The sequence below is a fragment of the uncultured Hymenobacter sp. genome (assembly GCF_964243305.1).
Taxonomy (GTDB): Bacteria; Bacteroidota; Bacteroidia; order Cytophagales; family Hymenobacteraceae; genus Hymenobacter.
On the sequence record NZ_CAXTEF010000016.1, the window covers coordinates 1 to 57,671 of the forward strand.

48 protein-coding genes and 1 tRNA gene (1 of these 49 running past the window's edge) are annotated in these 57,671 nt (G+C 63.4%); 30 read left to right on the forward strand and 19 right to left on the reverse strand.

Annotation, left to right across the window (positions count from 1 at the left end; translation table 11 throughout):
* Positions 1–942, forward strand: a 942-nt coding sequence (locus tag ACFE70_RS10940) for a transketolase family protein (protein ID WP_375417779.1), incomplete at its 5' end; no start/stop codon positions are given.
* An 8-nt stretch (positions 943–950) separates the two neighbouring features.
* Here the strand turns inward: ACFE70_RS10940 and ACFE70_RS10945 are convergent.
* The gene (locus tag ACFE70_RS10945; protein ID WP_375417780.1) at positions 951–1,592 is read right to left on the reverse strand and encodes a hypothetical protein; all 642 of its coding nucleotides are present in this window, start codon (positions 1,590–1,592) and stop codon (positions 951–953) included.
* Between the two features lie 265 nt (positions 1,593–1,857).
* Here ACFE70_RS10945 and ACFE70_RS10950 point away from each other — a divergent pair, with 265 nt between their 5' ends.
* The 4 genes from ACFE70_RS10950 (at position 1,858) to ACFE70_RS10965 (ending at position 4,964) form a co-directional block, all read left to right on the forward strand.
* On the forward strand, positions 1,858–2,403 hold the full coding sequence (locus tag ACFE70_RS10950; protein ID WP_375417781.1) for an RNA polymerase sigma factor: 546 nt from the start codon (positions 1,858–1,860) through the stop codon (positions 2,401–2,403).
* Positions 2,404–2,463: 60 nt separating this feature from the next.
* Entirely contained in the window at positions 2,464–2,937 is a 474-nt protein-coding gene (locus ACFE70_RS10955) for a hypothetical protein (protein WP_375417782.1), read from the forward strand.
* A gap of 42 nt (positions 2,938–2,979) precedes the next feature.
* Positions 2,980–3,489, forward strand: coding sequence for a hypothetical protein (locus tag ACFE70_RS10960; RefSeq protein ID WP_375417783.1), 510 nt, complete (start codon positions 2,980–2,982; stop codon positions 3,487–3,489).
* Positions 3,490–3,767: 278 nt separating this feature from the next.
* On the forward strand, positions 3,768–4,964 hold the full coding sequence (locus ACFE70_RS10965; protein ID WP_375417784.1) for an aspartate aminotransferase family protein: 1,197 nt from the start codon (positions 3,768–3,770) through the stop codon (positions 4,962–4,964).
* A gap of 63 nt (positions 4,965–5,027) precedes the next feature.
* Here ACFE70_RS10965 and ACFE70_RS10970 read toward each other — a convergent pair whose 3' ends face one another.
* Entirely contained in the window at positions 5,028–5,474 is a 447-nt protein-coding gene (locus ACFE70_RS10970; RefSeq protein ID WP_375417785.1) for a TerB family tellurite resistance protein, read from the reverse strand.
* A gap of 241 nt (positions 5,475–5,715) precedes the next feature.
* Between ACFE70_RS10970 and pfkA the strand changes: the two genes are divergently transcribed.
* On the forward strand, positions 5,716–6,687 hold the full coding sequence (pfkA, locus tag ACFE70_RS10975) for a 6-phosphofructokinase (RefSeq protein ID WP_375417849.1): 972 nt from the start codon (positions 5,716–5,718) through the stop codon (positions 6,685–6,687).
* A 133-nt stretch (positions 6,688–6,820) separates the two neighbouring features.
* Positions 6,821–7,504, forward strand: coding sequence for a hypothetical protein (locus ACFE70_RS10980; RefSeq protein WP_375417786.1), 684 nt, complete (start codon positions 6,821–6,823; stop codon positions 7,502–7,504).
* 126 nt (positions 7,505–7,630) lie between these two features.
* Here the strand turns inward: ACFE70_RS10980 and miaA are convergent, their stop codons facing one another.
* The 4 genes from miaA to ACFE70_RS11000 all read right to left on the reverse strand — a co-directional run bounded on the left by miaA (position 7,631) and on the right by ACFE70_RS11000 (position 12,647).
* Positions 7,631–8,545 (reverse strand): tRNA (adenosine(37)-N6)-dimethylallyltransferase MiaA, encoded by a 915-nt coding sequence (gene miaA / locus ACFE70_RS10985; protein ID WP_375417787.1) that lies wholly within the window; start codon positions 8,543–8,545, stop codon positions 7,631–7,633.
* 170 nt (positions 8,546–8,715) lie between these two features.
* On the reverse strand, positions 8,716–10,419 hold the full coding sequence (locus tag ACFE70_RS10990) for an amidase (RefSeq protein WP_375417788.1): 1,704 nt from the start codon (positions 10,417–10,419) through the stop codon (positions 8,716–8,718).
* A 163-nt stretch (positions 10,420–10,582) separates the two neighbouring features.
* On the reverse strand, positions 10,583–11,359 hold the full coding sequence (locus tag ACFE70_RS10995) for a serine aminopeptidase domain-containing protein (protein ID WP_375417789.1): 777 nt from the start codon (positions 11,357–11,359) through the stop codon (positions 10,583–10,585).
* Between the two features lie 97 nt (positions 11,360–11,456).
* Positions 11,457–12,647, reverse strand: a complete 1,191-nt coding sequence (locus tag ACFE70_RS11000) for a glycosyltransferase (RefSeq protein WP_375417790.1) — start codon at positions 12,645–12,647, stop codon at positions 11,457–11,459.
* Between the two features lie 155 nt (positions 12,648–12,802).
* Here ACFE70_RS11000 and ACFE70_RS11005 point away from each other — a divergent pair, with 155 nt between their 5' ends.
* The 3 genes from ACFE70_RS11005 (at position 12,803) to ACFE70_RS11015 (ending at position 17,833) form a co-directional block, all read left to right on the forward strand.
* A complete protein-coding gene (locus tag ACFE70_RS11005; protein ID WP_375417791.1) occupies positions 12,803–16,507 on the forward strand; it encodes a PAS domain S-box protein in 3,705 nt (1,234 codons plus the stop codon).
* A gap of 63 nt (positions 16,508–16,570) precedes the next feature.
* Positions 16,571–16,957, forward strand: coding sequence for a response regulator (locus ACFE70_RS11010; RefSeq protein ID WP_375417792.1), 387 nt, complete (start codon positions 16,571–16,573; stop codon positions 16,955–16,957).
* 108 nt (positions 16,958–17,065) lie between these two features.
* Positions 17,066–17,833: an MBL fold metallo-hydrolase gene (locus ACFE70_RS11015; RefSeq protein ID WP_375417793.1), complete on the forward strand. Its 768-nt coding sequence runs from the start codon at positions 17,066–17,068 to the stop codon at positions 17,831–17,833.
* An 11-nt stretch (positions 17,834–17,844) separates the two neighbouring features.
* Here the strand turns inward: ACFE70_RS11015 and ACFE70_RS11020 are convergent, their stop codons facing one another.
* Entirely contained in the window at positions 17,845–18,333 is a 489-nt protein-coding gene (locus ACFE70_RS11020; RefSeq protein ID WP_375417794.1) for a hypothetical protein, read from the reverse strand.
* Positions 18,334–18,431: 98 nt separating this feature from the next.
* Here ACFE70_RS11020 and ACFE70_RS11025 point away from each other — a divergent pair, with 98 nt between their 5' ends.
* On the forward strand, positions 18,432–20,036 hold the full coding sequence (locus ACFE70_RS11025) for an NFACT RNA binding domain-containing protein (RefSeq protein WP_375417795.1): 1,605 nt from the start codon (positions 18,432–18,434) through the stop codon (positions 20,034–20,036).
* 181 nt (positions 20,037–20,217) lie between these two features.
* Here ACFE70_RS11025 and ACFE70_RS11030 read toward each other — a convergent pair.
* A tRNA-Leu gene (locus ACFE70_RS11030) sits at positions 20,218–20,299 on the reverse strand.
* A gap of 319 nt (positions 20,300–20,618) precedes the next feature.
* Positions 20,619–21,296 (reverse strand): Dps family protein, encoded by a 678-nt coding sequence (locus ACFE70_RS11035; protein ID WP_375417796.1) that lies wholly within the window; start codon positions 21,294–21,296, stop codon positions 20,619–20,621.
* A 186-nt stretch (positions 21,297–21,482) separates the two neighbouring features.
* On the opposite strand from ACFE70_RS11035, the gene ACFE70_RS11040 reads away from it, so the two are divergent.
* The 8 genes from ACFE70_RS11040 to ACFE70_RS11075 all read left to right on the forward strand — a co-directional run bounded on the left by ACFE70_RS11040 (position 21,483) and on the right by ACFE70_RS11075 (position 26,862).
* Positions 21,483–22,085, forward strand: a complete 603-nt coding sequence (locus ACFE70_RS11040; protein ID WP_375417797.1) for a TetR/AcrR family transcriptional regulator — start codon at positions 21,483–21,485, stop codon at positions 22,083–22,085.
* 109 nt (positions 22,086–22,194) lie between these two features.
* On the forward strand, positions 22,195–23,193 hold the full coding sequence (gene paaA / locus ACFE70_RS11045; protein WP_375417798.1) for a 1,2-phenylacetyl-CoA epoxidase subunit PaaA: 999 nt from the start codon (positions 22,195–22,197) through the stop codon (positions 23,191–23,193).
* A gap of 112 nt (positions 23,194–23,305) precedes the next feature.
* Positions 23,306–23,983, forward strand: coding sequence for a phenylacetic acid degradation b (locus tag ACFE70_RS11050; protein ID WP_375417799.1), 678 nt, complete (start codon positions 23,306–23,308; stop codon positions 23,981–23,983).
* Between the two features lie 10 nt (positions 23,984–23,993).
* The gene (gene paaC / locus ACFE70_RS11055) at positions 23,994–24,743 is read left to right on the forward strand and encodes a 1,2-phenylacetyl-CoA epoxidase subunit PaaC (RefSeq protein ID WP_375417800.1); all 750 of its coding nucleotides are present in this window, start codon (positions 23,994–23,996) and stop codon (positions 24,741–24,743) included.
* A gap of 43 nt (positions 24,744–24,786) precedes the next feature.
* Complete coding sequence (paaD, locus tag ACFE70_RS11060; RefSeq protein ID WP_375417801.1) at positions 24,787–25,275, forward strand: 1,2-phenylacetyl-CoA epoxidase subunit PaaD; 489 nt, start codon at positions 24,787–24,789, stop codon at positions 25,273–25,275.
* A gap of 79 nt (positions 25,276–25,354) precedes the next feature.
* Positions 25,355–25,963, forward strand: a complete 609-nt coding sequence (locus ACFE70_RS11065) for a hypothetical protein (protein ID WP_375417802.1) — start codon at positions 25,355–25,357, stop codon at positions 25,961–25,963.
* Positions 25,964–26,335, forward strand: a complete 372-nt coding sequence (locus ACFE70_RS11070; protein WP_375417803.1) for a hypothetical protein — start codon at positions 25,964–25,966, stop codon at positions 26,333–26,335. It begins immediately after the preceding gene.
* Between the two features lie 137 nt (positions 26,336–26,472).
* Positions 26,473–26,862 (forward strand): hypothetical protein, encoded by a 390-nt coding sequence (locus ACFE70_RS11075; protein WP_375417804.1) that lies wholly within the window; start codon positions 26,473–26,475, stop codon positions 26,860–26,862.
* 156 nt (positions 26,863–27,018) lie between these two features.
* On the opposite strand, the gene ACFE70_RS11080 is transcribed toward ACFE70_RS11075, so the two are convergent.
* The 3 genes from ACFE70_RS11080 to ACFE70_RS11090 all read right to left on the reverse strand — a co-directional run bounded on the left by ACFE70_RS11080 (position 27,019) and on the right by ACFE70_RS11090 (position 31,658).
* A complete protein-coding gene (locus tag ACFE70_RS11080; RefSeq protein ID WP_375417805.1) occupies positions 27,019–28,131 on the reverse strand; it encodes an acyltransferase family protein in 1,113 nt (370 codons plus the stop codon).
* A 472-nt stretch (positions 28,132–28,603) separates the two neighbouring features.
* The gene (locus ACFE70_RS11085; RefSeq protein WP_375417806.1) at positions 28,604–30,346 is read right to left on the reverse strand and encodes a M3 family oligoendopeptidase; all 1,743 of its coding nucleotides are present in this window, start codon (positions 30,344–30,346) and stop codon (positions 28,604–28,606) included.
* A 199-nt stretch (positions 30,347–30,545) separates the two neighbouring features.
* Complete coding sequence (locus ACFE70_RS11090) at positions 30,546–31,658, reverse strand: 2Fe-2S iron-sulfur cluster-binding protein (protein ID WP_375417807.1); 1,113 nt, start codon at positions 31,656–31,658, stop codon at positions 30,546–30,548.
* 224 nt (positions 31,659–31,882) lie between these two features.
* On the opposite strand from ACFE70_RS11090, the gene ACFE70_RS11095 reads away from it, so the two are divergent.
* Positions 31,883–32,557, forward strand: a complete 675-nt coding sequence (locus tag ACFE70_RS11095; RefSeq protein ID WP_375417808.1) for a peptidoglycan DD-metalloendopeptidase family protein — start codon at positions 31,883–31,885, stop codon at positions 32,555–32,557.
* 196 nt (positions 32,558–32,753) lie between these two features.
* Here ACFE70_RS11095 and ACFE70_RS11100 read toward each other — a convergent pair whose 3' ends face one another.
* The gene (locus tag ACFE70_RS11100) at positions 32,754–33,971 is read right to left on the reverse strand and encodes an ABC transporter permease (protein ID WP_375417809.1); all 1,218 of its coding nucleotides are present in this window, start codon (positions 33,969–33,971) and stop codon (positions 32,754–32,756) included.
* A 210-nt stretch (positions 33,972–34,181) separates the two neighbouring features.
* Between ACFE70_RS11100 and ACFE70_RS11105 the strand changes: the two genes are divergently transcribed.
* The 3 genes from ACFE70_RS11105 (at position 34,182) to ACFE70_RS11115 (ending at position 37,248) form a co-directional block, all read left to right on the forward strand.
* Entirely contained in the window at positions 34,182–35,408 is a 1,227-nt protein-coding gene (locus tag ACFE70_RS11105; RefSeq protein ID WP_375417810.1) for an exo-beta-N-acetylmuramidase NamZ domain-containing protein, read from the forward strand.
* 217 nt (positions 35,409–35,625) lie between these two features.
* A complete protein-coding gene (gene fmt / locus ACFE70_RS11110) occupies positions 35,626–36,597 on the forward strand; it encodes a methionyl-tRNA formyltransferase (RefSeq protein WP_375417811.1) in 972 nt (323 codons plus the stop codon).
* A gap of 162 nt (positions 36,598–36,759) precedes the next feature.
* Positions 36,760–37,248 carry a dihydrofolate reductase gene (locus tag ACFE70_RS11115; protein WP_375417812.1) on the forward strand — a complete coding sequence of 163 codons (489 nt, stop codon included), beginning with the start codon at positions 36,760–36,762 and terminating at the stop codon, positions 37,246–37,248.
* A 146-nt stretch (positions 37,249–37,394) separates the two neighbouring features.
* Here the strand turns inward: ACFE70_RS11115 and ACFE70_RS11120 are convergent, their stop codons facing one another.
* On the reverse strand, positions 37,395–42,587 hold the full coding sequence (locus ACFE70_RS11120; RefSeq protein ID WP_375417813.1) for a C25 family cysteine peptidase: 5,193 nt from the start codon (positions 42,585–42,587) through the stop codon (positions 37,395–37,397).
* Positions 42,588–42,673: 86 nt separating this feature from the next.
* Positions 42,674–43,771 (reverse strand): PorV/PorQ family protein, encoded by a 1,098-nt coding sequence (locus ACFE70_RS11125; protein ID WP_375417814.1) that lies wholly within the window; start codon positions 43,769–43,771, stop codon positions 42,674–42,676.
* A 409-nt stretch (positions 43,772–44,180) separates the two neighbouring features.
* Here ACFE70_RS11125 and ACFE70_RS11130 point away from each other — a divergent pair, with 409 nt between their 5' ends.
* On the forward strand, positions 44,181–44,522 hold the full coding sequence (locus tag ACFE70_RS11130) for a PadR family transcriptional regulator (protein ID WP_375417815.1): 342 nt from the start codon (positions 44,181–44,183) through the stop codon (positions 44,520–44,522).
* A 70-nt stretch (positions 44,523–44,592) separates the two neighbouring features.
* Complete coding sequence (locus tag ACFE70_RS11135; RefSeq protein ID WP_375417816.1) at positions 44,593–47,328, forward strand: PspC domain-containing protein; 2,736 nt, start codon at positions 44,593–44,595, stop codon at positions 47,326–47,328.
* Positions 47,329–47,478: 150 nt separating this feature from the next.
* Here ACFE70_RS11135 and ACFE70_RS11140 read toward each other — a convergent pair whose 3' ends face one another.
* The 3 genes from ACFE70_RS11140 to mce all read right to left on the reverse strand — a co-directional run bounded on the left by ACFE70_RS11140 (position 47,479) and on the right by mce (position 50,007).
* Entirely contained in the window at positions 47,479–48,945 is a 1,467-nt protein-coding gene (locus ACFE70_RS11140) for a CCA tRNA nucleotidyltransferase (RefSeq protein ID WP_375417817.1), read from the reverse strand.
* Between the two features lie 68 nt (positions 48,946–49,013).
* The gene (locus ACFE70_RS11145) at positions 49,014–49,589 is read right to left on the reverse strand and encodes an L-threonylcarbamoyladenylate synthase (RefSeq protein WP_375417818.1); all 576 of its coding nucleotides are present in this window, start codon (positions 49,587–49,589) and stop codon (positions 49,014–49,016) included.
* Between the two features lie 13 nt (positions 49,590–49,602).
* A complete protein-coding gene (mce, locus tag ACFE70_RS11150) occupies positions 49,603–50,007 on the reverse strand; it encodes a methylmalonyl-CoA epimerase (protein ID WP_375417819.1) in 405 nt (134 codons plus the stop codon).
* A 154-nt stretch (positions 50,008–50,161) separates the two neighbouring features.
* On the opposite strand from mce, the gene ACFE70_RS11155 reads away from it, so the two are divergent.
* The 4 genes from ACFE70_RS11155 (at position 50,162) to ACFE70_RS11170 (ending at position 52,748) form a co-directional block, all read left to right on the forward strand.
* Positions 50,162–51,376, forward strand: a complete 1,215-nt coding sequence (locus ACFE70_RS11155) for an IscS subfamily cysteine desulfurase (protein WP_375417820.1) — start codon at positions 50,162–50,164, stop codon at positions 51,374–51,376.
* Between the two features lie 95 nt (positions 51,377–51,471).
* Positions 51,472–51,882 carry a Fe-S cluster assembly scaffold IscU gene (gene iscU / locus ACFE70_RS11160; protein ID WP_035561862.1) on the forward strand — a complete coding sequence of 137 codons (411 nt, stop codon included), beginning with the start codon at positions 51,472–51,474 and terminating at the stop codon, positions 51,880–51,882.
* A gap of 300 nt (positions 51,883–52,182) precedes the next feature.
* Positions 52,183–52,377, forward strand: coding sequence for a hypothetical protein (locus ACFE70_RS11165; RefSeq protein ID WP_375417821.1), 195 nt, complete (start codon positions 52,183–52,185; stop codon positions 52,375–52,377).
* Between the two features lie 44 nt (positions 52,378–52,421).
* Positions 52,422–52,748, forward strand: coding sequence for a HesB/IscA family protein (locus tag ACFE70_RS11170; RefSeq protein ID WP_375417822.1), 327 nt, complete (start codon positions 52,422–52,424; stop codon positions 52,746–52,748).
* A gap of 115 nt (positions 52,749–52,863) precedes the next feature.
* Here the strand turns inward: ACFE70_RS11170 and ACFE70_RS11175 are convergent, their stop codons facing one another.
* A complete protein-coding gene (locus ACFE70_RS11175) occupies positions 52,864–55,746 on the reverse strand; it encodes an IPT/TIG domain-containing protein (protein WP_375417823.1) in 2,883 nt (960 codons plus the stop codon).
* Positions 55,747–56,309: 563 nt separating this feature from the next.
* On the opposite strand from ACFE70_RS11175, the gene ACFE70_RS11180 reads away from it, so the two are divergent.
* Positions 56,310–57,671 carry the beginning of a PAS domain-containing protein gene (locus ACFE70_RS11180; RefSeq protein WP_375417824.1) on the forward strand. 1,704 nt of this gene lie beyond the right edge of the window, so the window shows 1,362 of its 3,066 coding nt (coding positions 1–1,362); it begins with the start codon at positions 56,310–56,312; its stop codon lies off the right edge, out of view.

The window sequence follows — 57,671 nt, forward strand, 5'->3', positions numbered from 1 at the left end:
CCCTACGCCGACTCCAAAGACACCCGCAGCGGCTTCGGCGCCGGCCTGCACGAGCTGGGCCAGACGCACCCAAACGTCGTGGCCCTCTGCGCTGACCTCACCGGCTCGCTCAAGATGGATGCGTTTAAGAAAGACTTCCCGGAGCGGTTTTTCCAGGTCGGCATTGCCGAGGCCAACATGATGGGCGTGGCCGCGGGCATGACCATCGGCGGCAAGATTCCCTTCACCGGCACGTTCGCCAACTTCAGCACGGGTCGGGTATATGACCAGATTCGGCAGAGCATCGCGTATTCGGGCAAAAACGTGAAAATCTGCGCCTCCCACGCCGGCCTCACGCTGGGCGAAGACGGCGCCACCCACCAGATTCTGGAAGACCTGGGCTTGATGAAAATGCTGCCCGGCATGACCGTCATCAACCCCTGCGACTACAGCCAGACCAAGGCCGCCACCCTGGCCATTGCCGACTACGAAGGCCCTGTGTACCTGCGCTTTGGCCGGCCCGTAGTGCCCAACTTCTCGGCCAATCTGCCCTTTGAAATCGGCAAGGCGCTGACGCTCAACGAAGGCACCGACGTGAGCATCTTCGCCACCGGCCACCTGGTCTGGAAAGCCATTCTGGCCGGCAAGCTGCTGGCCGATAAAGGCATCAGCGCCGAAATCATCAACATTCACACCATCAAGCCTTTGGATGCGGAAGCCATCCTGGCGTCGGTGCGCAAAACCCGCTGCGTGGTCTCGGCCGAAGAGCACCAGCTCAACGGCGGTCTCGGCGACAGCATCGCGCAGCTTTTGGCCCGCGAAGAGCCGCTACCGCTGGAAATGGTCGGCGTCGATGACTCGTTCGGCGAGAGCGCCACGCCCGACCAGCTCATGGCCAAATACGGCCTGCTCGAAACCGACATCGTGGCCGCCGTAGCGCGCGTGATGGCGCGACGCCGGTAGTGACTGGCTTATTCTACTACCAATTTCGGCTCTTCACTGCGCAATTGTTGGGCCGCCTTCATCCCGCGAAAAACCACCACGCAGAAGAAGAAGCGGGCAATTAGGCCCCCTAGTGCTGGGCCTTGACCGCTTGCCAGGGATGCTCCAATGCCGAATAGGGCGTCTAAGACAAGTAGGGTGAGTGCGGTGGCAAAAGCCGGCACTGAGCGCCGGGTATAGCCAAGCCAGCCGAGCACTAAAAAAGCGAGGCCCTCTGCCAACGACGCCCAGCCTAGACCAAGTTGCTGCAATAGCTCAACTTGCCCTAATTCGGCGGCCAGTCCAAGTCCTACGTTCAGGCAACCCAAAAATAGTAGCATGTACCAACCTTGCTTCAGCCGTTCGTGCGGGTGAGTAGCGCTGCCGGGTACCGGCCGGGCGTCGAGCAACAATTCCAACTCCTGCAAGCCTTGGTTGCGAGCGAGGCGCGCCGTCAGAGTGCGGCCATCAGACAGCTCGTAGTGGTGGCCCTGGCGTAGCTCGTCGGTGCTGGACACTTTGCCGAGTGACTGCCCGTTGTGGAAAGCTTCAAAGTTGCGAAAAAACAGGCCCCACTTGACGGTTAGCACATCCGTTTGGGCATTGTCGAGGTAGAAATTTTTAGTAGGCATAGATCAAAATTAATAGGAGTAAATAATGGGAATAACTGAGATGATATTTCTGGTTTCGTCGGCCATTATTGGCATTGAGGCCACCAATATACTATATGAGTCATCACATTCACTATCAGTATTTCAGACCGAAAAAATCGTACTCAGCTTCGTATAAGTAGAGTACAGTATAACCTCGTTTTGGTCCTGAAATCGATTTCACAGGCTATTAAACCTCCGGCCCCCTACCCCCCTCTAACCGCCCGAACTCCCGCCCGCCGCCCGTTTGGAAGACGCCGAAATCCTTCTCAAATTTCAGGACCCCGCCAGCCGCAACCTGGCTTTCAACCAGCTCGTGCGCAAGTACCAGCAGAAGGTGTACTGGCACGTGCGCAAGCTGGTCATCGACCACGCCGACGCCGACGACCTCACCCAGGACGTATTCGTCAAGGTTTGGGAAAACCTGGCGAATTTTCGGCAGGACGCCCAGCTTTTCACCTGGATTTACCGCATCGCCACCAACGAGTGCCTGAGCTTTTTGGGCAGCAAGCGCCGCAAGTTCCTCCTGCCGCTCACCGACGTGGGCGCCGAGCTGGCCGCCAAGCTCGAAGCTGACCCGGCCCTGGCCGGCGATGAAATCGAGCTGACGCTGCAAAAAGCCATTCTCACCCTGCCCGACAAGCAGCGCCTGGTGTTCCACCTGCGCTACTACGATGAGATGCCCTACGAGCAGATGGCCGAAATAACGGGCACCAGCGTGGGCGCCCTCAAGGCCAGCTACCACCACGCCGTGCGTAAAGTCGAAGACTACGTGACCCGCGCCACTTCGTAGCCCAGCGGTCCTGCGCACCGGCCCCATTAAACCCTACCCCCCGCTTTTCATCCAACCGCCATGAAACCTGCCTTTCGCCTCGACCAGCACCCGCGCCGCGCCCAGCCTTTGCTGAGCGGGCCGCCGGCCGGCTACTTCGAGCAGCTGCCTCAGCGCGTGATGGACCGCCTGCCCCAACCCGAAGCCGAGACCGCCGCTGGCTGGGGCTGGCTGCTTTCCCTACCCCCCCGCTGGCGCACTAGTCTGGCTGCCAGCGCCTTGCTGACCGGGTTCGCGGCCTCGTTCTGGCTGAGCGCACCGGGCGGCCCGGCTGGAGCCCCCGCCTCGATAGCCTCGATAGCCTCGCTCGACGCGGTGCCGCAAACGGAGTTGGTCGGCTATCTGCTCGGCCCCGAAGCCCGCGTGGAGCCCACCGACCTGACGGAGCTGGCCGCGGCGTATCCGGACGTGAACAGCAGCATCCTGCACGCCTCCGATGCCGAAATTCTTGACGCGCTGGACGCGCAGCCCGCCGAGGAGCCCGCGGTTTTGTAAGCCTGCCTCCCTTTCCATAATTCCCTTTTTCCACCTCTCACGATGATTTCCCTACCCCCCTTCTTCCCGCTAACCCGCCTGCTGCTGGCCGCCCTGCTGCTCACGGGAACCGTAGCGCAGGCCCAGACGCCCGCTGCCTCGGCGGCGCCCCCCACCAGCCGCCCCGAGCGCCGCGCCGAGCGGGCGGGCCAGCTCGAAAACGCCAAGATTGCGTTTCTTACCAGCCGGCTTACGCTCTCGCCGGAGCAGGCCCAGCGCTTCTGGCCGGTTTATAATGAGTTCACGATTAAGCGCCGCGAGCTGAACCGCAACGGCCGCCAGCTGCGCCAGCCCAGCACGGCCACGCTCACCGACCAGCAGGTGCGCGACAACATCAGTCAATCCTTTGCCCTGCGCCAGCAGGAGCTGAACCTGGAAAAGGACTACTTTGACCGCTTCCAAAAGGTGCTGTCCATCCAGCAGGTCGGCCAGCTTTTTCAGGCCGAGCACGACTTCACCCGCGAAATCATCAAGCGCGTGGCCGGCCCCGGCGGCCGGCCGGCCCGGCGGTAGTTGTCCGAACCACGGATTTATCGGATTAAACAGATTGGCCGGATTTCGGGGACGACGCTGCTTTTTCCTTTTAGCCGCTGCGCCCGACAACCTTCACCAGCAGCATGTTTAACTTTAACAAAAAAGCCGCCTCGTGCGGCTTTTTTGTTGCTTTAGCTTGTTAAACCCGTTCCGTATCACCGAGCAGTTTTTCCCAATTGCCCCGCCTACTTAAGGGCAATGGCACCAAGCCAGAATCGTCCTCGAAATCCAACCAATCCGTTTAATCCGATAAATCCGTGGTTCAGACAAGCCGCCAGCTTTTCCTCCAGCACCAGGCCCAAACCTCCGACTTCCCGCTCTTGCTCGAAATCGAGCGTGCCGAGGGCGTGTACATGTACGGCCCCGACGGCCGGCGCTACCTGGACTTGATTTCTGGCATCGGCGTGAGCAACGTCGGCCACCGCCACCCGCGGGTGCTGGAAGCCATTCGGAATCAGCTCGATAAGTACCTGCACCTGATGGTGTACGGCGAGCTGGTGCAGGTCATTCCGGCCGAGTTGGCCCACGCGCTGGTCGAAACCCTACCCCCCCCGCTGGAGTCGGTCTATTTCACCAATTCCGGCGCCGAGGCCATCGAGGGCGCCCTAAAGATTGCCAAGCGCCATACCGGCCGCACCGAGCTGATTTCCTGCCTCAACGCCTACCACGGCTCGACGCACGGCGCCCTGTCCATCACCGGCTCGGAGAGCTTCAAGAACTCTTACCGCCCACTGCTGCCCGACGTGCGCCACCTGCGCCACAACGACTTCAGTGATTTAGCGCTGATTACCGAGCGCACGGCGGCCGTCATCATCGAAACCGTGCAGGGCGAGGCGGGCGTCCGCATCCCGGGTCCCTACTACCTGCCCGCCCTGCGCCGCCGCTGCCGCGAGGTCGGCGCGCTGCTGATTCTGGACGAGATTCAGTGCGGCTACGGGCGCACGGGCTCGTTCTGGGCGTTCGAGCAGTTCGGCATTGAGCCCGACATTCTGGTCTGCGCCAAGGGCATGGGCGGCGGGATGCCGATTGGCGCCTTTATCTCCTCCACTGAAATCATGTCGGGCCTGAAAACCGACCCGATTCTGGGGCACTGCACTACGTTTGGCGGGCACCCGGTGAGCTGCGCGGCGGCGCTGGCCACGCTGCGCGTCATCCAGGACGAAAACCTGGTGGCCGGCGTGGCCGCGAAGGCGGCACGCTTCCGGGCGCAGTTGCAACACCCAGCCATCCGGGCGGTGCGCGGCTGCGGCCTGCTGATGGCCGTCGAGTTCGAGTCGTTCCAGGTGCTCAAGCTCATCATTGACCACGCCCTGGCCCACGAAGGCATCCTGACCGACTGGTTTCTGTTCTGCGACAACTCGTTACGGCTGGCGCCGCCGCTCATTATCACCGACGAGCAGATTGACGAAGCCTGCGCGGCGCTGCTGCGGGCGATTAGTGAGGTCATCAATTAAAGAGGCGGTCATGCTGAGCGGGGCTCAGCATGACCGCCTCTTTAACCTACTGTCTCACCGCCGCTACCGCGCCGGCAACTCGTTGTAGTTCAGAAAAGAAAGGCTCTCTTCCTTGATGCGCTCGCGCGGAAAACCATCCTTGACGCCCATCGAGATTTTGCGGACCAGTACGCCCACGATGGCCTTGCGGAAGCCCAGCTTCTCGGCCATCATAATGCAGAAGTCCATCTCGGTCTCGTCCACCACGCCGTCGGCCAGCATCATGTCCACGAGGTCGAAAATCTGGTCGAAGCGCTCGGAGTCGGTGTTCGGAATATCGCTGCTCATGCCCTGGGCGCCGGATACCAGCGCCTTGACCTTGCCAGCATTGAGGCCGTTTTTCTGGCCTACGGCGACGATGAAGCTCATTTCCCGCTCGTCGATGTGGCCATCGGCCTTGGCCAAAGCGGCCAGGTTGAGCAAGTGGCTCTTGATTTTTTTAGCCTGTGCATTCTCAAAAAAATCAAACATAGGACGAGGGAAATGAGGGGTGGAGAGAGAAAAGCAGCTTGCGGCAGGCAAGGTAAGTCGGGACAGGACGAAAAACAAGGGCCAAAGCGTTGGTTTTTAACGTCGGCGGCCGAGAAAAGATAATTTTTTCTTCTTTAAGTAGCATGAGCCGTCGGAGCTGATTCGCCGAAGTTTTGCCACCTTTGTCCTGTTTGAGCCCCTAGCAACGCAGCACGGCTCGGCCTGACCTGATTTATTGATGATGAAACGAATTGGAGTATTTACCAGCGGCGGCGACTCGCCGGGTATGAACGCCTGTGTGCGGGCTGTAGTACGTACGGCCGTGTATCATGGCATCGAAGTGTACGGCATCATGCGCGGCTACAAGGGCATGATTAAGGGCGAATTCGTCAAGCTCGACTCGGCCTCGGTGTCGAATACGGTGCAGAAGGGCGGCACCATTCTCAAATCGGCCCGCAGCCAGACCTTCATGACCAAGGAAGGCCGGCAGCAGGCTTTCGATCAGCTCACCAACAACGGCATCGAAGGGCTGGTGGCCATCGGCGGCAACGGCACCTTCACCGGGGCCATGCTTTTTGAGGAAGAGTTCGGCATCCCGACGGTGGGCGCGCCGGGCACCATCGACAACGACCTCTACGGCACCGACTTCACCATCGGCTACGACACGGCCGTGAACACGGCCTTGGATTGCATCGACAAAATCCGCGACACGGCCGACTCGCACGACCGCTGCTTTTTCGTGGAAGTAATGGGCCGCGACTCCGGCTACATCGCCATTCCGTGCGCCATCGGCGGCGGGGCCGAAATCGTGATGGTGCCCGAAACGCAGATGAGCGTGGAGGCCGCCGTCGAGACCTTGCAAATTGGCTGGAAGCGCCACAAAACCTCGTTTATCGTCATCATCGCCGAGGGCGACGAGGAAGGCAGCGCCCACGCCGTGGCCGCCCGCGTCAAGGAGGCCATCCCGGAGCTGGACACCCGCGTGACGGTAATCGGCCACATTCAGCGTGGCGGCTCGCCGACCGCCGCCGACCGCCTGCTGGGGTCCCAAATCGGCATTGCCGCCGTCGAGGGCCTGCTCAACGGGATGAAAAACGTGATGGCCGGCATCATGGACCGCAAGCTGGTTTACACCCCCTTCACGGACACGATTAACAAGAAGAAGCCCCTGAACCAGAGCTTTATGCGGATGGTGGAGATACTGAGCGTGTGAAGCCGAAGTGAAGATTTAAGGTAAAAGACAGAACAAGCGGAATAATCCTGATATTGCTTCTCCCAATGCTTAAATGCGCGGGCGGGCAGCTACTCATCAGGCCGGTTTTTTCTACCCCCTTTCTTCTTTCACCATGACCCACTCCTTACCTTTTCTACTAGCGGTTCCGGTGCTGCTGGCCGCTGGCCTGCGGCCGGAGACGGCACAGGCGCAATGCTCACGTTCGGCTCGAAGCCACTGCGGCCGGCCGGCCCAGGCGGAATCAGCTGCCGCGCTAGTGTCAGCTGCGTTCCGGTCAGTGCTGGTGGGGGCCGGAACCGGCTTGAGCATGAGCGGCTCCGGCGATTATTTAATTTCGAAAACCCACCTTGAATACGCCCCGCAGCTGGGCCGGCACTGGCGGCTGGCTTCCCGGCTGGCCTACATCGGGGGCTCCCAGCCGCGGAAGCTGGGCGACCAGATTGTAATACCCCAATCGTACCGGGCAGTGAATTTGGAGCAGGAGATTCACTGGCTGCCATTCGGCGGAGGCCGGCTGGTTGAGTTTGGCGTGGGTGGGGGCGTTTTTGCCGGCTACGGGCGGGAGATGAGCATTCCGCAATCGGGCTATGGCCGCGATGCTAGCGGCAATCGCCGGTATTTCTACACTTCCAAGCGGGAGCAGGGTCTGCACGTTGGCTACATCGCCTCACTCTACGCTGATGTAGCCCTTGATCCGCGCGCCGACTGGCGCCTGGGCGGCCGGCTGGCCCTGCAAAATGACACCCGCGCCAATATCCTGCCCGGCGGACAACTCCAACTCAGCCGGGCATTATAACGGCTTGAAATGCAGACGCTGTCAGGCAGCGGCGAGCTGAACAAAGTAGAAATTGACATTAAAAAGACCGGCAACTTGGCAAGTTGCCGGTCTTTTCAGTTTAACCAAAGCCGAATTCCCTACCCCCTATTCCAGCGCAACCCACTGATACGCCGGGTCGCGGCGCAGCCAGCTGAGCTGCCGTTTGGCGTAGTGACGGGTGTTGCGCTGAAGCAGGTGCACGGCCTCGGGCCAGGCGTAGTCGCCATCGAGAAAGCCAAAAATCTCCTGGTAGCCCACGGTTTGCAGGGCCTGGTGGCGGCGGTAGGGCAGCAGGCTTTCGGCTTCGGCCAGCAAGCCCGCGGCCAGCATGTGCTCGACGCGCCGGTTGATGCGGGCGTAGAGGTCTTCGCGCGGGCGGCTCAGTGCCACTTTCACGACCCGGAAAGGCCGCGAATCGGCGGCTTCGGCGCGGCGGTGGAAGCTGGAAAAAGGCTGGCCGCTGGCGCGGCTTACTTCCAGGGCGCGTAGCACGCGGGCCGGATTCTGCGGGTCGATGCGGGCGTGGGCGACGGGGTCGAGCTGGGCTAATTCGGCGACGAGGGGGGGTAGGCCGTGCTCGGCCAACTCCTGGCGCAGGGCGGCGCGCACGGCCGGCGGCACCGGCGGCAGCTCATCCAGCCCCTCGGTGACGGCCTGCACGTAGAGGCCGGAGCCGCCGGTGAGGATGACCACCGGCAGGCGCTCAAACAGCCGCGCCAGCAGGGCCAGGCAGTCGGCGGCGTAGCGCCCGGCGCTGTATTCCTCCCTGATGCTGTGCGAGTTGATAAAGTGATGCACCACGCCCTGCATTTCCTCCGGCGTCGGCTTGGCCGTGCCGATGCTCAGCTCCCGGAAGAACTGGCGCGAGTCGGACGACACGATTTCGGTGCCGAGCTGCTGGGCCAGCGCTACGCTCAGCGCCGTTTTGCCCACCGCCGTGGGCCCGGCCACGACCAGCAGCACCGGCCGTGGGTCGGCGGCCGTGGGCGCGAGCTGGGCAAGGATTTCGGGAGGCAGCAAGGTAGTTTGCTTGGTGATAAATGATAAATGATAAATCAATGGAACATCATGCTGAACGCAGTGAAGCATCTCGCTCGCTGCACTAATTCAGTCGTCTGCTGCCATTGATTACTTACGCGGTAGAGATGCTTCACTGCGTTCAGCATGACGTTCCATTGATTTATCATTTATCATTGCAACGCCGGGTGTTTCTCCTCAAAGTCAGTGGCGTCCTGATACGCTTTAGCTAACGCCAGCAAGGTGCCTTCCTCATAGAGCTGGCCCATGAAGGTGATGGTGGTGGGCAGGCCGGCGGCGGTGAAGCCGTTGGGCACGGCCACGGCGGGGTGGCCGGTGAGGTTGGTGAGCGTCAGGTTGGCGCTGAACGAGGGCGCGATATAGGCATCGAGGCCCTTGAGCTGCGCGTCCATCTGCTCAATCAGCAGGCTGCGCACGCGCTGCGCTTGGATATATTCGACGGCCGGAATAAAGCGCGAGGAGCGGAACGTGTTCGGCCAGGCGAAGCGGTTTTGCAAGACCAGCTGCGCGTCGCGGCCCGAGCGGGTCAGCTCATCAAAGGCGGCGGCGCCCTCGGCCGTGAGCACGAAGCGCAGCGCGCCCGGCACAATGGCCGGCAGCTCCAGCGGCACCAGCTCGACGCCGAGCTTGCGCAGCACGGCCAGCGTGGCCTCATCGTTGGCCTTGGTGGGGTAGGCCTGGTCGAAAGCCGCCTTGATGTAGCCCACGCGCAGCTTTTTCAAGTCAGTGCCGAAGGCGTAGTGGAAGCGGTTGGAAGCCAGCAGCGTGACCGCGTCGCGGGCGTCGGGGCCGGCGGTGGTGAGGGCGGCTAATACAATCGCGCAGTCCTCGGCCGTGCGCGCCAGCGGGCCGGCCTTGTCCATGCTCCAGCTCAGGACCATCGCGCCAGCCCGGCTCACCCGGCCGTAGGTCGGGCGCAGGCCGGTCACGCCGCAGGCCGTGCTCGGGCTCACGATGGAGCCCAAAGTTTCGGTGCCGATGGCGAACGGCAGCAGCCCCGCTGCCACCGCCGACGCCGAGCCCGCCGACGAGCCGCTGGAGCCCCTGCTCACGTCCCAGGGCGTGCGCGTTTTGCCCCCAAACCAAACGTCGCCCTGCGCCAGCTCGCCCAAGGTGAGCTTGGCCAGCAGCACCGCGCCGGCTGCCCGCAGCCGCTCGACTACGGCCGCGTCCTCGTCCAGGATTTGCTCCTTATAAGGCACCGAGCCCCAAGTCGTTTTGTAGCCTTTGGCGCTGAATAAGTCCTTGACGCCGAACGGGATGCCGTGCAGCGGCCCGCGGTACTTGCCGGCTTTGATTTCCGCATCCGCCTGCCGGGCCTGCTGCCGGGCCAAGTCCTCGGTGAGGGTGATGACGCAGTGCAGCTGCGGGTCGTATTTTTTCAGCCGGGCCAGGAAAAAGTCGGTCAGCTCCAGCGAGGTGATTTGCCTGGTGCGCAGCAGCTCGCCCAGCTGCCGCACGGTGTAGAAGGCCAGCTCATCACGGCTCGTGGGCAGCATCACCTTGGGCACGGCGGGCAGCTTGCCGGCTGGGTCGGCTTTGCCGGGGTTGGTGGTGGCGGAGGGGGGTAGGGATTGCGCTGACAGCCGCAGGCGCAGCGGGCGCGGGTCGAAGCCCAGGGCCGGGGCCACGGAGTTGGGCAGCGGGATTTTGCGCAGCGCCTCGTAGCTCTCGCGGTAATTCGTCAGGTTGCGGCGCGTCGAGTCGAGCTGCGCGTCGCTGAAACTCAGGCCCATGAGCTGCTGGGCGGCGCGCAGCAGGGGCACCGTGATTTCATCGGGCGCAGCGGGCCGGGCCACGAAGCCGGCCGCGAAGCAGGCGGTGCCGAGCAGCAAGGGGGGTAGGGATTTTTTCAAGGCGAGATGGAGAGTGGAGTGAGGTAGAGGCGGACAAGCCGGGTAAGGTAATCGACCTGACCCGAGCGAGCCAACGCTTGGCGCGTCTGGCAAGCTATCTACCGGGGGTAAGTTTTCCCAAGCGCAGCTAAAAAACTGCGCCTACGCTAGTTCACGCCCAAACCTATGGCGTTTCCAGAAACCGGGAAACCCACTCGTTCATCTCTTGCTTCTGCTGCCGGGTTGCTCCGTCCTGCATTTTGTTGTGGGGGGTAGCGGGCAGCTTGATAATGGTTATTCCCAGTTCCGCCTGTTCGGCAGGGGTAGGCAGCACGCCGGGGTCGGCCACCTGGTCGCGGGAGCGCAAAGAGAAAACCTGGGGCTGCCGGGTGCGGGGCAGGGGCACGCGGCAATTATCGAAAGAGATGACTTTTTCCACCAAGGCAGGGTGCTCCTGGGCGAAAAGCATGACAATATCGCCCCCGTAGGAATGGCCCAGCAGCAGCACGTGCCGGGTATCCAGCGCGGGATTGCGGCGCTGCATGGCCCGAATAGCAAAGGCGATGTTTTCCCCCCCGCGCTTCCAGTAGGGATAGCGCGTCTGGCGGATATCTCCTGTTGGGGGGATGGGCGCGTCGGCGGGCAGGTCTTGCTGCAGGCTGACCACGTAGTAGCCGTGCGCTACCAGGTTCTGCGCCACAAACGAGTAGGCGGTGTTCTTGACGCCGTAGCCATGACTGAGCAGCGCCAGCTTGAGCTTTGTTGATGCCGCAACAGCCGCCGAATAATACGCGGCAATCGGGATGACCCGCTGGCGGCTGGAATCCAGCAGCTCAAACCGGGTAGTTTGCATCGGCACCGCCGGCGTTCGGGTAGCGGCTTGGCGCGGGGCCGGCCCAGGGTTCAGGCAGCTGCTGAGGAGCAGGCCAAGGCTCGCCAGCGCCACTGGTAATTGATTCATTTTGTGGCAAGCAGGCCAGCGCCAGCGAAATAAGTTATGCTGCAATCTATTTCTTTTCAACCCACTTCCTACCCCAGCAAGCGGCAACAGGCCCTCTTTATGGCGCAATAGCATCCGCGCCGACAGTTGATGAAGCTTGCGTTTTCAGCGGCACCACCTGCTCCCACCGCCGCAGCAGTTCCCGCTCCTCGTGCTGCCAATTCAGCCGGAGCCGGGCGCGGCGGCAGTTGGCGGCCAGCTGCTGGTAGCGGGCGGGCTCCTCGTAGAGCAGGCGGTTGAGGACGGCGGCCAGCGTGGCGGGCTGCAGGTCCGGCACCAGCTCGGCCACGTCGTATTCGTCGTTGAGGGCGCGGTATTCGGGGAAGTCGATGAGCACCTGCGGGATGCCGGCGTGCAGGTAGTCGAAGAACTTGTTGGCCAGCGAGTAGTAATAGCTCAGGCCGCTGTTTTCCAGCAGCATGACGCCCACGGCGGCCCGCCGCGTGACCTCGCGCAGCGCCGCCGGCCGCACGAAGCCGCGAAACTCGACTTGGCCCGACGCCAGCAAGCCCAGCCCGGCCGCCCGCGCCCGCAATTCCTCAGATAAATCACCTTCGCCGCACAGCACCAGCCGGCCGCGCACCGCCGGCATGGCGTCGAGCAGCGCCTCCAGGCCACGACCCACGTTGAGCACGCCCTGGTAGAGAACGTAGCGGTCCGGCGGCTCGGGCGCCGGCGGGGGGGGTAGGGAATCGGCTTCCTCGTCGAGGCGGCTCACGTTGCGCACCACGGCGAAGGGCCGGCCGTGGCGGGCGGCGAAGAGCCGGGCCAGCGCCGGGCCCACGGTGTACGCCAGCCGGGCGCGCGGCACGATGAAGTTTTCCACCCAGCGCCAGACGCGCTGCACGGCGGGTCGGGTCACGACTTCGGGCACTTCGGTGAACAGCTCGTGGGCATCATACACGAAGGGCTGCCCGCCCAGGCGCGCGCGCAGCCATACAGGCAGGGCCGTGTCGAGGTCGCAGGCGCACCAGGCCGCCGCGCGCCGGCCCAGCAGGAAAATAAACAGCCGGATATTGTACTCTATATAAAATAGTTTACCTTTCTCAAACCAGCCCCGCAGCCGGTGCTGCTCGTAGCCAATCCCTACCCCCCCTGGCAGCGGCAAAGAGGCCGGACGCTGCCAGCCTACCAGCAGCACACGGTAGCCGGCGGCGGCCAGGCTGCTGCCGATGCGCTGCATTCGCTGGTCGAAAACCAGGTCGGAGGTGACGGCAAAAACCAGTTGGGGCGCCAAAGTAGAATTCAATAATACAGCCGGTCTAAAATGGTAGGTAATCTGCTTCTTAACTTCGCCGCGCCGACGAGCTAGGCCCCTGGTTGCGCCAACCGGCGTTAAGAGCCCCAAACTTACGCGCGGCCGGCCCGCTGGCCGGCCGCCTACCCCCTCCCTCCTGCCCTCTCATGGCTGACCCGACGCTGACGCTTTCCTCCGCTGCCCCCTCCCCGACCCTGCTGCCGGCGCCGCTCCCCGCCGAGGTGCTCGACCAGCTGGAGCTGGCCTACGTGCTGACCGACCGCGAGGGCATCGTGCTGAGCGTCAATAACTTCTTTTTGCGCCTGAGTGGCTACGAGCGGGCCGAGGTGCTGGGCCGGCCCTACCACCAAGTGTTTGCCCTGCCCGCCGACCGGGCCGCGCGCCTGCGCACCTATCAGCGCAGCATCGCCGACGAGCACCTGCCCGAGCCCTACGACCGGCCCCTGCTCACCCGCGACGGCCACCTGTGCGTGGTGCAGTGGACTCCCGGCTTCGTGCGCGACGCCACGGGCCGCGTCACGGGCGCCTACCGCGTGGGCCGCGAGCTGGCCGACCGCAGCCAGGCCACGCAGCTGCTCACGGCGGGCGACCACAGCTACCTACAGGATTTTCTCGACAATGCCCAGGATTTAGTGCTCCAGCTCAGCGCTGAGAGCAACAATTTTCTCTTCATCAACCGCGCGGCCAAGGACAAGCTCGGCTACTCTGACCAGGAGCTGGCTTCGCGCACCATCGCCGACGTGGTGCACCCCTACTACCGGGCCAAGCTGCTCTACCAGCTGCGCCAGCTCGGCGAGGGCGAGCCGGTCAACAAGGTCGAAACCGTGCTGCTCACCCGCCTGGGCCGGCCGGTGCACCTGCTCGGCTCGCTCACGCCCACCGTCGAGGGCGGGCAGCTGCGGGGCGTGCGCGCCGTGCTCCACGACATCACCGACCGCATCAAGGCCGAGCGCTTGCAGAAGGTCTACTACAGCATCGCCAACCTGGCCATCAGCGCTAAGGACTCGGCCGCCCTCTACAAGGCCATCCACCGCGAGCTGAGCCGGGTGCTCAACACTAACAGCTTCATTATCGCCCTCTGCGACGACGAGCGCACGCAGCTGGAGTTTGTGTACGCCGTCGATGACATGCAGCTCGTGCCGGCCGGCACCGTGCCTTACTCCACGGGCCTGGTCGAGTACGTCATCAACTCCGGCGAGCCGCAGATGCTGACCCGCGCCCAGCAGCAGGCCCTGGTGAGCCGGGGCGAGCTGACGGCCTTCGGGCCGCTGCCGGCCATGAGCCTGTGCGCGCCGCTGCGCGTGGGCGAGCGCATCATCGGGGTGATGGGCGTGCGCAGCTACGACCAGCCCGATGCCTACGAGCCCGCTGACCTGGAAGTGCTCTACTTTATCTCCAGCCAGGTGGCCCTGGCCATTGAGCGCAAGCAGCAGGAAACCCGCCTCCAGCAGCAGAGCGCCCGCCTTAATGCCATCTTCGAGAGCGGCACCCACCTGATGTGGACCGTGGACGTGAAGGGCAAGCTGCTGAACTTCAACCGCAACTACGCCGCCTTTTTTCTGCGGCGCAACGGCACCTACCCCTACCCCGGCATGAGCCTGTGGCAGGCCGATTTGGCCCGCATGGAAGCCGGCGCCCGCGAAACCTTCGTGCGCTTCTACCAGGCCGCCATCGCCGGCCAGACCCAGCGCTTTGAGGTGTGGCTGCGCGATGCGAGCGGCAAAAACACCTGGGCTGACATCCACCTCAATCCTATCCGCCACGAGGACGGCTCGCTGGTCGAGATTTCGGCCATCGCCCACGACATTACGGAGCAGAAGCGCACCCAGCTGGCCTTGCAGGCGCAAGAAGAGAAGTTCCGCTCCATCTTCGAGTCGTTTCAGGATATCTACTACCGCACCGACGACCAGGGCCTGCTCACCATTGTGAGCCCCTCGGTGCGCGAGGTGCTGGGCTACGAGCCCACCGAGGTGATGGGCCGCCCCGTAGTAGACTATTACTGCGACCCGGAGGACCGCCACGCCCTGATGGCGGAGGTGACGCGCACCGGCGGGCTGCGCAACTACGAAACCCGGATGCGCCACAAGGACGGCCACGCCGTGAGCGTGCTGGTCAATGCCCGGGTGGCCGCCTCCGGCGTGAAGGGCACCGAGGGCATTGCCCGCGACATCAGCGAAATGCGCCAGATGCAGGATGAGCTGCGCCAGGCCAAGGATGCCGCCGAAGCCGCCCTCGCCGCCAAGTCGCAGTTTCTGGCCAACATGAGCCACGAGCTGCGCACGCCCATGAACGGCATCATCGGCATGATTGACTTGCTCGACCAGACCGTGACCGGCGAGGAGCAGCTCGACTACGTGGACACACTGCGCAAAAGCTCCGACGCGCTGCTGACCATCCTCAACGACATCCTGGATTTGTCGAAAATTCAGGCCGGCAAGCTGCGCCTGCAGGAGGCGCCGGTAGCGCTGGAAAGCGTGCTCAACCGCATCCGGGCCCTGTTCAGCTACCGCGCCGAGCAAAAGCGCCTGCGCTTCACCTACCACATCACGCCCCACACGCCGGTGTTCGTCGTCACCGATGAAATGCGCCTGCTGCAAATCCTGAGCAACCTGGTGTCCAACGCCATTAAGTTCACGAATCGCGGCACGGTCAGCATCGTGGTGAGCAGCGTGAGCACCGACGGCGAGCACCACACGCTGCGCTTCGCGGTGCAGGACTCCGGCATCGGCATCGCGGCCAACGCGGCGGCGCAGCTCTTCAATGCTTTCACGCAGCTGGATAACTCGCTCAGCAAGTCCTACGGCGGCACGGGCCTGGGCCTGAGCATCAGCAAGCAGCTGGCCGAGCTGCTCGGCGGCGAAATCGGGGTGCTCTCGAATGCCGGCGACGGCAGCGTGTTCTGGTTCACAATTCGCTGCCGCTCGGCGGAAAGCTCCGGCCCGGTGACTGACGACGCCGACGCCACCGCCGATGAGGTGGCCGGCCGACTCGCCTTCCGCCAGCCGCCGCGCATTCTGCTCGTCGATGACAACGCCATCAACCGCAAAGTCGGGCAGCGCCTGCTCAGCAAGCTCGGCTGCGACGTGGATAGGGCCAGCAGCGGCCTGAGCGCCGTCACCCGCGCTACGGCGCCAGGGCCCGGCTACGACTTGATTTTCATGGACATCCAGATGCCCGAAATGGACGGCGTGGCCGCCACCAAGGCCCTGCGCGAGCGGCTGGGTGCCGCCTGCCCGCCCATCGTGGCCATGACGGCTTACTCGATGGAGGAAGACGCTCAACGCTTCGTCGACCAGGGCCTCGACGACTACATTGCCAAGCCCGTGCGCAGCGAGGGCCTGCAGGACATGCTCGTGCGCTGGCTGCCGCAGCTGCTGGCTGAATCCGCTCCGGCCGAGGTGGAAGCTGAGGTGGAACTCGCCGCCCCCGCGGCCGAGCCGGCGGCATCTGCCAAATTCCCTACCCCCCCAGCCGCGCCCGAACTCAGCCCACCCGACCCGGCCCAGCCGCTGCTCAACCCCGAAACCTTGCAGCAGCTGCGCGAGCTGGGCGGGCCGGAGTTCGCGGCGCAGCTCTATGAGGAGTTTGAGGCCGAAGCCGGGCAGCTTATGGAGCAGGCCACCGCCGCCCTGGACGCGGCCGACCACGCCGCGCTGCTGCCGCTGCTGCACCAGCTCAAGGGCACCTCGGCCACGCTCGGGCTGGCCGCCATCGCCGAGCAGGCCCGCTCCCTTGAGCAGCGCCTCAAGCACGGCCGGCTGGAGAATATTGAGCCGGGATTTCAACTTTTAACGCATTACTTTGCACAGTTCACCGCCGACTACCCGGCGCTGGTAGCCCCGGCCGGCTAGGCTGACCCACTTCGGGGCGGCTGCCGCCTGCTTTGCTTATTCTCCTTTCATCACGTCCCTTCTATGGCCGCCGACTCTACCCCAAAAACCATCCTCATTGCCGAAGACAGCTCGGTTATTCTCAACCTGACCCGTAAGATTCTGGAGCTGCAGAAATACAAAATCGTGCTGGCCAAAAACGGCGGCGAAGTCATCAAGCAGCTCGAAGCCAACCCCGTCGACTGCGTGCTGATGGATATCAACATTCCGGTGAAGGACGGCATGGCCTGCACCCGCGAAATCCGGGCCCACGCCGACCCCAAAATCAACTCCCTCCCCGTCATCGCCATCACCGGCAACGCCAACAACTACTCGATGGAGCAGTTTAAGGAAGTCGGCATGACCGACTACCTGCCCAAGCCGCTGGACTTTGATGCTTTGGTGCGGGTAGTGAAGCAGTACGTAGGCTAGCGCCAATTATGAGTTATAAATTATGAGTTATGAGTTGTCAATTTGCCGCGTGTTTCGGCGCTGATGGCTCTGTCAACTCATAACTCATAATTTATAACTCATAACTAAATGAAGGTTACTTTTCTCGGCACGGGCACATCTTCGGGCGTGCCGATGATAGGCTGCACCTGCGCGGTGTGCCGCTCGCTGGACTTCCGCGACCAGCGCCTGCGCGTGTCGGTGCACCTGGCTGTGGCCGGCCGCAGCCTCATTATCGACTCGGGGCCGGACTTTCGGCAGCAGGCGCTGCGCCACCGCATCGACCGGCTCGATGCGCTGCTTTTCACCCACGAGCACAAAGACCACACGGCCGGCCTCGATGACATCCGGGCTTATAATTTCCGGCAGCAGCAGGAAATGCCGGTGTTTGGTGAGCGGCGGGTGCTGCGGCAGTTAGAGCAGGAATTCGCTTACATCTTCGCCGAGCACAAATATCCCGGCGTGCCGCAGGTGAGCCTGCACGAAATTGAATCCGATACGGCGCCGTTTGAGGTGCTGGGCATCTCGGTGCAGCCGCTGCGGGCACTGCACCACCGGCTACCCGTGCTGGGCTTTCGCATCGGCGGCTTCTGCTACCTCACCGATGCCAACTTCATCGGCCCCGAGACGCTGGCGCAGATGCGCGGCGCCGAAGTCATCGTGCTCAATGCCCTGCGGCGCGAGCCCCACCTCTCGCATTTCACCCTGGCCGAGGCCGTCTCGATTTTAGAAGATTTACAGCCCCAGCGGGCGTATCTAACGCACATCAGCCATCAGCTCGGCCGCCACGCGGAGGTGGAGGCCGAGCTGCCGGCGTTCATCCGCCTGGCGTATGATGGGCTGGTGGTGGAGGGGTAGGGAGAGGGCTGCTAATCGCCGTTAGGTTTTACAACGCGCAGTTCCACGGCGAGGTGTTTTTTCTCAGCATGCTCGCGGCGTTTAAGGTTTGTATCAACACTATACTGTTGGTAATAAACCAAATAACGCTTGCCATTCGCTCGAACGCTGGCCGTATCAATCCAGAGTGGGTAATTGGAGTAGCTAAACCTGGCTGCTTGGAGTCCTAGTTTCAATTGCTGCACCTGACCCCGCTCATCAGTTACGTTTAAGGTAGGAGAGACAAAGTCAGCCATAAAACAGTTGGCATTTTCCGGGCAGAAGGTGTAGTTAAAGTCCCCCAATTCGAGAGTTAGCTCCGGCTGGGCTGACGCAGGTAGCATTGCTTGCTGCTGGTAGCGCAAGGTAAATTTTTGGTCGAAAGCGGAAGTGACTGAGGTAGGCACAACGTCTTTGTCATTGTCTTTCTGACAGGCCGCCAGGCTTACCCCTAGCACGGATAGGGGGAGATACTTTTTCATAGTGATGCAGAAAAAATGGAGTGGTAGTATGCAGGCGTTGACCAGTTGCCTCCACTTATAGTTGCATCCGCTGGTCATTATTCACTCCTTACTACTTTATGCACACGAATTACTACTTCCTGCGCCTCCTGGCCCCGGCCCTGACGGCGCGGCTGGCGGGCTTTCGGGTCATAAGCTGCTTTTCGCAGGAAAAGGATGAGTTGGTAGTTGGGCTGAATAATGGGCAGCAGGAATTCTGGCTGAAAGCGCAGCTCGGCGCGGCCTTCCCGGCGCTGGCGCTGCCCGAAACCTTTCAGCGCGCGCGCACCAACTCCGTGGATTTGCTGCCTAACCTATTGGGCCGCCAAGTGCAAAACGTAGAGGCCTGGCCGCAGGACCGGGTGCTGCAAGTCAATTTCACTGATGGCGCCACGCTGGCCTTCAAGCTCTACGGCCCACGCCCGAACGCCATCTTCCGCCCTACCCCCCTCGCGTCGGCCGAGCTGTTCCATCAGCGCTACACGGCCGACGCTGAGCTAGCCCCCGCCATTCCCTACCCCCCCTCTCCGGGCCAAGGGTCGGAAGCGAGGCCGGCGGCGGGCAAGCTGCCCGGCGCGTTGGCCGACCTACCCGCCCGCTACCTGCGCCTCCACGGCTACGACCCGGCGGACCTGCCCACGAAAGCGCGCCTGGTGCAAGAGCTGATTGCGCAGCTCGAAGACCCGTCTCACTTCTACGTCTTGCGCCTTGATGGCCGCACCCGCCTGAGCTTGCTGCCGCTGCCCGAAATCCTCGAAACGCTGCCCGGCGACGACCCCATAGCCGCGGTGCGCCGTTTCGTGCCGCTGGCGCTTTCGCGCCGCGCCCTCGAAGCCGAGCGCAAGCAGCTGCTCGCGGGGTTGGGCCGGCAGGCCGAAGAGGCCAGCCGCAGCGCCGAGCTGGCCCGCAAGCGCCGGCACGCGCTGGCCCACGAGGCCGGCTACCGCCACGCCGCCGACCTGATTATGGCCCACCTGCACCAGATTCCGGCTGGCGCGGCCAGTGTCGAGGTGCTGGATTTCTATACCAACGAGCCGCGCGTCATCAAGCTCAAGCCTACCGAAAAGCCCCAGCGCACCGCCGAAAACCTCTACCGCAAAGCCAAAAACCAGCAGGTAGAAGAGCGGCAGCTCACCGAGCGCATCGCCCGGCGCGAGGCCGAAGCCCTGGCCGCGCTCGAGCGCCTCGAAGAGCTGGAAACGCTGCCCGATTTGCAGGAGCTGCGCGGCTTGCGCGCCTGGCGCAAACAGCACGGCCTCGACCCTGCCGCGGCGGCCAAGGCGCAGGCCAACGAGCTGCCATTTAAGGTGTTTGAAGACCACGGTTTCACGATTATGGTCGGCCGCAATGCGGCGAATAACGATTTGCTGACTCAGAAATATGCCCACAAAGAGGACCTCTGGCTGCACGCCAAGGACGTGACGGGCTCGCACGTCGTTATCCGCCACCGCGCCGGGCAGCCCGTGCCGGAGCCCGTCATCGAGCGCGCCGCACAGCTCGCGGCCTGGTACTCGAAGCGGCAGAACGACACGCTCTGCCCCGTGACGGTGACGCCCAAGAAGTGGGTGCGCAAGCCCAAGGGCGCCCGGCCGGGGCAGGTGCTGGTCGAGCGCGAGCGGGTCGTGCTGGTGACGCCAGCCAACCCGTTTGAAAAGTCCACTTCCCTACCCCCCTCGTCTGCCTGAATCATTGATCATGCGGAGCCCCGCGAAGCATCTTATCAGGTCAGAATCAGTACAATCAATTAATCATCGTATCGTCCCTTGGTGATAAAATGCTTCGTGAGACTCAGCATGGCCGTTCTTATCGAGCATGACGAACAACCACAAAAAAAGCCCGCCGGATGGCGGGCTTTTCAGGTCGGTGTGCGCGCGGGGAGATTCGAACTCCCACACCCGAAGGCACCACCCCCTCAAGATGGCGTGTCTACCAGTTTCACCACGTGCGCAGAAAACTTGGGGGTAGGGCAGCTTTATTGCGGTAAAGCCGGCCCCGCTGAGGCGGCGAAGCGGGGGCAAAGATACAGCACACCGCCGCCCGCCGCAACTGCGGGGCCATAATTTTGGGCCAAGCTACGGTCCCCAACTCTTGATATCTGCTCAAACATCAAAGTCTTAGCCCGCAAACCTGCTTTGCAACTTACCAAAATTCCCCTTTCTGCTTCACAGTAAGCTGCCGAGTAGTTTCCCTACCCCCTTGCACAAGACAAACCCCCGCCGGCTACTACGCCCGCGGGGGTTTGTCTTGTGCAAGGGGGTAGGGAAAACTTACTCGGCCCGCGTGAGTGGCGATTCCACGACGTGCTCCGAGACGAACCAGACCTGCATCTCATTCGTGCGCACGAGCTGGCTCACGATGAGGTCGTTGGTGCCATCGTCTTTTGCGTCAGCGGCTTTCTCGGCGAAGTCGTGGCAGTCTTTGAGAATGCGCTGGTGGGCGTCGAGCAGACGCGACACCTGCACGGGCGCTTCCTCGCGGTCGCGGGGCACGCGCGGGATGCTGCTCAGCTCAGCTACGTCAGCGGCCATTGCCACGGCCACGCCCCCCAGAATCTGGATGCGCTCGGCGATGGCATCGACCAGCGTGGCCTGCTCCTCATAGTGCTTGTCGTAGAGCAGGTGCAGCTGGTAAAAGGTGGGGCCCACGACCTGCCAGTGGTGCTTTTTGTACATGTCGCGCAGCGTGATGGTGTCGGCCAGCAACTGGTTGAGGCCGTTCACGCTTTCCTGGCGCACGTTTTCCTCCAGGCCGATGGGCAGGCGCTGGCTCACGGTGCCGTAGCGCTGGGTGGGTGCGGGCGCGTTTTGCTGCTGGTTGAGCAGCGGCTGAATGTTGACGGCCGCGTTGGTTTGGCCGTTGCGGTCAGCTTTCGCGGCCGACTTGGCGAGTTTGGCTACTCCGTCCTTTAAGGATGCGTTGGGAGCGGCGGCAGTTTTGGCAGCCATAATAAGGGGCGTTTGGTTAGGGTTCAATCACTGATTTAATAGGCTTTTACCTTACGCAGCCGGTGCGGTGGGGTTGGCTTGCCGCTGGGTTTGTCCGGCATAATTATCACGCTGGCAAGGCCGGCAACCTTAGTTTGCTAACGAGCGTTAGCAAGCGTATCTTTACGGCTCTTCCCTGCTATTCTGATGACCTCCGCATCCGTCTTGCTCCCTACCCCCCCGCCCACGCGCAAAGCCCAGATTGCGCGCACGGCCACGGCGCTGTTTCGCAGCCAGGGCTTCGCGGCCACGAGTATGCGCGAGTTGGCCACGGCCCTGGGCCTGGAAGCGGGCAGCTTGTATTCGCACATCAAATCCAAGGAAGAGCTATTGCACGGCATCTGCTTCGGGCGGGCCGAAACGCTGTTTGCCGGCTTCGGGGAAGCGACGGCTGACGCCACGCAGCCCGTGGCCGTGCAGCTGCGCCGCGCTATCGAGGCGCACGTGCGGGTGCTGACCCGCGACGTGGCCGCCGCCAGCGTGTTTCTGCACGAGTGGCGCCACCTCAGCGAGCCGGCCCGCACTGAGTTTGTGGCCTTGCGCGAGCGCTATGAAACCGGTTTTCGGCAGCTTATCCAGCGCGGCCTTGATGCCGGCGAGCTGCGCGCCCCGGATGCCGCGTTTGCTACGCTCACTTTGCTGGCCAGCCTCAACTGGCTGCCAACCTGGTACCAGCCGGAAGGTAAGCTCAGCCCGGATGAGATTGCGCACCGCCTGGCGGAGCAATTGCTTAGTGGAATGAAGAGTTAAGAATGAGGAATAAAGAATTGCTCAGCTACCATATTCTTTATCTCGTTGTTGCTTTTCCTCACTCCTACCGAAAATTCTTCGTTTCTCATTTTTAACTCTTCCTTCCATCATGTACGGTTCCGCCGCCACCCACGACCTGCCGACTTCCACCGCCACTGGCCTGGAAAACGAAGACCCTACCCTACTGGCTGAGTTTGAGGCCCGCATTGGGCGGGGCGAAAAGATTGAGCCCACTGACTGGATGCCGGCGCTCTACCGCAAGCAGCTCATCCGCATGATTGAGCAGCACGCGCACTCCGAAATCATCGGCTCGCTGCCCGAAGGCACCTGGATTACGCGGGCGCCCGGCTTTCGCCGCAAGATGGCGCAGATGGCCAAGGTGCAGGACGAGGTGGGCCACGCGCAGCTGCTGTATTCGGCGGCTGAAACCTTGGGCAAAACCCGCGAGGACATGCTCAGCGACTTGATTAGCGGCAAGAGCAAGTACTCCAATGTGTTCAACTACCCCACGCCGACCTGGGCCGACTCGAACGTGATTTCCTGGCTTATCGACGCGGGCGCCATCGTCAATCAGCTGGCCAACGCCAAGGGCTCCTACGGTCCGTACTGCCGGGCGCTGGACCGGATTTGCGCCGAGGAAGCTTTTCATCTTAAGTACGGCCACGACGCCGTGGTGCACCTGGCCACCGGTACGCCCGTGCAGCGGCAGATGATGCAGGCCGCCCTCAACCGCTGGTGGCCGGCCATTATGACGTTCTTCGGCCCCTCGGACAAGCTGAGCGTGCACACCGAAATCCTGATGCGCTGGAAGGTGAAAATGGCCAGCAACGACGCCTGCCGCCAGCAGTTTCTGGACATGTACGTGCCCAAAATCTGGGAAATTGGCCTGACGCTGCCCGACGTCAACCTGCGCAAAAACGAGGCTACCGGCCAGTGGGAGTTCACTGAGCCCGCCTGGGATGACTTCAAGCGCGTCATCAACGGCGACGGCCCCTGCAACGCCGAGCGCATCGCCGTGCGTCGCGCCGCCGAGGAAAATGGCGCTTGGGTGCGCCGCGCGCTGAACGCCAGCAAAACCGAGCGGCAGTACGTGCGCCCGCTTGCTTAAAAACCGTTCGTCATCCTGAGCTTGCGAAGGATCTTTTCACTGCGGAACGACTTGCAGTAATCAATGATATGCTGCTTCGTTGTGACGTGAGAAGGTCCTTCGCAAGCTCAGGATGACATACATTTTACGGATGATTCACTCCCACGACCCGCGCATGAACCGCCTCGGGCTGCCCGATGCGCCGCCGGCCCCTACCCCCAAGGCGGCGCTCGACCAGTTTGAGACCTACGAAGTGTTTCACCAGAAGAAAGAGAGCGCGCCGTTCGTCTACGTCGGGCCGGTGCACGCGCCGGAGGCTGACGTGGCATTTTTGTTTGCCAAGGAGCAGTTCAGCCGGCGCTCGGCTTGCACGGGCTTGTGGGTGGTGCCCACGGCTGCCATCACCGTGACGGCCTACGTCGGCGACCAGGAATCAGCCTACGATTCCCTACCCCCCCTGCCGGTGCCAACCGCCCCGGAGCCCAGCGAAACGGCGGCTGAAGAAGTGGCTTTTCCGGCGGGTGAAGAAGACTACGACGTGTTTCACCTCAGGAAGCGCGGCAAGGCGCACCAGCACGTGGGCAAGGTGCGGGCTGCCTCGGCGGCAGCGGCGTTGCAGGTGGCCAGAGCCGTATTTGGCGCGCCGGCCGGGCCGGTCGTGAACGTGTGGGTGGCGCCGAGCGCCAACTTCCTGCGCTCGGAGGAGGCCGATAAAGACCTGTGGGACACCACGCCCGACAAGAAATACCGCGACGCGATGGCCTACCGTGTGCAGGACCGCATTGAGAAATTCAAGGCTGAAAACCAGTAAGCCTAAGCGCATGGACCCTAAACTCGATTTGCTCTACCGCCTCGCCGACGACCAGCTCATCCTCGGCCACCGCAACTCGGAATGGAACGGGCTGGGCCCGATTCTGGAGGAAGACATTGCCTTCAGCAGCATGGCGCAGGACAAGCTGGGCCACAGCTTACAACTCTACGGCTTGCTGAATCAGCTCGGCGAGGCCGAGCCCGATACCGTGGCCTTCACCCGCAACGCGCCGCAGTTTCACTGCTGCCAGCTGGTCGAGCTGCCCATCGGCGAGTACGATTTCAGCCTCATGCGCCACTTTCTCTTCGACCACGCTGAGTTGCTGCGCTTTCAGGCCCTGGCCGACAGCTCCTACGAGCCGCTGGCCCAGGTAGCACGCAAGCTGCGCGGCGAGCTGAAATACCACGCCCTGCACGCCAACACCTGGATAAAGCGCCTCGGCACGGCCACCGATGAATCGATAGCGCGGATGCAGCAGGCGTTAAACTTCACCCTGCCCTATGCGCTGGGCATTTTTGAAACGACGGCCGCCGAGCCGGAAATCATCAGCTCCGGCTTGTTCATCGGCGAAGCCGAGCTGCAAAGCCGCTGGCTGGAAAGCATCACGAAAGTGCTGGCCCAAACGGCGCTGGAGCTGCCCGACACGCGCCTGCTGCCACCCGTCTTCGGCGGCCGGCACGGCGCGCACACGCCGCACTTGCAACCGCTGCTGGATGAGATGGCGGAGGTGTTTCGCCTGGACCCGACGGCGGACTGGTGAACTGCTCCGCCTACCCCCCTGCCTTTTGCCTGAGTGCCCCGCCATGCTAAGCCAAACCCAAATTCTCACTTGGCTGCAAGCCGTCAAAGACCCCGAAATCCCGACCATCTCGCTCGTGGATTTGGGGGTGGTGCGCGCCGTAGCGGTTGACGAGGCCACGGGCGGCGTGACCGTGCAACTCACGCCGACGTTCGCGGGTTGCCCGGCGATGGACTATATGAGGCGCGACGTGGAGCGGACGCTGCTGGCCCACGGCGTACCGAGCGTCCGGGTCGAAATCAGTTTGCGCGAGGCCTGGTCGTCGGATATGCTCACCGAGGGGGGTAGGGAAGCGCTGCGGGCCCACCGGCTCTCGCCGCCGCCGGTGCTGGGCAACGTGGTTTTCGACCTCGATTTTCTTGAATACGCCGAGTGCCCCAACTGCCACGGCCACAATACGGAGCTGCGCACGCCGTTTGGCGCTACATTGTGCCGGGCGGTGCATTTTTGCTTTGACTGCAAGCAAATTTTCGAGCAGTTTAAACCGATTTAGTGCCTGGTGCTTGGTGCTTGGTGCTTAGTTTGTTCTCTAAGCTCAGGCACCAAGAACTAAGCACCAAGCACTACTAAGAATGAAACGTTTGATGATTCTGGCGCTGGCGGCGGCGCTGGGCGGCGCTGGGCTGGCTGCCTGCAAAACCGACCGCGCTAAAACTGCTGCCAACACCTCACCGGCCGCCGTGGCCGCCGTCAAGGCCCAGTTTGAGGTGTTGCGCGACTCGGTGGACGTGAAGTGGCAGCAGATGATGCTCAGCGACGACCAGAAAGTGGGCACCACCCGCCTGCTGCTGCAAGAGCTGGCCCAGCAGCGCGCCGCCGACCAAGCGCAAGTAGCCGCCCTGACCCAGGCCAACGCCCGCCTCAAGCCCCTGCGCTACGACCAGACCACGATGGCCGAATCCGCCCGCATCGACCGCTACGACGCAGCCCAGGACTCGGTGCTGCACGCGCTGTACCTGGCCGCCGCCCCCGACGGCAAGGCCCCGACTGACCAGATTCGGGACTTCACTGAGGGCATTCAGCAGGCTGACCAAGCCGTGGTGGGCTACCGCGTGGGCTACGACCGCGCCGCCAAAGCCTACAACGACTACCTTCAGCTGCACCGCGAGAAGCTGGCCACGCTCGGCGGCGAGTATGCCGCGCTCCGGCCGCTGCCCCTCTTTACGCTGGGCGCGCAGTAGGTGGAGGCGCTAACTGACTCGTTTCCGTTCCGGGTGGTGGCGCTGCCCGCGGCCCTGCGCACGGCAGAGCGGCAGGTAGGGATTCTGGCCGATGTGGCGGGGCTGGAAGACCACTACGCGCTGTTTGAAAAGTACGGCTTTGGCGGCACCGGCGCCAGCTGGGTCGAGCACATCGAGACCATCATCGAGGAGTTGGAGCCGGAGCTGCTCGACCACCTGGAATTTGCCGAGCAGGGCGGCGCCTTTTTCACCTTCGCCGATGGCGAGCTGGCCGTCAGCCGGTTCCTGCGGCTGGTGCTTCCCATTTTTGGCACCCTGCCCAGCTTGCAGAAATACCTGAGCCAGGCCGACCCGGAGGATTTTTTTGAGTAGGGCGGCGCGGCCCGTTTGCCGCTGCCGGGGGTTGAGAATTCCCTACCCCCCTGGAAATAACCAAGCGCCCACGCAACCTGAACGCCAGCAGTAGAATCAGCGAGAGGAAGCTCTCATTTCTTTTTACTCTACTCCCTATGCGTCGGTTTCTACTATCTCCCCAACTGGCTGGCTTGAGCCTGAGCGTTGGTCTTAGCCTGGCGGGCTGCACCGCCAAAGAAGATGTTGCCCCGGACAATACGGGCTGCAATGAGCTGGTCACGGTGCGCTTCTGCCGAAGCTACGGCGACGCTCCCAACTGCGCGGCCATTCATACGACGCTGCAACTGGCCAACAGCTATTATGTAGCGCCGGCCGGCGCGGTGTGGGAGGCCTATCAAGCACACCAGGTGGACGGGCAGCTATTGCGCGTCGGCTACCAGCTTGGCCCCCAACTGCCGCCCAATGTGGATGGGTTGCGAACGGCTACCATTACTTGCCTGGCAGTAGCCGACTGGTGCGGCACCCCGTCCCCAAGCGGCAACTAGCAGGGTGTTTTCTAGCTAAATTTCCCTCTGTAATAGCCGCGCGGCTACCCTCAAATCCCTACCCCCCTCTGTCCCAAAAACGGCCCACCTCTGCCCTAGAGGTGGGCCGTTTTGCTCTGATTGCTGTCTGTTGCGCTGCCGACGCCAAAACGGTTGCTACCGGGACAAAACCTTGCGCGGCGAGCGCTCCGCGAACTTAGCAAAGTAGTCCAGCAAGCCATTGACCTGCTGGCCGAGCAAGCGCCCAAGGGATTTTTCCAGGCGGGTGGAAATCAGGTAAGCGGCCAGCAGCATCAGCGCCAGCAGGCCCGCCAGCAGCACGTACTTGTTGAGCAAGTGGCCCAGGCGATGGAACACAACGTAGCCGATGTGGCCGTGCAGCAGGTAGAGCGGATAGGTGAGGGCGCCCAGCCGGGCCAGCCGGGCCTGCGAGCTGAAGTTGATTATCCCGAAGGCTACCAGGCCGATTAGCACAAAAAATCCGGTGGCAAGGGCCATAACCACCTCTTCCTGAACATTGTGCGCAACCGCCTCATACCGGCAGTTGCGCAGCACCAGCCCGTAGGCGACCAGCAACAGGCCATAGCGCACCCAGGTTCGCCCGCTTTGCCGCTGCATCAGAAAGAACAGCATCCCGGCAATGAAAAGAGGGGCGTGTTGGGGGAAAAACAGGTGGCTGAACGCTTCGCCCGTACCGCCCAGGTAGGGCGCCACCGCCGCGTATACCAGCCACAGCCCGACGGACAGGTTGAGGTGCGGCATGAGCTTGTAGGCCAGCAGCAGCGAAATAATAAAGTAGAAGCTCAGTTCCACCGTCAGCGACCAGTAGGCCTGGTCGAGGTGTTCGATGCCCAGAAACTCTTGCAGCATCGTCAGATTGACTACGTACTGGTGGGCCCTGGCATAGAGCAGCGGCGCCGAAAGCACGTCCTGGGGGCCGGTGCCCCAGAGGCGTTCAATCACGAAGGTCAGGGTGACGGCAATCCAGTAGGCGGGGTAGAGGCGCTGCACCCGCGAGACGAAGAACTCGCGCACGGTTTTGCCCTGGGCGCTGAGCAGCACCACGTAGCCACTGATGATAAAAAACAGCTGCACCCCCAGGTAGCCATACCGGGTTACGGAGCCCAGAGTGGGGTAGGGAATCGGGCTCAGGTTGTCGGCGCCGTAAGCCCGGAACGTATAGTGGTACAAGACCACGGCCGCGGCGGCCAGGAATCGGAGCAAATCAATCTCGTACTGCCGGTTGAGTAGTTTGGCGGCCTGTTCCATGCGGGGCGGATAGGGAGTAGGAGCGGCTTGCCAAGGGCAAGGCCAACCAAATATCTGCAGTGGAGAAAGCAGCAGACTGCGCGTCGCCGAAGCGGTTGAAGCCGGCTGTTTGGCTTCCGCGCATCTGCCTCAGGAAAGCGGCGGCCGGCAGTGCCGGGGCTGCGCCCCCGAACTGAGGACGACCGCAGTGCCGGGGCCAGCTGCCACCATTGGCGTAGCCGGACGAGAGCTATAACGAATGACGCCGGCCGTTCGCATACAAGCTGGCACTCTTCGGGAAAGTTTCAGCCCCGAACCCAACGGTCATGGGCGGGGCGAAGGCAATACCCTTACTGGGCATCCGCAAAGGTACGGCGGCAGCTTTCTGAGGCCGAGTGCTAAATTCGGGCATACAAGTAGGCCCGTCCCTGGCAGAGACGGGCCTGCTTATCTTACAAGCACTATCGCGCGGCCGGGAGGCGGCCCCGCTGGCTTATAGTGCCGCCATTTCTTCGCGCACGAAGTCGGCCAGCGTGCGCAAATAGCTGGTGCTAAAATCGAAGCGAATGCCGGCAGCTTCGTAAATCTCCCGGATGGGGCGGGTGTAGCCCAGGGCCAGCGCCCGCTGATAGCCGGCCAGCGCGCCGGCCGGGTTTTGCCGAAAATTGCGCCACATAGCAATGGCGCCGAGCTGCGCCATCGCATATTCAATGTAGTAGAACGGCACCTCATAAAGGTGCAGCTGCTTCTGCCAGAGGTAGGGCTTGAAGCTGCTCAGGCCTTGCCAGCTCACGGTGAGCTGGTTGAACTCGTCGAAAATCTGCACCCAGCGCTCGTGGCGCTGCTTTTCGGTGTGCGTGGGGTTTTCATACACCCAGTGCTGAAACTTGTCGATGGTCGCCACCCAGGGAAACGTTTCGAGCACGCCCTCCAAGTGCGTTCTCTTGGCCCGGCGCAACTCGTCCTCATTCTCAAAAAACACGTCCCAGTGGTCGAGGCTCATCAGCTCCATGCTCATCGAGGCCAGCTCAGCTACTTCCGAGGGCGGGTGTTTGTCGGCGCCCAGCGGCAGGTTGCGGGTCAGGAACGAGTGCACGGCGTGGCCGCCCTCGTGCAGCATGGTCACCACATCGCGCAGGCTGCTAGTGGCATTCATGAAGATGAACGGCACCCCGGTTTCGTCGAGCGGGTAGTTGTAGCCGCCGGGCGCCTTGCCCTTGCGGCTTTCCAAATCCAGGTGGCCCATGTGGCGCATGGTGCGCAGGCAATCGCCCAGGTAGGGGTCGAGGCGGTCGAAGACGGTGATGGTTTTGGCCAGCAGCTCTTCGCCAGTGGCGAAGGGGCGCAGCGGCGGCTGCCCGCTCACGTCCACGTCGAGGTCCCAGGGGCACAGCTCGGGCAGGCGCAGGGCGCGGCGGCGGGCCACGTCGAGGTCGCTGATGAGCGGCACCACCGTCTCGCGGATGGCCGCGTGAAACCTGAAGGTGTCCTGGGGCAGGTAGTCGAAGCGGCCCAGGGCGGCAAACATGTAATCGCGAAAATTCTTGAAGCCCGCGTTCACGGCCACCTGATGGCGCAAGCCCACCAGCTCCGAAAACAGCTCATCGAGCGGCGCGGCATCCTGCACCCGGCGCAGCTGAATGGCCCGCCAAGCGGTTTCGCGCTTCTGCCGGTCAGGGCTTTTGAGGTAGTCGGCGGCGCGGGGCAAGGTCATCTCCTCGCCGTCGAGCGTGACGCTCATGGCCCCGACGGTGGCGGCATACTGCTGCTGCTTGGTGCTGATTTCCGTTTTGAGCGGAATATTCTCCTCGCGGTAAATCTCCGACGCCCGGCGTACCGAGCGCAAAAACACGCGGTAGCGGTCAGGGTCGAGCCCGTCAAGGAAGGGCGAGGCCAGCATCTTCTCGTTCAGGGCGTGGTCGTAGGGCGCGGCCTGGGGCTCAATCTCGTTCACGAAATACTGAAACGCCTCGGCCCGCTGCGGGTCCTGGGTGTCGCAGGTCATGCGGATGTAGCGCCAGGCCAGGTCCTCACTCAGGGCCGCCTCCAGCTCCGAGCGGTCGAGCAGCCAGCGCTCCAGCCCGGCGGCGTCGGCCAGAAGCCGCTCGCGCAGCTCGATGAAGAGCGGCTCCAGCGCCGGCCAGTCGGTGACGGTAAAATCCTCGGGCAGATAATGGCGGGGCGGCCGCTGCGTGTCGGTCGCTGAGGCCAGCGTAATGGATTCAGCTGAAAACATAAGATAATTTACTACGGAAGAGCTTGGATAAGAGCCAACGGAAAGTAAGAAGATACGAGCGCGTTTAGTTTGGGGATTTTGCGCTCGCGCAAAGGACGCAGTCCTAACTCAGTCGTTGTTAGCCATCAACTACTTCCCCGAACGAGATGCTTCGCGGGGCTCAGCAGGACGTGCTTTTTGCCCCCCAACCAACCAGCCCCTACCCAATCTCAATCACTACGTCATCCGTGACCGGGTGGCCCACGCAAGTTAAAATATAACCTTGTTTCAGCTCGGCATCGGAGAGGCCCTCGCGCTCATCCAGCGTCACTTCACCGCTCAGGCACTTGCCGCGGCAGGCCGTGCAGAGGCCGGCCTGGCAAGAGTAGGGCAGGTCGATGTCGAGGTCCAGGGCCGCTTCGAGGATGGTCTGGCTGGGCGAGACGTCGAGCACGTACTCGCTGCCTTCGTACTGAATCTTGACCGGACGGCTGCCTTTGGCCCCGCCGGGGGGGGTAGGGCTGGTGCTGGCGCCGGCTGGCGAAGCCGTGGCGGCGCTGGCCGCCGCGGCTTCCACCGTATCCGCCGCGGCTACGAAGCTCTCGCGGCGGATGCGGCTGGCCGGCACGTTCAGCAGTTCGAGGGCGGCGCGGGTTTCGGCCATCAGGCCTTCGGGGCCGCAGAGGAAGTACTCGGCCTGCTCGGCCGGAAACTGGTGGCGCTGCTCCAGAATGCGCAGCAGGGTGGTGCGGTTGAGGCGGCCGGTGTGCTGGTGCGGCCGGGTAGGGCCGGTGGGCTGGCTGTAGACGTGCTCGACTTGCAGGCGCCCGCCGCTCTGAGCTTCCAGCTCGCTGAGCTGCTGCTGAAAAATGACCGACTCCTCGTTGCGGTTGCCATAAATCAGCAGCACGTGGCTCTGAGACTCGGTTTTGAGCACGGCCTTGAGCATGGACATGAGCGGCGTGATGCCCGAGCCGGCACCGATGAGCACCAGCGAGCGGGCCGCCTTGGGGCTGGGCACGAGCGTGAAGTTGCCGAGCGGCGCCATCGCCTGTAGCTCCTGGCCAACCTGCACGGTATCAAGCAAATAGTTGCTCACCAGTCCGCCGGCCACGCGCTTCACGGTCACGGCCAGGCGCGGGGCGTCGTGGGGCGTCGAGCTGAGCGAGTAAGCGCGGCGCTCGGTTTTGCCATCGGGGCCGCAGGGCAGCAGCAGGGTCAGAAACTGGCCGGGCTGGCTTGGAATGGGCTGGCGGTCAGCCCGCTCCAGGTGGATGGTCGCGGCGTCGGGCGTTTCGTGGGTGATGTCGACGACGGTCAGGGTCAGGTACATGCAGAGGGGGTAGGAAACAGGGGAAAGCGAGAAGCGGAAACGGGAAAAGTCGAACCGGAGCGGTTTGGCTTGTACTAACAAAAAAAGGGCAAGGTTGGCTTGCGGCCGGCGCCGGCAACCCAAGCGGCAAAGGTAACTTGCCGGCGCGGGCCAGGTTTGCCGCTGAGGCGCCGCCTGAGTGGCCCGGCTTGCTTGTTAGCCGCCTTTTCCTACTCCCCTGCGCTTTGCCAACCTCCCCCCTGCTCACGGCCCTGGCCCGCTGCCAGCCCGGCCCGGTGCTGCCCGTCGACCTCCGCGGCCCCGACGTGGCTCAGCTCGATTTTAGCGCCCAAAACCCGCTGCTGACTTCGGCCAACCTGCATGACACCGCCGTCTTTGCGGAGGTGGTGGCCGCCATGCTGCGCGCCCAAAACGCGCGCATCGGCATCGGCGGCTACCTCGAAGACCGCGTTATCTACCGGCGCAGTCCGGGCCTGTTTGGGGCCGGCGAGGCGCGCACCCTGCACCTGGGCGTGGACGTGTGGCTGCCCGCCGGCACGCCCGTCATGGCTCCGCTGCCCGCCCGCGTGCACAGCCGGGCCGACAACGCCGGCTTCGGCAACTACGGCCCCACGGTCATCCTGGAGCACGAGTTGCAAGGCATTGTCTTCTACAGCCTTTATGGCCATTTGGCCCGAAACGGGGGGGTATGGCTGCGGCCCGGCCAGCAAATCAGCCAGGGCGAAGCCTTCGCCGCCGTGGGCCCGCCACCCGAAAACGGCGACTGGCCGCCGCACCTGCACTTTCAACTCATAACCGATATGCAGGGCCGGCAGGGCGACTTTCCCGGCGTAGCGCCGCTGAGCGAGCGGGCGGCTTGGGCGGCCCTGTGCCCCGACCCGAACCTGCTGCTTATCTGAACCACGGATTTATCGGATTAAACGGATTAGTCAGATTTCGAGGACGATTCCGCTCCTGAACAAAGAATAAAAAAGGCTACTCGGTTGAGTAGCCTTTTGGTTTTTGAGGGGGGTAGGGATTTCCGATTGAGCGAAGAAAAATCGTCCTCGAAATCCGACTAATCCGTTTAATCCGATAAATCCGTGGTTCAGACAATCAATCGAACTTGATGGCGGTCACGGGCCGGATGCGGGCAATCAGATAAGTCGGAATCAGCACGGCCAGCAGCGAGGTGCTGAAGGTGGCCACGTTCAGCAAAACGAGCATGAGCGGGTTCCAATGGATGGGCACGCGGTCCATGTAATAGTTTTCGGGGTCGAGCGGGATGAGATGAAAATAGTACTGCAACGCGCAGAATCCCAGGCCGATAACGTTGCCGATGACCATGCCCTGCACCGTCAGGTTGAGGCCCCGGAAGAAGAACATGCTCCGAATCTGGTTGTCGGTGGCGCCGATGGCCTTGAGCACGCCAATCATATTGGTGCGCTCCAGAATCATGATGAAAATCGTGGCAATCATGTTGAACGTAGCCACGAAGATGATGAGCACCAGGAAGATAATGACGTTGCGGTTGAGCAGTTGAAGCCAGTCGAAGAGCTGGGCGTACTGGTCCGTTATCTTGTCAATCTTAAGGTCGTAGGGCAGCTTTTCGTAGAGCAGGTCGGCGGTGCGGTCGAGGGTGCTGAAGTTGCGCAGCTCCACTTCCAGCCCGCCGACCAGCGAGTCGGGCCAGGCGCGCAGGTCCCGAATTTGGCGGATGTCGCCGATGACGAACACCTCGTCAAACTCATCGAGGCCGGTAGCGTAGATGCCCTTGACCGTGAATTTGCGCACCCGGGGCGGGTTCTGGATGAAGTAGAACAGGGTGTTGTCACCCACTTGCAGGCGCAGCTTGTCGGCCATCTTGCGCGAAATCATAATCTCGTCGCTGGCCGCCGAGTCGGGGTAGGCGATGAACCGGCCGGCCACCAGGTTCTGGCGCATGGGCGAGGGGCCGTCCTCTTCGCTGATGCCTTTGAGCACCACGCCCAGGACCTCGTCGCGGGTTTTGATGACGGCCGTCATGCGCGCAAACGGCTGGGCCGCCTTCACTTGGCCGAAGGCGTGCAGCCGCTGCACGAGGTCGGGCCCGCCGATGGGGGCCACGTCCATCGAGTTGTTGGTGTCGTAGCGGCTGATTTGCAGGTGGGCGCCGAACGAGAAGATTTTGGCTTGAATCTCGTTGCGGAAGCCCTGCAAGATGGCGAAGGAGACAATCATCACGGCCAGCCCGAGGGCAATGCTGATGATGGCAATCTTGGTGACCGAGGCGGTGAAGGAGCCGGAGTCGGCGCCGCCGTCGATTTTATTGGAAATGTAGCGGGCAACGTTCACTGCGGTAAAGCTACGGCGCGGGCGGGGCTTTGCGATAGACGGTTTGAAGAAGAACGTCATGCAGAGCGCAGCGAAGCATCTCGGGCGGGGAAGTAACTCAAATGATTGAACAACGATTGAGTTACTTCCCCGCCCGAGATGCTTCGCTCAGGCTCAGCATGACGTTCTTTTTTGTTCCTTCGCACTCCCAAACCGCCTTTCCCTACCCCCATGCTGCTCCTGATTCGCCCGCTGCTGCCGCTGCTCGTCTCGGTGTTGGCTACCTGCGCGGCCGGCCCACCCGGCGCGGCGCCCACTGCGGCCCTAAGCCCGGTTCAGCCCGCGCCGGCCGCTGCCCCCTTGCGCATGGGCGCCGAGCAACTGGAGAAATACCTGCCGCAGCTGCAAAATCAGCGCGTGGGCTTGGTGGTAAACCAGACTTCGCGCGTGGGCCGGGCGCACCTCGTGGACACGCTGCTGGCGCGGGGCGTGAACGTGGCCGCCATTTTCGCGCCGGAGCATGGCTTCCGGGGCGAGGCGGCCGACGGCGCCACCATCAAGGATGGGCGCGACGAGCGCAGCGGCCGGCCGGTACGCTCCTTGTATGGCAAAAGCAAAAAGCCTACCCCCGCCATGCTGGCCGACGTGGACGTGCTCGTGTTTGATATTCAGGACGTGGGCGCCCGCTTCTACACGTTTATCAGCACCCTGCACTACGTCATGGAGGCCGCCGCCGAGTTAGGCAAGCCGGTCCTGGTGCTCGACCGCCCCAACCCCAACGGCGCTTTCGTCGATGGTCCGGTGCTGGAAAAAGCCCACCGCTCGTTCGTGGGCCTCGACCCGCTGCCCATCGTGCACGGCCTCACGGTGGGCGAGCTGGCCCGGATGCTCAACGGCGAGAAATGGCTGGCCGGCGGCGCGCAGTGCCGCCTGACGGTGGTGTCCGTGGCCGGCGCCTACACCCACGCCACGCCCTACGCCCTGCCCGTGCGCCCCTCGCCCAACCTGCCCACGGCCCGCAGCGTGGCCCTCTACCCCAGCATCTGCCTCTTTGAGGGCACCAACGTAAGCGTGGGCCGCGGCACGGATACGCCCTTTGAGGTGTTCGGTGCGCCCACGCAGCCGGCCACGCGGCCCTACTCGTTCACGCCCCGCCCCAACGCCGGCTCCCCTACCCCCCCCCTCAACGGTCAGCTCTGCCACGGCCTGAACCTGCGCCCGCCCGCCGCCGGGGAGCCTCAGGGCCTCACCCTGAAATACCTCATTGACTTCTACCAGCAAAGCACCGACAAAGCCCACTTCTTCAGTAAATACTTCGCTGAGCTGAGTGGCACCGACTCACTGCAAGCCCAGATAGTGGCCGGCCGCACGGAGGCCCAGATTCGGCCCACTTGGGAGCCAGGGCTGAATAATTTCAAAAAGCTACGCAAGAAGTACCTGCTTTACCCAGAGAAGTAGACGAGAAAATGAGAACGACCAACTCCCCTCCTTTTTTAAGGAGGGGATGTTTTCGCAAAGCGAAAACGGGGGTGGTGCGCGTCGTTGAACGATAAGCAGCAGAACAGCCAGAGGCCGAATGTTCGGCCATCGTTCAACGATGGACACCACCCCAGTCCAGCCTGTGGCTGAACGTCTCCTCCTTGAAAAAGGCGGGGCGCCTACCGTTCTTTGCCTTATGAGTCCAGCCCCTACCCCCCCCTTGCGTCTCATTTTCCTTGGCACGCCCGACTTCGCTGTGCCGACCCTCGAAACCCTGCTTGCGCTGCCCCAGGCGCAGGTGGTGGCCGTGGTCACGGCGCCCGACCGGCCGGCTGGGCGCGGCCGGCAGCTGCACGCCTCGGCGGTGAAGGAAGCGGCCCTGGCCCGCGGGCTGCCCGTGCTCCAGCCTACTAACCTGAAGTCGCCGGATTTCCAACAGGAGCTAAGAAGCTACGCCGCCGACTTGCAGGTGGTGGTGGCCTTCCGGATGCTGCCCGAAGCCGTGTGGGCCATGCCGCGGCTCGGCTCGGTCAATATTCACGCCTCCCTCCTGCCACAATACCGCGGCGCGGCGCCCATCAACTGGGCCCTGATGCACGGCGAAACCCAAACCGGCGTCACGTCTTTTTTCCTGCAACACGAAATCGACACTGGCCCGCTGATATTTCAGGACGTGACGCCCATCGCGCCGGACGATGACTTCGGGAGCCTGTATGAAAAGCTGAAAGTGGCCGGCGCGGCGCTGGCGGCCCGCACCGTGGCGGCCATTGCGGCGGGCACGGCGCCCAGCATCCCGCAGCAGCTGAGCGCCGAGCTGCGCCCCGCCCCCAAGCTGAGCAAGGACACCGGCCGGCTCGACTTCAGCCGCGGCGCCCAGGAGCTGGTTAATCAGGTGCGCGGCCTCGCGCCCGTGCCCACGGCCTGCACCCAGCTGCCCGACGGGCGCGGGCTCAAGGTGTTCCGCGCGGCCGTGGCCGTTGCGCCAGCCGAAGCAACTGAAATCCCTACCCCCCCCCCGGCGGCCGGCACCTGGCGCACCGACGGCCGCCACCACCTGCGCGTAGCCACGGCTGACGGCTGGCTGGATTTGCTGGAGGTGCAGCTCGAAGGCAAGAAGCGCATGAGCACGGCGGAGTTTCTGCGCGGCACGAAAATCAACGTGCCTTAAGTAGATAGCACGTCATGCTGAACGCAGCGAAGCATCTCGCTCGGGGAAGTAATCAATGGTAAACAACGATTGGGTTAGTGCCGCAAGCGAGATGCTTCGCTGTGCTCAGCATGACGGTCTCATGACGGTCTATTGTACTCCTTATTAATTATTCATTGAGCTATGCTCTATTTCGTGGTGGCCGTGGCCGAAAACGGCGTTATTGGCTTGAATGGCGAGCTGCCCTGGGGCAAGCTGCCGGCTGATTTGCAGCACTTCAAGCAGCTCACCCTGGGCCACCCCGTCGTGATGGGGCGCCGCACCTATGACAGCCTGGGCCGGGCCCTGCCCCGGCGCCCCAACATCGTGGTGACGCGCCAGCCCGGCTGGGCGGCGCCGGGCTGCGAAACCGCCGCCACCCTGCCCGCCGCCCTGGCCCGCGCCCGCGCGCTCGACGAGCAGGTGTGCGTCATCGGTGGCGGCGAAATCTACCGCCAGGCCTTATCTGAAACCGACCTGATTTACCTCACTGAAGTGCACCACAACTTCGAGGGCGACGCCTTTTTTCCCGCCCTCACCCCCGCCGAATGGCGCGAGGAAAGCCGCGAGCGCCACGAGGCCGACGAGAAACACGCCTACGCCTTCAGCTTCGTGACCTTGCGGCGGCGGTAGGTGCAGTGGGGCAGAGCGTTACAAGAAGAACGTCCTGCTGAACGCAGTGAAGCATCTCTACCGGGTAAGTAGTCAGATTACTGCTGCGGTAGAGATGCTTCACTGCGTTCAGCAGGACGTTCTTCTTATTTCCTACCCCCTGCTAATCACCGCAAGAGCACCAGCTTGCCCCAGTCGTTCTTGAAGGCCTTGTCGCCGCCCGTCTCGCGACGGCTGAAGGTGCCGGCCGCGTCGTCCAGGCTTACGCGGTAGAGGTAGGTGCCGTTGGCGAGGCGGTCGCCGTACTGGTCGGTGCCGTCCCAGGCGTAGTCGGTGAGGTTGTTGCCGATGTGTAGCGGGCCCAGCTCCGGCATGAAAATCTCGCGCACGACCTTGCCGGTGAGGGTCATAATCTGAATTTTCATATTGCGCGGCAGCTCCTGGCCCGTGAGCGTGAACACGAAGCGGGCCTTGCTGGTCACGGGGTTGGGGTAGGGATAGACGTTAGTAATGGCCGATTTGCTCACGACTTCAAACCTGACCTGGTAGTCCTGGGTGCCGGCGCTCAGGTTGCCGGGGTCGCGGCCCTGCACCCGCAAGGTGTAGATGCCATCTTCGAGCTTGGCCTGGCGGCCGGGCTGAAACTCCAGCGTGGCCGTGGTGCCGGGCCGCGACGTGGAGTCGGCCCGGAACAGGATGTCGGCGCTATTGAGGTCAATCGGCGTGGGCGCGGCCTGGCCGGGGCGCTGAAGCGAGACCGTGAAGTAGCGCGCATCCCGGATGTGGCGCAGCTGGTCCTCGTCGCGCAGTTGAATGCTGATGAGGGGGGTAGGCGAGACCAGCTCGCCGCTCAGGATGCGGCGCCCGTCGAAGGCCACGTCAAGCACTGGCGGCACATTGCGGTCGGTGAGGGTGATGGGCGGCAGGGTGAGCAGGTTGTTGAAGTGGTACAGCTCGGGCTGCAAATTCGGGTTTTGCAAGAGCGGGTTCACCTCGACCTGGGCCGTGAGCGTGCCGAACAGGCCGCGCACGTCTATCCGGGCCGAAAACGTGACGCTGGCGCCGGCGGCCAGCGCGCCGGTCGCCGCCGTGACCAGGGCCGTGCGCACCTCGTTGCCGCTGGCATCGCGCAGGCTCACCCGCGCATTGAGCGGCGCCCCGAAGGCCAGGCCCGACACGTTCTTGAACACCACCGGCAAGCTCAGCGAGCCATCCTGGGTGGCCTGCCGGGTGAGCGTGGCGGCTTCGTAGGCGCCGGCCGGGGCCAGGTCGCGGCGCACCACGCCTTCCGGCACACCAGTGTAAGTTAGCAGCCACTGCTGGAGCTGCGGTGGGGTGCGGTTTTCGGCGTCGAGCAGGTTCAGCTCCAGCTGCAAATATGGAAACCGACTGCTGGAAACCGTGTCCACATTCAGCGCGCGGCTTTTTATATCGGGGTAGAGCACGGCCGTATTGCCCTGTGCATCAACGCCCAGCAGGCGCAGCGTGTAAGTGCCGGTGGGCGTCTCGGTTTCGATGCGGTGGTAGAGTGTGCCCCACTGCCGGGCCGGGCCGATGCGGGTCGAGAGCAGCGTGCCGCGGGTGCCGCCAGTGCGCAGCGTGTCGCTCAAACTCAGCAGCTGGGTGGCGCGGGCGGGCGCGGCGGGAGCCAGGTCCGGGCCGGACTCCCGAATCAGGCGCCCGCCGCCGGCTCGCTTCTGCGCTAGCAAAGCGAATGGGTCGCCGTTGCGCAGCTGGTTTTCGGCGATGAGCCGCGAGCCCAGCAGCGTGCCGAGGCTGGTGCGCACGGCGGGGGGTAGGGCAGCGTAGCGCAGGCGGTTCATGCTCACCAGGGCCACGTAGGCGCCGTCGGGCACGTTGGTGAGCAGGTGCACCAGCTCGGCCTGGCGCTCGGCGCTGTTGTTGAGGTTGTTGAGCGTGTCGGTCGGGCTACTGGGGTTGGCCCCGAACACGTAGTAGGGCTGGCTGGCCTGCCCGCAGGCCAGGTAAGGGCCGCCGGCCACGGCCAGGGGTTGCAGCGTGCGCTGGTCGTATACGGCCACGAGCAGGCCGGGGGCCTGGGCGGCGCAGTTGCTCACGAAGGGCGGCGCGGTGGGGTCGGCGGTGATGCCCAGCCGGCCGGCCACGTTGAAAGTCGGCGCCGAATTGGCGGGCCCGCCGCCGGTCGTGGCCAGGGTCAGGCCGCGCTTTTCCTCGGCAAAGTGCCAGCGGCCGCTGGGCGTGGCCACGTCCACGCCCCGCCGCTCGTCGCGCTGAAACTGCCCGTAGTGGCTCTGCGACCAGCCGGCGGGGCTGCCGCTGATATGGCGGAACGAGCTGAGCACGAACCGGCTATCCTCGCTGGGGTCGGCGCCGGGGGTGGCGAAGCGCGCCCGCCAGTACCAGACTATGCTGTCGCGTCCGGCCACGGCCGGCAGCGTCGGCTGCCAGTCGGCGGTGAGGGCGCCGGTGGCGGTGTGGCGCTGCAAGAGCGGGCTGTTGAAGGTCGGCACCGTGTCCAGCTCGAAGGCGTAGGGGCGGCTGGAGCCGGCCGGGTCGTTGGTTTGGGCCACGAGCAGCGGCGCGGCCGTGGGCACAATGGCAAACTCCGGCGGGCTGAGCAAGCTCACGCCGCCGCTCAGAAACGAATAGGTGGTTTGGGCCGAGTTATTGGCTTCGCTCAGCTCGGCCACCTTGTTGCGGTAGTCGAGCTTAACCTGAAACACGTTCTGCCCGAACACGTTGCCCTCATTTTCCAGCACAAAAGCGTAGGTCGTGTCGCGCCGCGAAGCCTGCCGGAACGTCTGCCGGTGCACGGTACTGGGCCGGCCCGCGCCGTACTGCCGGGTCACCTCAATCTCCAGCGAGTCGGCGGTGATGCGGCCGGGGTTGCTCACCCCGATGCTAAGCACGAAGCGGCGGGTGCCGGCCTCGACCGGCCCCGCCTGCCCGGCCACTGGCCGCACTGAAAGCTGAGCATCGGCGGCGATAAAGTCGGGGCGCGGGGGCGCAAACAAGGTCAGGGCGGGGTCGCCGTGCCAGGTAGTGGTGAGGAGCTGCTCGGCGGCAATTTCTTCGCCGAACACCGCGAAGTCAGGGTCGAGCTGCAGGCGGCGCACCGTCTCGGCGTAGGCCACCGTGACGGGCCGGCCGTACCAGGCCGGGTCGTTGAGCAGGAGCTGATACATCAGGTCCTGGGCCTTATTGAGGGGGTAGGCGTAGCCGCGGCCGGTCTGTCCCATCAGGGCCACGGCGCCGCGCTCGGGCGTCAGCAGCCAGTTGGCGCCGAAGGTGGGCGCGCTCACCGTCAGGTGGGCCGCCTCACAGCCGCCAAAAAAGAACAGAAAAGGGTACTTGCCCCGGTTGTTGTACTTGGCGGCGTCGCCCAGGTTAAGGTTAAAGGTGGTGTTGGAGCCGTGCCCGAAGTAGGTTATCAGCCCCAGGCCCGGATTCACTTCGGTCTGCGCCTCCACCTCGACGGGCAGGTTGCCGGGGTAGTCGCGGCGGTTGAAGGTGCGCACCACGCGCCCGCTGAACGGCGGGCGCTCAATCCGGCGCTGGTAGCCGGCCAGGTAGGCGCCGAACTCGGCATACTCGTTTTCCTCGCGCCCGCCCACCAGATTCAGGGCGCGCTTGTGCCAGTCGGCCAGCTCGGCGTCGGGCGCCTCGTACTCGCGCAGCTTGTTGAGGTACGCCATAACTTCCGCCGCCGACTTGGCCACCACGCGCCCGGTGGGCAGCCGCGCCACGTAGTTGCCGCGGGGCCAGTCCGAGGACAGGAAGTTGTCCGACGGCGCGCGGGTCGTGGTCGGCACCAGGTCCTGGCTAAAGTCATTAAGGTGGCGCATGGTGTTGGTGCCGCCGCGGCTGCCCGGAAAGAGCGTCTCATTAGGCCCGATGCCCTGGCCCAGCAGTAGCAGGTAGCGGGTTGGGGCGGTGGCGGGCGAGCTATCGGCCAGCCAGAGGGCGAAGTAGCGCAAAGCCAGCACCGAGCGCTCGCCGTAGTGAAACTGGTCGTAGAGCTGCGGGGCCGTCACCAGCAAGGTATCGTGGCGCCCGCCGGCGGCCGAGGCCCGGTAGTCGGCGTAGGCACGGGCGGCGTTGGGGACGCCCGCGGCCGGCAGCATCAGCCGGGGGTGGGTAATGATAATATAATTGGAGCGGGCGGGGTCCAGGCGGCGGAACGTGACGGGCCGGGCCGGTTGGCCGGGTGCGAGGGGGTAGGCGGCATCGGCGAGCAGCAGTTGGCGGGTTTGCTGGCCGGTAGCGTCCGGAAACACGTAGCGGCGCCGCCGGCCTTCGCCGGCCGTGCCGGCCACGCGCTGCACGTTCCAGGGGTCGTGCACGTCGTAGCCCACCACCGTGGCCGGAATGCTGTCCAGCTCGAAGGTGGCGGGCCCGGCCAGGGTCGAGTCGTTGTGAAAGTGCAGGCGGTGGCGGTCAGGGTACCAGCGGTTGGCCTGCGCGGCCGTGATGCGGTAATAGGTGACCCGAAACAAGTCCCTGGGCACATCGGGAGTGGTCAGAATGCCGAAGCGGATAGCCACGTCGCCGCGGGCGGTAAATTCCGACTTTTGCAGCGTGGCCCGGAACCGGCCGGGGTTGAGGCCCGAAAATGGAAAGCGCCCCAACTCCCGCTCCGGCGCGCCCGGTGGCTCCACAATGGCTCTAATCAGGTGCGGCCCCAGGTTAGGGCTCACGATTACCGCCTCCAGGCGCGGGGCCGGACTAGCCAGAATGGCCCGCAGCAGTGAATCGAGCGGCTCGGCGGGCGAGTAGCCCGAGTAGTCTTCGCCCATAAAGCCTTCGGCCCCTTGCAGCCAGGGCAGGTGGGTGTTGCCGGCCACCTCGCGGTAGAAGTTGGTTTTCAGCTTGAGCGAGCTGACCAGCCGGTAAGGGTGTAGCGGGCCGGCCGCGGGCAGGGGCTCGGCCATGCGGCGGCCGGGCTGCGCGCCGTAGGTCAGGAAGTAGGCTGCCGTGTCGGTGTCGAGGCTGTAGAGCTGGTGGGGCTGCTCGGCGGGGTCTTTATAGTACTCGGCGTCGAGGCGTCCGTCGTTGCGCTGCCCGAAAAACTCCAAGAAAGTGCTGGCGTCGAAGCCCGTGGCGCTGCCGCCCACGAACACGGCCACCTCGCGCCCGCGCCGCCAGAGCTGCAGGCGCGCCGGATTGGCAATGGCCAGGCCAGTGCGGCTCAGGTACTGGTTGTCAAGCCGGTAGATACCATCGCGCCAGATTTTAATCTTCACGTACTGCTGGCCCGGCACTATCCACTCGTTGCCGTAGGGACCCGACTGCGCCCGGCCCGGCTGGGAGGCCGCCAGCAGCAGCACTGCTACTAATAAACTTAGCCCGAACCATTTAGGCGGGTAAAATGACTTCATACTCTTAACAGATAAGATAAATTGGTAATTGACTGAGGGCTTTCTCCGGCTGCTCCGGGCTAACCATAACCAGTAAGCGCGGCTCCCTACTTAAGCCCGTAGCCCAAGCTGACAATCAGCGAGTTGGTCTGGGAGTAGGAGCCGAATGTGGCGTCGAGACGCGAGAGGGCCAAATCGACGCGCAGGCCGTTCAGGGCCACGCCCGCGCCCAGGCTGTACTGGCCCACAGTCGATTTTTTGTTGTCAAAGGAGCTGACCTTCTGAAAGTTGCCGGCTCCGCCGCGCAGAAACACCAGCTGCTTGTAGCCCAGCTCCAGCCCCAGGCGCGGGTCTACGCTGAGCAGGCCCGTCGAGAGGGGCGTGTTGCGGCGGCCGTCGGTGGTCATCTCAATATCGGTGGCCACCAGCGCCGTGAACTGCCCCGGCAGGCTGAACTGCTGCCCTACCCCCAGCACGAAGCGCGGCAACGTGATTTCGGTGCTGTTACCGGGCACGTCCTCGCTTATACCGAAGGGCGTGGTGTTTTTGAATTTGTCGGCGTCGATGCTCCAGGAGTTGAACGTGGTCGTCACGTCGCGGGCCATCAGGGCCAGCCGCCAGCCGCGGCGCTGGTACTGCAGACCGGCATCGATGCCGAAGCCGTAGGCGTTGGCAAATGAGCCCACGTTGCGGTAGATGAGCTTGGCACTCGCGCCCACGCTCAGGCCCTCGGGGCCGAGCTTGCGGGCATACGAGAGCAGGGCGGCGTAGTCGGCAATGGAGAAGAGGCTGATGCGGTCGTAGTCAATCTGCCCGTACTCATTGATGAGGCTGCGCGTGTCGGCAATGTCATCGACGCCGAGCCGGATGACGCTGATGCCCACCGCGCTACGCTCGTCAATCGGCATCGAAAACGCGGCGTAGTCGGTCTTGACAATGCCGGCGAACAGCTCCGAGTGCATCAGCGTGCCGTCGTACTTAGCGGTTTGGCGGGTCAGGCCGGCCGGGTTCCAGTAGCCGGCCGTGGAGTTATCGGCCAGGCTGACCTGCACCTTGCCCATGCCCAGGGCGCGGGCCCCCACGCCCACGTTCAGGAATTCGTTGCTGTACTTGGGCGTCTTGGTCGATTGGGCCAGCGCCGGCAGCGTCGCGGCGGCCAGGGCCAGGCCCAGCGCCGACCGGAATAGCGGGGAGAGAAGCGGCATTGATAGAGGTAGAAATAATCGGTTTATAGGCTGCGGTAGCGGCACGCAAGTTACCGCTTTATAGGGCATTGCGGGCGGGTGAGGGGGTAGGGAATGGGAAAAGGGCGAAGGACGACCGTCATGCAGAACGCAGCGCAGCGAAGTGAAGCATCTCGCGTGGGGAAGTGATTCAGATGTCAGAACAACGATTGGGTTAGTGCCGCACGCGAGATGCTTCCCTTCGGTCTGCATGACCGGCTGTTAAACAGTTAACACCAGAAATCCCTACCCCCTGCCTGGGCGGCAAAGACCTTGCCCGCGCCAATTATTACTCCTTCCGCGCAACAAAAATATTTCCTGCAAGTATCTTGCATTACAAAGTACCTCTGTTACCTTTGTACTGTTCCTCACCCACTAGCCGCTATTGCCCATGAAATTAGAGAACACCCAGGTGCAGATGCGCAAAGGCATCCTCGAATTCTGCATCCTGGAAATCATTGCCCGCGGCGAAGCCTACGCCTCGGACATGCTGGAGGAGCTGACGCAGGCCCGCATGATTGTGGTCGAGGGCACGCTCTACCCGCTGCTCACGCGCCTCAAGAATGCGGCCCTGCTCGACTATACCTGGAAGGAATCCACGTCCGGGCCGCCGCGCAAATACTACACGCTCACGCCCGCCGGCCAGCAGTTTCTGGAGGAACTGCGCCAGACCTGGGACGACATGGCCCTCTCGGTGAGCATCATCCGCCGGCCCATGATGCGGGCGTCCTAGCCCGCCAGCCCCTACCCCCTTCTTCTCCGCTAACTTCCACAAAGCCACCTGACTTACCCGCTGCTTAGTCATGAAAAAGAACATCAGCATCAACTTGCAGGGCCTCATCTTTCACATCGAAGAAGATGGCTACGAGCAGCTCGGCCGCTACCTGGCCGAGGTGAAGGCCCACTTCGCCCGCTTCCGCGGCCACCAGGACATCGTGGCCGACATCGAAGGCCGCATGGCCGAGATTTTCGCCCAGCGCCTCTCCCCCACCAAGCAGGTCATCACCCTGGCCGACGTGCAGGAGATGGAAGCCAAGATGGGCCGCGTGCGCGACTTCGCCGCCGACGTGGACGCCGACGAGGACGATGAGGCCGCCGACTTCGCCACCAACGGCAGCAGCGCCGGCAGTGCCAGTGCCAGCGGCTACGCCAACGCCACGGCCACGGCGCCCCCGCCTACCCCCTCTGCTTCGGCCAACACCGCCGCGGCCGACGAGCCGCGCCGCCTTTACCGCGACACGCGCCACGGCAAGATTGCGGGCGTGGCGGCCGGGCTGGGGCACTACTTCCACGTCAATCCGGTGTGGGTGCGGCTGGCCTTCGTGGCGCTGGTGCTGGCGCGGCCCTTGTTCCGCGGCTTGCTGCATGGCTTTGATTTTGATGGCGACAACACCAATTTCGGGGGCTTTAACCTGGGCGGGCTGGGGGTGATTAGCTACCTCATCCTCTGGATTGTGCTGCCCAAGCGCGACGATGCGCCAGAGCCTATTGCCACGCTGGCCAGCAGCGGGCCCTGGGCCGGGCGGCGCCTGTTCCGCGACGTGGACGGCGGCAAAGTGGGCGGCGTGGCCCTGGGCCTGGCCCACTATTTCCAGGTGGATGTGGTGCTGGTGCGGGTGCTGTTGCTGGCGGGCTTTTTCGCGGGCGGCTTCACCTTTATTCTGTATCTGATTTTGTGGGTGGCCGTGCCGGTGGCCAGCACCGTGAGCGAGAAGCTGCAAATGCGCGGCAACGACGTGACGCTGGCCGGCATCGCCTCTTCCCTCGATGCCACCGAGGGCCAGCCGCTGGGCGCCACGGTCAATGCCCGGCCCGTGGGCCGCTTTCTGGAAGGCGCGGCCAAGGGGGCCCGGCCGGTTTTTAATGGGGTAGGCACTATTATCCGTTGGAGCACGGGCGCGCTGCTGGTGCTCATCAGTGGGCTGCTGCTGATTTCGCTGGCCGCGGCCTTGGGCGGAGTGCTGGGCATCGTGCCGGCCGATTCCGTTATTCATCTCGGCACCGAGCAGGAAACCAACGCGCTGCTGCGCAACGTGACGAGCTGGGGGGCGCTGGCCTTGTTCCTGGCCACGGCCATCCCGACACTGGCGTTTCTGCTGCTGGGGCTGCGCCTGCTGCTGCGCCGCCCGGTGCTGGGCCGCACGGCCAGCCTCTCGCTGCTGGGCCTCTGGATTCTGGGCCTGGTGGGCACCGGCGCGGCGGCGGCCACGCTCACCAATGAGTTTCGCACCCGCAGTAGCGTCACCCAAACCCGGCAGCTGGCCGTGCTGCCCGGCCGCAGCCTGGTGCTGGATATGAGCGAGCAGTCCGACTACCTCGACCGGGTTCGGGTGCGCTTCGCGGCCGCCGACAGCGGCCAGGCGCCCAGCGCCGAGCTGGAGTTTTCGGCCCGTGGCCGCAACCAGGCCACGGCCCGCCAGACGGCTTTGCAGTCGGTGGACTACGTGATTGGGCAGCGCGACTCGACCCTGACGCTGGCCCCCGGCCTGACCCTGCGCGACGGCGCGCCCTACCGCAGCCAGCGCCTCACGGCCACGCTGCGCCTGCCCCTGGACCGCACCTACCGCCTCACGCCGCGCTTTCTGGAACAGCTCGACGATAACAACTTCGTCGATAACTACCCGCCCCGCGACAACCAGGCCCACCGTGTTCGGCTCACCGTCGATGGGCGCCTGCGCTGCCTCGACTGCCCGCCCCGCCCTGCCGGTGAGGGCGACGGCAATGGCGCCGGGCGAAACTTCCGCGACGGCGACGACAATGACGGGGATGACGACGGCGTGGACCTCAACATCAACGGCGAGCGGATGCGCATCCGGGTGGATAAGGACCAGGACGGCGACCCCGACGTGCAGGTGGACCTGCCCGTCGCCCGCTTTGATACCTCGCCCGCCTCCTACGGCACGGGCCGGCAGGCCCTGGCCGCGGGCGCCGAGTTCAGTGAGGTTGATGCCGCCGGTGACTTCCGGGTGCTGGTGCGCCAGGGCAGCGGCTTCAAGGCCGAAGCCGCCGGCCGCCCCGAAGACATGAACGAAATGCGCCTGCGCATCGAAAATGGCAAGCTTGTAATTCGCCGTCGCAACGCCGACTCTTTCCTGCCCAGCATGAACTTCAACAACCATCCGGTGCTCATCACCATCGAAGTGCCCGAGCTGCGCGCCCTGGATTTGGCCGGCGCCTGCCAGGCCGACGTGAGCGGCTTCGACTCCGATAACCTGCGCCTCGAAGCCAGCGGCGCCTGCATCACCCGCCTCGACGCGCGCATCACCAACCTCAGCCTCGACCTCTCCGGCGCCTGCGCCGTGGAGCTGCGGGGCCAGGCCGACCAGCTCCGCATTGAGGGCTCCGGCGGCACCTTAATAGAGGCCCTGGCGCTGAGCACCCGCCGCACCAGCCTCGACCTCAGCGGCATCAGCCAGGCGCGCGTGCAAGTGAGCGAGGAGCTGAACGCCGACCTCTCCGGCACCTCCCGCGTCAGGTACCGCGGCCAGCCCCGCATCACCCAGGAGTTGAGCGGCACCTCCCGCCTGGAGCAGCTCTAAGGCCGGCTTCAGGGAGCAAGGAGGGGGTAGGGAATGGCTGCAAATTCCCTACCCCCTCCTGCCGCGCCAAAGCCCTGGCAAGGGGGGTAGGGAATGCGCGAATTCCCAAAATTAGGAATCAGGAATTGACGGTCACGGGCGCCAGGGGTTTCAGGCGCCTGAGCCGTGTTCCGCCGCATCCGCCGCCGCAGCGGGTACGGCGGGTATCGGAGCCAGTCCCTTGGCCTTGCCCTGCTCCAACAGGAAGGCTAAGGCTGGCTCCTTTTCGTTCGGAATAACCCCTTCCAGAATGGCCTCCATCACCGCATTCTTCAGCTCGCCCACTTCCTTGGAAGGCTTCAGGCCGAAGGTTTCCATGATGATTTCGCCGGTGATAACGGGGCGGAAATTGCGCAGATGGTCCTTTTCCTCGACTTCGCGCAGCTTCTGCTCCACCACCCCAAAGTTGCGCAGGTAGCGCTCCTTGCGCTGATGGTCTTTGCTGGTGATGTCGGCCCGGCAGAGCAGCATGAGCCGGTCAATGTCGTCGCCGGCCTCGAAGAGCAGCCGCCGCACGGCCGAGTCGGTCACAATCTCCTTCACCAGCGCGATGGGCCGCAGGTGCAGGCGCACCAGCTTTTGCACCATGCGCATCTCCTCGCCCAGCGGCAGCTTGAAATCGGCGAAGATGCCCGGCACCCAGCGGGCGCCCTTGTCCTCGTGGCCGTGGAAGGTCCAGCCGATTTTCGGGTCCAGGCGCTTGGTGGCGGGCTTGGCGATGTCGTGCAGCAGGGCGGCCCAGCGCAGCCACAGGTCGCCGCCGGCCGCCGCCACGTTATCCAGCACTTGCAGGGTGTGGTAGAAATTGTCTTTGTGGCTGTGCGGCCCCACTTTTTCCACGCCGTGCAGCAAGACCATCTTCGGAAAAATCAGCGGCAGCAAGCCCGACGTGAAAAGCAGCTTGAAGCCGTAGCTGGGGGTAGGCGATTCAATAATCTTGTTCAGCTCGACCGTGATGCGCTCCTGCGACACGATGCGCAGGCGCTCCTTGTTGCGGGCAATGGCGTCGAAGGTGTCGGGCTCAATATCAAAGTTGAGCTGGGCGGCAAAGCGCACGGCCCGCATCATGCGCAGCGGGTCGTCGGAGAAGGTAATGTCCGGGTCGAGCGGGGTGCGGATGGTGCGCTGGCGCAAATCCTCCAGGCCGTTATACTCGTCCACGAGCTGACCAAAATCGGCCTCGTTCAAGCTCAGGCCCAGCGCGTTGATGGTGAAGTCGCGGCGGGCCAGATCCTCGGCCAGCGTGCCGGCTTCCACTTCGGGCTTGCGGCTTTCGGCGCGGTAGCTTTCGCGACGGGCGCCCACAAACTCAATCTCGCCCGCTTCCTGGGTGGGCAGCATGGCCGTGCCGAAGTTCTTGAACACCGTTACCCGGCCGCGGCCTTTCAAACGGCGCCCCACGGCCTCGGCCAGGGCAATGCCGTCGCCCACGGTCACTACGTCGATGTCCTTGCTCGCGCGCCCCAGGGCCAAATCCCGCACGTAGCCGCCAATCACGTAGGCCGGCTGGCTCAGCTCAGCCGCAGCCGCGGCGATGGTGCGAAAAATGGGCAATTCGGGCAGTTGGGGCAGGTTCATACCAGCAAAAGTACGGCGACCCGAAAAGGCGGTCATGCTAACCGCCTTTTCGGGTCGCCTGATACTCCCTACGCCCGCACTACTTCCACCTGCCCATCCTCGCTCAGCCGCACCAGCCGCGAGGGCGCCGTGCGGGTTTCATCGTCCTGGCGCCAGCCCACCACGTGGTCTACTTTACGCAGCAGCACCGGGTCAACTTCCTTATAAGTAGCTGGTGCGGGCTGCCCGGCTAGGTTGGCCGACGTGGAAACCACGCCGTGGCCCAGGCGCCGCAGCAGCTTGTGGCAAAATTCATCCTGCGGAATGCGCAGTCCCACGGTGCCATCCGGGGCGAGCAGGCCGGCGGCCACGGTCCGGCTGGCGGGCAGAATGAAGGTTGTGGGCCGCTCCTGCGCCCGGCTCAGCTCGCCGGCCAGGGCCAGCGGCACGGCTTCGGCGTAGCGGCTGAGCATGGCCACATCGGCCACCAGCACGATGCTGGGCTGCCCGGCCGGCCGGCCCTTGAGCTGATAGAGGCGCTCGACGGCGCGCGGCACTTCGGCGTCGCAGCCCAGGCCCCACACCGTATCGGTGGGGTAGAGAATAATTTGCTGGAGCAGCAAGGCTTCGAGCGCGGCCTCCACTTCTTCGCGGAACTGTTTCATAGCGGCTCGGGGGCTATTTTATTTCCTGGCACAACTCAATCAATACGCCGGCCGCGCTTTTGGGGTGCACGAAGCACACCAGCTTGTTGTCGGCGCCCGGCTTGGGCTCTTCGTTTAATAAGGCGAAGCCGGCCCCTCGCAACCGCGCCATTTCGGCCCGGATGTCATCGACTTCAAACGCTACGTGGTGCAGGCCCTCCGGCTTTTTGGCCAAAAACCTGGTGATGGCGCTCTCGGGCGCGGTGCCAGCCAGCAACTCAATCTTGGCGCCGCCCACCTGAAAAAACACCGTATCCACGGCTTCGCTGGCTACGTGCTCGGTTTTGTGGGGCTTAATGCCGAGTAGCGCGGTATAAAGCTCGGTGGCAGCGGCCAGGTCGTGCACGGCCAGGCCGAGGTGTTCGAGGTTGCGGAACATGGGGGGGGGGTAGGGAAAGCCGAAACGGGCCGCGGCGGAAGCTGCACTGTTCTATTTAGATTGTGTCTATTTTTGCGAAGCCAAAGTAAACCGATTCTCACTCGCGGCTGTTCTATCGGTAACTATTTCTTCGCGGCTTTTCGCCCACTTCGCCATGCTCAAACTGCCGATTTACCTCGACAATAATGCCACCACGCCGCTCGACCCGCGGGTGCTGGACGCTATGCTGCCTTACTTCACCGAGCACTTTGGCAACGCCGCCTCGCGCAATCACGCCTTTGGCTGGCAGGCCGAAGAAGGCGTGGACTACGCCCGCGAGCAGATTGCCAAGCTCATCAACTGCGACCCCAAGGAAATTATCTTCACTTCGGGTGCCACTGAGTCCGACAACCTCGGCATCAAGGGCATCTTCGAGATGTATAGCCAGAAGGGCAACCACATCATCACCGCCACCACCGAGCACAAGGCCGTGCTCGACACTTGCAAGCACATCGAGAAAATCGGGGGCCGCGTCACCTACCTGCCCGTCGATGGCGAAGGCCTGATTAATCTGGCGGAGCTGGAAGCCGCCATGACGCCGGAGACCATCCTCGTGTGCCTCATGTATGGCAACAACGAGATTGGTGCCTTGCAGGACATTCGCGCCATCTCCAAGATTGCGCACTCCAACGGCGCGCTCTTCATGAGCGACGCCACGCAGGCGGTGGGCAAGATTCCGGTAGATGTGCAGGCCGATGGCATCGACCTGATGGCCTTCACGGCTCACAAGATGTACGGCCCGAAAGGCATCGGCGCGCTTTACGTGCGCCGCAAAAATCCGCGCGTGAAAGTCACGGCGCAGATGGACGGCGGCGGCCACGAGCGCGGAATGCGCTCCGGCACGCTCAACGTGCCCGGCATCGTCGGCTTGGGCAAGGCTTGTGAGCTGGCCCGCCTCGAAATGGCGCAGGATGCTGAGCGCCTGAGCAAGCTCCGCGACCGCCTCGAAGCTGAGCTGACCACGCTGGAAGAAAGCTACGTCAATGGCTCGCGCGAGCACCGCCTACCCCACGTCACGAATATCAGCTTTAAATACGTGGAAGGTGAAGGCCTGATGATGGGCGTGAAAGATTTGGCCGTCTCGTCGGGCTCGGCCTGCACGTCGGCCTCGCTGGAGCCTTCCTACGTACTCAAGGCGCTGGGCCTGAGCGACGACCTGGCCCACAGTTCCCTGCGCTTCGGCCTGAGCCGCTTCACCACCGACGAGCAAATTGACTACGCTATTGGCCACGTCAAGGAAGCCGTCACCAAGCTCCGCGAGATGTCGCCGCTCTGGGAAATGCATAAGGAGGGCATCGACTTGAGCAAAATCGAGTGGGCAGAACACTGATTTTTAGTTATGAGTTATGAGTTGGCGACTGGCTAACTTTTGCTCAGAACTACCAACTCATAATTCATAATTTTTAACTTATAACTTCAAAAGCAATGGCTTACTCCGATAAGGTAATCGACCACTACAGCAACCCGCGCAACGTGGGTACGCTGGACAAAAGCAAGAAGAACGTGGGCACTGGCCTCGTCGGCGCTCCTGAGTGCGGCGACGTGATGCGCCTGCAAATTGAGGTAGACGAAGCCACCAATACCATCACCGACGCCAAGTTCAAAACCTTCGGCTGCGGCTCGGCTATTGCCTCGTCGTCCTTGGCGACGGAATGGCTCAAGGGCAAGACCGTGGATGAGGCCCTGGCCATCGACAACATGGAGATTGTGGAAGAGCTGGCTTTGCCGCCGGTAAAAATCCACTGCTCAGTGCTGGCCGAGGACGCCATCAAGTCGGCCATCTCGGACTACCGCGTCAAGAACGGCCTGCCCGCTCTGGAGCTGGCGCACCACTAAATTAATTATGAGTTAAGAATTATGAGTTATGAGTTTGGGATAATTGGTCTAACCATAATTCAACTCACAACTCATAATTTTTAACTCATAATTAATTTATGGACCACGTCGAGGTAGGTAGACCGAATTCAGTAGCATATCGAGTGGCATTTAGGATTGGCCCAAAGCTAATTGTTGGTTGATTTTCGGCAAATCGACCAGCAAACGCGATTGGGTTTAATAACCGCCAATTCGCGTCACGTGCAAAGCTTTCTATTTCGCTACGAACTAGGTTACGACTGCCTCGACTGACTGCGAAAGATGCTGGTTTATGTCCAGCGTTTTCGCGACAGTGATAGTGCCTGCACCGTGCAGTGGCGCGCCCGTGGCGAGCGGGAGCTGCAAACCTCCTATTTCCGGGCTCACAACGTGTATGAGGCGCTGGATAAGCTCTTTTCTGGCCGTGACCAGAGCACCCTCACTGTCTTCAGCGTGGTGCTGAATCCTTCTTCCTGACCAATTGTTATCCCGCCGACACCGAATACCCACGCTAGAAAATCATGATAACTGTCTCTGATAAAGCCAAGCTCAAAGTTGAGCACCTGATGCGCGACGCCGAGCTGGACAGCACTTACCGCCTGCGGGCCTCGGTGGCGGGCGGCGGCTGCTCGGGATTAAGCTACAAGCTGGATTTCGACAACGAGGTGCGGCCGATGGACCAGGAGTTTGAGGACAAAGGGGTGCGGGTGGTCGTGGACATGAAATCATTCCTGTACCTGGCCGGCACCGAGCTGGATTTCTCGGACGGCCTCAATGGTAAAGGCTTTCAGTTTAATAATCCCAACGCTTCCCGCTCCTGCGGCTGCGGCGAAAGCTTTTCGGTGTAAGTCAGCTTCCGGGCCAGGCTGCAAGAACAAGCCTCGGCCAGCTTATTAAGCTCTATAAAAAAAGCCTCGTGCGGAATGCACGAGGCTTTTTTGCTTTACATCGCCTCCCTACCCCCTATTCCTTACCAAAGCGCCAGACCCGGCCATCGGCCGTGCGCAGCAGGTAAGCGCCGGCGGGCAGCCCCGGCAGCATCAGCTCGCCGGAGGGGGGTAGAGAAGTAGTTTGGAGGATGCGGCCAGTGAGGTCGAGCACGTGCACGATGGTGCCGGCGGGAGCGGGCACACTCAGGCGGTCGTGAGCGGGGTTGGGATACAGAGTCAACGTGAGGGCAAGCGAACTACCCGCGGCAGGAGCCAGCGCCACGACCGGGCCAAAGGCAGCCCTGCCATCCTTATCCAGTTGGACCAGACGGTAATAGAGTGCGGCGGCGGGCGCGGCGCGGTCGAGCACCGCATAGTGCTGCGCCTGGCTGGTGGTGCCGTGGCCGGCGACGGTGGTGATGGTGCTAAACAAGCGGCCATCCGAGCTGCGCTGCACCTCAAAGTGCTTACTGTTCAGCTCCGAAGCTGTGGTCCAGCTCAGCTGCACGTCGGCCCGCTGGCGGCGGGCCCCGAAGCTGGCGAGCGTGACGGGCAGCGGGTTGATGGCGGCTTCCGCGTTGGTGCGGGCCAGGGCAAAGTCGCTGAACGACGTGAATGTGCCCGACGTGATAGTACCGCTGGCGTAGCCGCCCACGGGCGCGGGCATGGTGATAGCTACTCTGGAGCGGCCGATGTTTTCCCAGCCGGCGCCGCTGTTCTTGCCCACCGTCAGGCCCGGATGCTCGGGCTCGTTCACCTGGTCATCGGGCCCGAAGCTGAGCGTGACGGTGCCGCTGAAGTTGTTGACCGTCGGCGTAGAGGTGATGGAAAAGGAGCGCGCGCCCGACACGTGCGTGAGGGCTGGCAAGGCGGTGGTGGCCAGCAGCTTAGTGCGGTCCGGGGCGGGGCCTTCGCGCTGCGCAACCAGGTATGTGCTGGCATCCTGGGCGGTGGCGTTGAGCACGACGGGGCGGTAGGACAGGCCGCTGCCGGTGGGAAATACCAGGTTGCTCACGGCGCCGGCGGCTGTTTGCCGGGCCAGCGGGCCATTGATGAAGCTGGTGCTGCTGCTCTGCGGAAGGCTGGCCGTGCTGCCGAGCGTGAGCAGGTTGGCGGCGCTGGTGGTGAGCGCGCCGCTAGTCAGCGTCAGGGGGCCGTCGAGCCGCAGGGGAGTAGCGAGGAGCACGCCCGCGGAGTTATTGAGGGCCAGTCCGACCGTTGGATCGAGCGTGATAGTGCCACTGATAGTCTGCGGCTCGGTACCCGCCAATACCAACTGACTAACAAGCGAGTTATTGGAAGGCCTCATTTGCAGAGTGCCTTGTGATTTTAAATCACCCAGCAGACGCAAGTCATTGCTTAGCGTGGTCGTAAACCTGACGCCAGCACCAATAATTAGATTGCCCTGTATTGTAAGCGCATTACCTGACCCTGCGTAGCTATAGGTGTTCCCAGCACCCGGACGCGAACGCAAAACCAAAGTGCCGTACGTGCGTCCGGAAGCAGAAAGTGTAGTAGACGCGTTTGACCCGGCTGGCGGCCGAAAGTCGAAAATGCCGAACTCGGTACCCGCTACTGCGCTTAGATTTTCGGCCACCCTGGCGTGGCTGGTTCGGCTGGCGTGGCGGTAGCTGCCGCCGTTATAGATAAAGGCAACAGGACCGGAGCCGGTAACATCAACACCTGTCCCGGAAGCAGCCCCACTAGCGTTGGTGATAACTCCCTTGCTATGAATTGCTAAGGCTGTCACCCCGGTGCCCGAATTGGTTAGTATCAGGGATGGAGTCATCGTATTGCTAACCGGCACCAGCACAAAAATGGAGTCGCCCGCGCCCGGATTAATTGTCAACGATTTGACGCCGACCGCTATATTCTGGTCGAGGCTGACGGTATAGGGACCGGCCACGAAGCGGTGGTCGAGCAGCACCTCATCGCCGCTGCCGGGCACCCGGCCGAGGCTCCAGTTGCCGGCGTCGAACCAGCTGCCGGTGCGGGCCGCGCCGGTCCAGCGTGGCAGGGCGGGCGTCACGCCGAATGGAAAGGCGGGCGAGGTGGCGCCGCCGGCCGGGTTGGTCACCGTCACCGCATAATTGCCGGCCGTGGCAATGGCGGCGGCGGGCACCTGCGCCGTGAGGGAGGTGGCGGAGACGTAGGCAGTGACCAGATTCGAGCCGTTGAACATCACGACCGCGCCGTCCTGAAAATTCCTACCCCCTACCGTGAGCGCAAACCCTGGCGAGCCTGCCTCCACCGGGTTGGGCGCCAGACTGGTGATGGTCGGGTCAACGGTGTTGACGGCCTGCACCTGGAAGTTGTCGAGGCGTAGTGTGCCGCTCGTGGAGGTCCCGCCACTGGCCAGCAGCCGGAACGTCAGGCTACCTGGCCTGTTTAAAGCTGGCTGACCCGACAAGTCAAAGCTGCCTTCCGCGAAGCTGCCGGTGCCGGGGGCAACTGCCTCCTCGACGGCCATGTAGGCGCCCCCGTTCACGCTGTATTGCAGGGTGAGCGTCGTGGCCCCAGTGCCAGAGCGCTGGCTTTGCAGGTAGAGCTTGAAAGCCGAATACTTGGGCAAATCGGCACCTCCGAGGCTAAACTCGAAATACTTGCCGGTGCCGCTGGAGTTGGCCATGTTCAGGGCGTTGCCGGCCGTAGGGTTGGCCGCGAAGGCCCCCGCGCCCGTGACCGCGCCCGGAGCCGGGGCAAACGGCTGCGAGCCGTTCGCGGCCGAGGTGACGCCGGGCGCCGTCGTGGCAGGCGCGGCGGGGTAGGCCGCCGCCGAGTTGAAGTCATAGTTAACAATGGTGGTTTGGGCCCGCACCAGCAGAGGCAACCCCAGGGCCAGCCCCAGTAGCACGCCACAACTGCCAGCTTGGCTGTTGCGCCCGGACCGGCGTGAGAAAAGGAAAAATGAAGTCATAAGCAGTTTGGGAAAGGACATGAGGTTATGCCATAGCTATATGCTTACAAATGTAGGAGCTGCTACCGTTCGGCTTGCACTCCTCCCTTATTTATTTGCAGAATCAAGGCATTATGCAAATTCTCGTAGCCAGCTTCACTTCACTAAGTCGGGCGGCGGGCCTGACCGAAAGCACCTTTAAACGCTCAAAAGCGCGGACCACGCGCCGAACTATTGCCCGCTGAAGCATCGTGGTCAAACTTGTTTTTTCACCACGCGGCGCCCCGACGCATTTTAATTTAAATAACTTCGCGAAGAAAAAACTGGATAGAAAACGGCGGCCTCCTCTACTTCCGGCCTGGCAGCGCCACCTGGGGGGTTAAAGGCGTTTTGAGGGAAAGCACGCCACTTTTCGGGCCGCGAGGCGCCGCGTACCTTAGCTCAGCCGAGCGGGGGGGGGTAGGGCGCCGGAGCAAAGCTGATGGTTAGCCCGGCGCCCTACCCCCTCCCCTGAGCTTTGCCGCCCGCCGCTGACCGGCGCCACAGTCGGCTCGTTCTGCTTTTTGCCTTGCTTTCCGCCGTTCATGCCTGCTGCTTCCGCACCTGATTTCTCCACGCTGCTCCCGGTTTTTAATGCTCTGCCTGGGGCCTACCTGCTGCTCTCGCCCGAGTTGATAATCGAGGCGGCCAGCGACGCCTACGTGGCTAGCACGCTCATGGCCCGCGAGCGCCTGCTCGGCCGCTACCTGTTCGAGGTATTTCCGGACAACCCGGCTGCCCCCGAAGCGCACGGCCAGCGCAACCTGCGCGCCTCCCTGGCCCAGGTGCTGGCCACGGGCCAGCCCCACGAAATGGCCCCACCGCACTACGACCTGCCCGACCCGGCCGCGCCCGGCCGGGTCGGGCAGCAGCACTGGCTGACGAGCAATACGCCCGTGCTCGATGCGCAGGGGCAGGTGCGGCACATCATCCACACCGTCACCAATATCACCGGGCAGGTGCGGGCCGATGCCGAACTGGCCCGCAGCCAAGCCGCCGCCGCCGCCCGCGCCGACGCCGAGCGGCAGCGCCAGCAAGTGCACGAGGTGCTGATGCAGGCCCCGGCCCTGATTTGCCTTTTTCAGGGCCCGGCGCACGTGTTTAGCCTTGTCAATCCGCCTTACCAGCAACTGGTGGGCCAACGGCCGCTGCTGGGGCGGCCCATCCGCGAGGCCATGCCGGAGCTGGCCGGCCAGCCTATTTTCAGCTTGCTGGATAAGGTGTACCAGACCGGCGAGACGTTCTACGCCCAGGAAATGCTCGTGCAGCTCGACCACGCCAACACCGGCGACCAGGAGCTGGGCCAGAACTACTACAACTTTATCTACCAGGCCACGCGCGAGTTGAGCGGGGCCATCAACGGCATCCTCGTTTTTGCCTACGAGGTCACGGCCCAGGTGCGGACGCGCCGGCAGGTGGAGTACGGCCGCCAGCAGGTGCAGGACCTCAACGAGGAGCTGGCCGCCACCAACGAGGAGCTGCGCGCCACCAATGAAGAGTTTCTGGCCAGCAATGCTGAGCTGACCCGCACCCAGCAGCAGCTGCGCCAGCTCAACCAGGAGCTGGAAACCCGCGTGGCGGCCCGCACGACCGAGGCCCTGGCCGCCCGCGCCGAAACCGAGCGGCAGCGCGAGCGCCTGGAGCGCCTGTTCATGCAGGCCCCGGCCGCCATCTGCATCCTTGATGGGCCCGAGCTGGTCTTCGAGCTGGTCAATCCCGGCTACCAGCGGCTGTTTCCCGGCCGGGACCTGCAAGGCCAGCCCCTGCTGGCCGCCCTGCCCGAGCTGACCAACCACGCGGCGTGGCGCAGCTTGCAGCGGGTGTACCAGACCGGCCAAACCCACGAGGAGCAGAACATGCTCATTCCCGTGGCCCGCCACGCCGGGGCTCCGCTGGAGAATAGGTAC

Coding starts and splice junctions, on each gene's coding strand:
- ACFE70_RS10945 (WP_375417780.1), bottom strand. CDS start 1,592: ATGCCTACTAAAAATTTCTACCTCGACAATGCCCAAACGGATGTGCTA.
- ACFE70_RS10955 (WP_375417782.1), top strand. CDS start 2,464: ATGAAACCTGCCTTTCGCCTCGACCAGCACCCGCGCCGCGCCCAGCCT.
- ACFE70_RS10960 (WP_375417783.1), top strand. CDS start 2,980: ATGATTTCCCTACCCCCCTTCTTCCCGCTAACCCGCCTGCTGCTGGCC.
- ACFE70_RS10970 (WP_375417785.1), bottom strand. CDS start 5,474: ATGTTTGATTTTTTTGAGAATGCACAGGCTAAAAAAATCAAGAGCCAC.
- pfkA (WP_375417849.1), top strand. CDS start 5,716: ATGAAACGAATTGGAGTATTTACCAGCGGCGGCGACTCGCCGGGTATG.
- ACFE70_RS10980 (WP_375417786.1), top strand. CDS start 6,821: ATGACCCACTCCTTACCTTTTCTACTAGCGGTTCCGGTGCTGCTGGCC.
- ACFE70_RS10995 (WP_375417789.1), bottom strand. CDS start 11,359: ATGAATCAATTACCAGTGGCGCTGGCGAGCCTTGGCCTGCTCCTCAGC.
- ACFE70_RS11005 (WP_375417791.1), top strand. CDS start 12,803: ATGGCTGACCCGACGCTGACGCTTTCCTCCGCTGCCCCCTCCCCGACC.
- ACFE70_RS11010 (WP_375417792.1), top strand. CDS start 16,571: ATGGCCGCCGACTCTACCCCAAAAACCATCCTCATTGCCGAAGACAGC.
- ACFE70_RS11015 (WP_375417793.1), top strand. CDS start 17,066: ATGAAGGTTACTTTTCTCGGCACGGGCACATCTTCGGGCGTGCCGATG.
- ACFE70_RS11020 (WP_375417794.1), bottom strand. CDS start 18,333: ATGAAAAAGTATCTCCCCCTATCCGTGCTAGGGGTAAGCCTGGCGGCC.
- ACFE70_RS11025 (WP_375417795.1), top strand. CDS start 18,432: ATGCACACGAATTACTACTTCCTGCGCCTCCTGGCCCCGGCCCTGACG.
- ACFE70_RS11035 (WP_375417796.1), bottom strand. CDS start 21,296: ATGGCTGCCAAAACTGCCGCCGCTCCCAACGCATCCTTAAAGGACGGA.
- ACFE70_RS11040 (WP_375417797.1), top strand. CDS start 21,483: ATGACCTCCGCATCCGTCTTGCTCCCTACCCCCCCGCCCACGCGCAAA.
- paaA (WP_375417798.1), top strand. CDS start 22,195: ATGTACGGTTCCGCCGCCACCCACGACCTGCCGACTTCCACCGCCACT.
- ACFE70_RS11050 (WP_375417799.1), top strand. CDS start 23,306: ATGACATACATTTTACGGATGATTCACTCCCACGACCCGCGCATGAAC.
- paaC (WP_375417800.1), top strand. CDS start 23,994: ATGGACCCTAAACTCGATTTGCTCTACCGCCTCGCCGACGACCAGCTC.
- paaD (WP_375417801.1), top strand. CDS start 24,787: ATGCTAAGCCAAACCCAAATTCTCACTTGGCTGCAAGCCGTCAAAGAC.
- ACFE70_RS11065 (WP_375417802.1), top strand. CDS start 25,355: ATGAAACGTTTGATGATTCTGGCGCTGGCGGCGGCGCTGGGCGGCGCT.
- ACFE70_RS11075 (WP_375417804.1), top strand. CDS start 26,473: ATGCGTCGGTTTCTACTATCTCCCCAACTGGCTGGCTTGAGCCTGAGC.
- ACFE70_RS11080 (WP_375417805.1), bottom strand. CDS start 28,131: ATGGAACAGGCCGCCAAACTACTCAACCGGCAGTACGAGATTGATTTG.
- ACFE70_RS11085 (WP_375417806.1), bottom strand. CDS start 30,346: ATGTTTTCAGCTGAATCCATTACGCTGGCCTCAGCGACCGACACGCAG.
- ACFE70_RS11090 (WP_375417807.1), bottom strand. CDS start 31,658: ATGTACCTGACCCTGACCGTCGTCGACATCACCCACGAAACGCCCGAC.
- ACFE70_RS11105 (WP_375417810.1), top strand. CDS start 34,182: ATGCTGCTCCTGATTCGCCCGCTGCTGCCGCTGCTCGTCTCGGTGTTG.
- fmt (WP_375417811.1), top strand. CDS start 35,626: ATGAGTCCAGCCCCTACCCCCCCCTTGCGTCTCATTTTCCTTGGCACG.
- ACFE70_RS11115 (WP_375417812.1), top strand. CDS start 36,760: ATGCTCTATTTCGTGGTGGCCGTGGCCGAAAACGGCGTTATTGGCTTG.
- ACFE70_RS11120 (WP_375417813.1), bottom strand. CDS start 42,587: ATGAAGTCATTTTACCCGCCTAAATGGTTCGGGCTAAGTTTATTAGTA.
- ACFE70_RS11125 (WP_375417814.1), bottom strand. CDS start 43,771: ATGCCGCTTCTCTCCCCGCTATTCCGGTCGGCGCTGGGCCTGGCCCTG.
- ACFE70_RS11130 (WP_375417815.1), top strand. CDS start 44,181: ATGAAATTAGAGAACACCCAGGTGCAGATGCGCAAAGGCATCCTCGAA.
- ACFE70_RS11135 (WP_375417816.1), top strand. CDS start 44,593: ATGAAAAAGAACATCAGCATCAACTTGCAGGGCCTCATCTTTCACATC.
- ACFE70_RS11140 (WP_375417817.1), bottom strand. CDS start 48,945: ATGAACCTGCCCCAACTGCCCGAATTGCCCATTTTTCGCACCATCGCC.
- ACFE70_RS11145 (WP_375417818.1), bottom strand. CDS start 49,589: ATGAAACAGTTCCGCGAAGAAGTGGAGGCCGCGCTCGAAGCCTTGCTG.
- mce (WP_375417819.1), bottom strand. CDS start 50,007: ATGTTCCGCAACCTCGAACACCTCGGCCTGGCCGTGCACGACCTGGCC.
- ACFE70_RS11155 (WP_375417820.1), top strand. CDS start 50,162: ATGCTCAAACTGCCGATTTACCTCGACAATAATGCCACCACGCCGCTC.
- iscU (WP_035561862.1), top strand. CDS start 51,472: ATGGCTTACTCCGATAAGGTAATCGACCACTACAGCAACCCGCGCAAC.
- ACFE70_RS11165 (WP_375417821.1), top strand. CDS start 52,183: ATGCTGGTTTATGTCCAGCGTTTTCGCGACAGTGATAGTGCCTGCACC.
- ACFE70_RS11170 (WP_375417822.1), top strand. CDS start 52,422: ATGATAACTGTCTCTGATAAAGCCAAGCTCAAAGTTGAGCACCTGATG.
- ACFE70_RS11175 (WP_375417823.1), bottom strand. CDS start 55,746: ATGACTTCATTTTTCCTTTTCTCACGCCGGTCCGGGCGCAACAGCCAA.